The sequence below is a fragment of the Streptomyces viridochromogenes DSM 40736 genome (genome assembly GCF_000158955.1).
Lineage (GTDB): Bacteria > Actinomycetota > Actinomycetes > Streptomycetales > Streptomycetaceae > Streptomyces > Streptomyces venetus.
The window spans coordinates 1,335,560-1,389,410 of the sequence record NZ_GG657757.1 but is presented as its reverse complement, the minus strand read 5'-3'; the positions used below and the strand labels follow the sequence as shown (position 1 = coordinate 1,389,410).

Genomic DNA, 53,851 nt, shown 5'->3' with positions numbered 1-53,851 from the left:
CTTGAACTCGCCCGCGGCCGGCTGGGTGACGACCACCTTCTGGTCGGCGAAGACCTTGCCGCCGCCCTCGGGGATGTCGGCGGTCGACGCGAGCGCGCCGCCGGCCGCGGCACCGCCCCCACCGCTCGACGGGGTGCTGCCCGACCCCTGGTCGCCCTGGGCGGTGCCGGACGAGCCGGAGGAGTCGACGGAGCCGGACGAGCTGTCGTCCGAGCCTCCGCACGCGGTCAGCGCGGCGGCGAGGCCCGCCGCTCCGGCCGCCGCCACGACGGTACGACGGGCCGGTCCCGATGCGGGCTGGAGCGAAGCGCTGGTCATACGGACATTTCCCTTCGGGAGGCTTGCGATGATCTGCCGGGAGGTACGGGCCCGGCGGACCGCCTGTTCAGACGGTGTCGAAATCCTGGCCCGGCCGGGAGCAGCTGCGCATAAAACCTCGCTGTCGGTTCGCTGTCGGTTTCCCGGCCGCCGTCGCGACGCCGGCGGCGGCGGCCGGGCCACCGCGTCAGTAACCTGGGGCGATGCTCAAGGAAGTGATCGCGACCCGTTTCATCGCCCCCCTGCGGGAGGGCGGTTCGCTGCCGGGGCTCGTCGAGGCCGACGACTTCGGGACCTACGTCCTGAAGTTCACCGGCGCGGGACAGGGCCGCAAGACGCTCGTCGCCGAGGTGGTGTGCGGGGAGCTCGCCCGCCGGCTCGGGCTGCGGGTGCCGCGGCTGGTCACGGTCGAGCTCGACCCGGAGCTGGGGCTCTCCGAGCCCGACCAGGAGGTGCAGAGCCTGCTCAGGTCCAGCGGCGGCACCAACCTCGGCATGGACTTCCTCTCCGGCGCGCTCGGCTTCGACGCGCTCGCGTTCCCGGTCGGCCCCGAGGAGGCCGGGCGGATCGTCTGGTTCGACGCGGTGGTCAACAACGTCGACCGGTCCTGGCGCAACCCCAACCTGCTGATGTGGCGGGGCGAGTTGTGGCTCGTCGACCACGGCGCGACCATGATCTGGCACCACAACTGGCCCGGCGCGGAAACCTCCGCGGCCCGACCGTACGACGCCTCCGACCATGCCCTGGCGCCCTTCGGGCCCGACGTGGCCGCCGCCGCGGCCGAGTTGGCGCCTCTGGTCACCGAGGAACTGCTCGCCGAGGTCACGGCCCGCGTCCCGGACGCCTGGCTGACCGGCGAGCCCGGTTTCGCCACACCCGACGACCTGCGGCGGGCCTACGCGCGGCCGCTGCTCGCCCGGGCCGCCGCCATCCACGAGCGCATCCAGGGGATCAAGTGAGCGACCGGCACATCATCAGGGGCGGGACGCGGGACCGCCAGGTCTACGAGTACGCGGTCCTGCGCGTCGTGCCGCGCGTCGAGCGCGGCGAGTGCATCAACGCGGGGGTGCTCGTCTACTGCCGCGCCGAGTCCTACGTCGGCGCCCGCACGCACCTCGACGAGGCCCGCCTGCTGGCCCTCGACCCCCAGGCGGACGTGGCGGGCATCCACGCCGCCCTGCGGGCCGTGGAAGGGGTCTGCGCGGGCGGCACGGCGGCCGGCCAGGCAGCGGGCGACGACCCCGGCCGCCGCTTCCGCTGGCTCGTCGCCCCCCGCTCGACGATCGTCCAGCCCGGCCCCGTGCACACCGGCCTGACGACCGATCCGGCGGCGGAGACGGAACGGCTGCTGGACCTGCTGGTGCGATGACGGACCGGTCGGGGGCACGGTCGGGCCGCGCCCCCGAGGTCACCGCAGACGTGACCTCAGACGTCGCCTCAGGAAGAAGCCGGCCGTGAGCAGGGCGCTCACGGCGAAGGTCAGCCCGATGGCCACGTCCCAGTCGCTCGGCCCGGAGGCCACGGCGCCGCCCAGTCCGCCGCGCACACCGCGGGACGGAGCGGTGGTGGGTGTGACGGTGGCGGAGGCGGACGGGCTGACGGAGACCGACGGGCTGACGGTGGGGGTGGGCATGTGCGTGGGGGAGATGATGCCCGCGCCGCGGTGGGGCAGCGCCTCACACGCGATGCCGTCCCCGCGGCCCTGGTCCTCGTCGAGTCTGTCGGGATCGCTCGGATCCGCGTCGAGAACGGCCTGCGCGTCCTCCTGGAACGCGAAGTCACGGCAGTCCCGATCGGTTCGGGCGTGAGCGGGCTCGGCCAGCGGCATGATCGCGGCGATCGCGAACAGCATGCCGATGGCACCGGTGCGACGGCGCATGGAGTCTCTCCCTTTTCCGGCCACGAGTGGCTCGCGCTTCGACGCTAGGCGGGGAAAGGTGCGCGGGCGCGGCGGTCGTGCGCTGATCGGGTGGCCGGGGCGGCCGATCAGGGCCGGGTGGGGGACGAGTGTGGTCCGCTGGGCCTCGTGGGCCCGGGTAATGGATCACATGCCGGGCCCGGCCGTTGACACCGCGTGCCAGGGCTTCTAGCGTCACACCCACTGAAGGTACTAAGCGGTCGCTCACCTGAGGAGAAGCAGCCATGTCCACCACTGAGCAGCGGGTAGCCGTCGTCACCGGCGCGGCGCGCGGGATCGGCGCCGCCACCGCCGTACGCCTGGCCGCCGAGGGCCGCGCTGTCGCCGTGCTCGACCTCGACGAGGCGGCGTGCAAGGACACCGTCGAGAAGATCACCGCCGCCGGCGGCAAGGCCGTCGCGGTCGGCTGCGACGTCTCGGACGAGGCGCAGGTCGAAGCGGCCGTCGCGCGGATCGCCGAGGAGCTCGGCGCGCCGACGATCCTGGTCAACAACGCGGGCGTGCTGCGCGACAACCTGCTGTTCAAGATGAGCGTCTCCGACTGGGACACCGTCATGAACGTGCATCTGCGCGGCGCCTTCCTGATGTCCAAGGCCTGTCAGAAGCACATGGTCGACGCCGGATTCGGGCGGATCGTCAACCTCTCGTCGTCCTCGGCGCTCGGCAACCGCGGGCAGGTCAACTACTCGGCCGCCAAGGCGGGCCTCCAGGGCTTCACCAAGACCCTGGCCAAGGAGCTCGGCAAGTTCGGCGTCACCGCCAACGCCGTCGCCCCCGGCTTCATCGCCACCGAGATGACCAAGGCCACCGCCGACCGCGTCGGCATGGGCTTCGAGGACTTCAAGGCCGCCGCCGCCACCCAGATCCCGGTGGCCCGGGTCGGCGAGCCGGACGACATCGCCAACGCCATCGCCTTCTTCACGGGCGAGGCGGCCGGGTTCGTCTCCGGCCAGGTGCTGTACGTGGCCGGCGGACCGCTCGACTAGGGGACCAGACATGACTTCCGTGGAACTCTCCGGCAAGGTCGCCCTCGTCACGGGCGCCAGCCGCGGCATCGGCTACGGCGTCGCCGAGGCGCTCGTGGCGCGTGGTGACCGCGTGTGCATCACCGGCCGCAACGAGGACGCCCTCAAGGAGGCCGTCGAGCAGCTCGGCGCCGACCGCGCGATCTACGTCGCCGGCAAGGCGCACGACGAGGACCACCAGGCCCTCGCCGTCGAGCGCACGATGGAGGCCTTCGGCCGCCTCGATCACCTGGTCAACAACGCCGGTACCAACCCGGTGTTCGGGCCGATCGCGGACCTCGACCTGAACGTCGCGCGCAAGGTCTTCGAGACCAATGTCGTCTCCGCACTGGGCTTCGCCCAGAAGACCTGGCACGCCTGGCAGAAGGACAACGGCGGCGCCATCGTCAACATCGCCTCCGTCGCGGGCCTGTCGCCCTCGCCCTTCATCGGCGCCTACGGCATCAGCAAGGCCGCCATGATCAACCTGACGGTGCAGCTCGCGCGCGAGTACGCGCCCAAGGTGCGGGTCAACGCCATTGCCCCGGCCGTCGTGAAGACCAAGTTCGCCCAGGCCCTGTACGAGGGCCGGGAGGAGGAGGCCGCCGCGGCCTACCCGCTGGGCCGGCTCGGCGTGCCCTCGGACATCGGCGGCGCGGCCGCGTTCCTCACCTCCGCGCAGTCCGACTGGGTCACCGGCCAGACGCTCGTCGTGGACGGCGGCATCTTCCTCAACGCGGGCACGGGCTGACGGCAGCACGTACGCGGTTCGGCACGGGCGCCCCTTGACGCGAGCGGCGCCCGTGCCGGCGTAATGGTGTCCCCAAGGGCGATGACAACGTCGTCATAGGTTTACTGATCAAGGAGTCATGCCCGGGGGAGAGTCAGCGGGCGCGGCACTGCGGTATGGTCTGCCGACCCTTGGTATGGCAGATCGAGGAGCGTGCGCGTGTTCAAGCGGAACCGATGCCTGCGGCGGGTAGCGGCCATCGCGTCCATATCGACCCTGCTCGCCGGGTGCGGCGTGCTGTCGTCCGACACCCCGGAGGACGAAGGGCCGATCGTGGTGGGCACCACCAGTGCTCCCAGCACGTTGGACCCCGCGGCCTCCTGGGACAGTTCATGGGAGCTGTTCCGCAACATCTACCAGACGCTCCTGAGCTATCCGACCGGTACGAGCGAGCCGCAGCCGGACGCCGCCGAGCAGTGCGGCTTCAGCGACTCCTCGAACCAGGTGTACCGCTGCGAGCTGCGCGAGGGCCTGAAGTTCTCCAACGGGGAAGCGCTCGACGCCCAGGCGGTGAAGTACTCCTTCGACCGGATCCGCAAGATCAACGTCAACGGCGGCCCCGCCGGTCTGCTGGGCAGCCTGGAGCGGGTCCAGGCGTCGAACGACCGCGAGGTGATCTTCCACCTCAACAAGCCCGACGCCACCTTCCCGTTCGTGCTCGCCACCCCCGCCATGTCGATCGTCGCCCCGGAGGAGTATCCGAAGGACGCCCTGCGCAAGGGCGACGACGCCGTCGGTTCCGGGCCGTACAGCCTCGACTCGTACAGTGACGGCAAGGAAGCCGTCCTCGTGCGCAACGACGCCTACAAGGGCTTCGCGAAGCGCCAGAACGACGCGGTCACCATCCGCTACTTCCAGGACTCCGGCGCCATGGTCAAGGCCCTGCGGGACAAGCAGATCGACGTGACCTACCGCGGTCTGGCCGCCGGGGACGTCGTCGAGCTGCAGGGCGCCAAGGAGGAGGAGATCCAGCTCGTCGAGGGCACGGGCACCGACATCAACTACCTGGTGTTCAACCCGAAGGACCCCTGGGCCAACCGCAAGGCCGTGCGCCAGGCCATCGCGCAGGTCGTGGACCGGGCGGCGATCGCCCACAAGGTCTACAAGGACACCGTCGACCCGCTGTACTCCATGGTCCCCAAGGGCCTCACCGGCCACACCACGGGCTTCTTCGACGACTACGGCGACCCCGACGTCGCCAAGGCCCGCAAGACCCTCACCGGCGCGGGCATCAACCGGACGGTCCCGCTCACCCTCTGGTACACGAGCGACCGGTACGGCTCCGAGACCGCCGCGGAGTTCAAGGAGCTGAAGCGCCAGCTCGAGGGGTCGGGCCTGTTCACGATCACCCTCAAGAGCCGCCCCTGGAAGACCTACGTCGAGGGCTACCGCAAGGGCGAGTACCCGGTGTTCGGACGGGGCTGGTTCCCCGACTTCCCGGACGCCGAGAACTTCATCGCACCGTTCGTCGGCGAGCAGAACGCCCTCGGCACGCCCTACCCGGCGCCCGAGATCACCGGCGACCTGCTGCCCCGGTCGCGCCGCGAGAGCGACCGCGCGAACGTGGTGAAGGAGTTCGAGGAGGCCCAGCAGATCCTCGTCGACGACGCGCGGCTGCTGCCGCTGTGGCAGGGCAGGCAGTACGTGGCGGCGAGCCGGGACGTCTCGGGCGCCGAGCGGGCCCTGGACCCGTCGACGATCATGATGATGTGGGAGCTGCACCGCAAGACCGCCTGGTAGCCCGGGCGCACTCGGGGCTTCCCGGGCACGTTGTCAGTGGTCGCCGGTAGGTTCTGAGGCCTGGAAGTGACCGCACATCGTGAGGACGTTGACGTGACCGACACCGCCATGCTGCCCGAGTCCTGGCGCGGGGTTCTGGGTGACGAGCTGCAGCAGCCCTACTTCAACGAGCTGACGGAGTTCGTCGAGGAGGAGCGGGCGAAGGGCCCCGTCCACCCGCCGCGTGAGGAGGTCTTCGCCGCGCTGGACGCCACGCCGTACGAGAAGGTGAAGGTCCTGATCCTCGGTCAGGACCCGTACCACGGCGAGGGGCAGGGGCACGGGCTGTGCTTCTCGGTCCGGCCCGGTGTGCGGATCCCGCCGTCCCTGCGGAACATCTACAAGGAGATGCACGAGGAGCTGGGCACTCCCATTCCGGACAACGGCTATCTCATGCCGTGGGCCCAGCAGGGCGTGCTGCTGCTCAACGCGGTGCTCACGGTCCGCGGCGGCGAGGCCAACTCGCACAAGGGCCGGGGCTGGGAGAAGTTCACCGACGCGGTCATCCGCGCGGTGGCCGACCGGCCCGACCCGGCGGTGTTCGTGCTGTGGGGCAACTACGCGCAGAAGAAGCTCCCGCTGATCGACGAGACCCGGCATGTGGTGGTCAAGGGCGCGCACCCCTCGCCCCTGTCCGCGAAGAAGTTCTTCGGCTCCCGGCCGTTCACGCAGATCGACGCGGCGGTGGCGGCGCAGGGGCATGAGCCGATCGACTGGACCATTCCGAACCTGGGCTGAGGCCGACGGCTGACCGCCGCGTGGCCGACGGCGTACGGAGCGGCCTGAGCTGGATCCTCCCGGTCTGCGGCTAGCGTCGGGAGGAGACAGCGGTCGAGCGTGCGGAGGGCGTGGTGGCGGAGCGGCAGGGGCAGGCGGCGGCGGATGCCGTGCTGACGCGGATCGGGCAGGTCGTGATCCTGCACCACGCGGGAGACCGGGAGGAGGCCCGGCGGCGCTTGCTGGACCTGTGGGCGGAGGTCGGGGAGCACGGCGACCCGCTGTACCGCTGCACCCTCGCCCACTACCTGGCCGACACGCAGGACGATCCCGCGGACGAACTGGCCTGGGACCTGCGCGCGTTGACGGCCGCGGAGGAGATCGCGAGGGACGGCCCCGCCGCCCGGGAAGGGGCGCTCGCGGTACGCGCGTTCTACCCCTCCCTGCACCTGAGTCTGGCCGCCGACTACGCCGGACTCGGTCAGCGCGATGCCGCCCGCACCCATCTGCGGCGGGCCAGGAGCGCCGCCGCCGACCTCGCCGACGACGGCTACGGACAGGGCGTGCGAGCCGCCATCCGGCGGTGGGAGTCGCGGCTGGGTGAGGGTGGCGGAGAGGCGTGGACGCCGCCGCGGCAGCGGCCCTGATCCAGGGGAGTCAACGTCCGTAGGCGTCGCGGCAGATGGTCGCCTGCGGGCTGTCCGCCGGCCACCCCCCGTAGCGCCTGCCCAGCGCACAGACGTCCGGCGTGTTCGGAACGTTCTGCTGGACGTTCCGCCGTACCGGACCCGAGACGTCGGGGACATCGGCATGCTGCCGCTGCGGGCTCCGCCGGTTCGGCTCGCGCGGCTCCGGGCGCACGGGGCGCGGGTGAGGGTCACGGTTGCCGGACGGCACGGTCCGCTCGGGCGAGGCCGCCGCGGGGGCGGCCGGGCGGGCCTCGGACGCGGTCGGCTCCGGGCGGCGGGACGTCTCGATGAGTTCGAGGGCCTCTCGGGCCGGTGCCTGCACGACCTGGGTCTCCGACTGCCCCTCCGGCCCCGGTGCCGACGGCCCGGACGGTGCCGTCGGGGGGCCGGGAACGGAGGGACGCTGGACCGTCATACAACCGGACAGGGCCGAGACAGCCACGGTCACCAGGAGCGTCGCGGTGGTCGTCGTTCGATGCACCCGCGCCACTCTGCTGCGTCCGGCCCTCCGTGGGGCGGCGAACGGGCGGAGGATGCCCCGCACGGGTGATCTCGCGCCCCGTACGGAGGTGGTCGCCGTGCCGCGGGGTGACGTCAGTCGCCGGTCGAGCCGTCGATGCGCTCGCGGATCAGGTCGGCGTGGCCGTTGTGCCGCGCGTACTCCTCGATCATGTGGGTGTAGAGCCATCGCAGGTTGAACCGCTCGCCGGTGCGGCGGTGCTTGCCCTCGGTGAGGTCGTCCAGGCCGAAGCGGGCCGCGTTGCGCCGGGCCGCCTCGATCTCGGCCTGCCAGGTGGCGTGGGCCTCCCGGTAGGTGTCCGCCTCGGTCAGATGGAACTCGCCGTCGAGGTCCTCGTCGCTGAAGTAGAGCGGGGCCGCGTCCTCGTTGGCCAGGACGCGGCGGAACCAGTTCCGCTCCACGTCCGCCATGTGCCGCACCAGCCCCATCAGGGACAGCTCGGAGGGCTCCGCCGAGGCGGACCGGAGCTGCTCGTCGCTCAGACCCTCGCACTTCCAGGCGAGGGTCTGCCGGTGGAACTCCAACCACCCTTCCAGCATGGTGCGTTCGTCGGCGGTCGGGGCAGGCATACGGCGTTCGGTCGTCATGGCCGCATCTTTTCCCAACACTCCGTGCGGCACCACGGTTTTTTCAGGCCGCGGTCATCCCGGCCAGCAGTTCCCGCAGCCCGGCCCGCACCTGAGCGAGGCTCGGCACCTCGGCGCCGAACGATCCCGCCACACAGCTGAACATCAGCCCGTCCGCCCAGGCGATCAGCGACAGCGTGTGCCGGGCGGGATCCGTGGAGCCCATCCCGGTGACCAGGGCGGCGAGCTGGTCCCGGAAGCGGGCGCCCGTCGCGTCGAAACAGGCCCGGAGCTCGGGGCGGCGCGTCGCCTCCAGGGCCAGTTCGTAGCGGGCGAGCGTGAGGGCGCGGTTGCTCGTCAGGGCGCGGTGGGTGGCCAGGGCCAGCGCGTCGGCGAGGGAGTCGGTGCCGGACCGGGGGTCGGGCATCTCGTGCAGCGCCAGCACCCGTGCCTCGCGGTCGGCCAGACGCCGCACCGCCAGCTCCAGCAGAGCCTGCCGGGTCCGCGCGAGGTTGGACGTGGAGCCCTGGGGGAGACCGGCCGCCTCGTCGACCGCGCGGTGCGTGAGGCCCCGCATCCCGCGTTCGGCGAGCAGGGAGAGGGCCGCGTCGGCGACGAGGTCGGAGCGGGAGGGGCCGGCGGCGCGTACGGACATGGCGCTCACGCTACCGGTGTCACTACGGGTGTAGTAACGTCGAGAGGTAACTACAGGTGTAGTTACGCAGCACGTTCATTCCCCTGGTCCGAGGAGGAGCCATGGCACGGTCCGAGCGGATCGTCGTGATCGGCGGCGGCATCGCAGGTCTGACCGCGGCCGCCGCCCTGCACCGGCGCGGCCGGCACGTCACCGTGCTGGAGCGGGCCCGCTCACTGCGGCCGGTGGGCGCGGCCATCTCGCTCGCTCCCAACGCGCTGCGGGCGCTGGACGTCATCGGCCTCGGCGACACCATCCGCGAGCTCGCGGCCTGGTCGGGGGACGGCGGGCTGCGCACACCGAGGGGGCGGTGGCTCGCGCGTTCCTCCGCCGACGCCGCCGCGGAACGCTTCGGCGGCCCGCTCGTGCTGCTGCACCGCGCCACGCTCATCGAGCACCTGGCCGCACAGCTCCCGCCCGGCACCGTACGCACCGCCGACGCCGCGACCCTCACCGACCGCGGCGACACCGACCGGCCGGCCCGCGTCGCCACCGCGGACGGCGAGCTGGAAGCCGACCTGGTGGTGGCCGCCGACGGAGTCCGGTCCGCGGTGCGCCGCGCGCTCTTCCCCGGCCACCCCGGGGCCGTCTACTGCGGGTTCACCACCTGGCGGGTCGTGATCCCCGTCCCCGGAGCCGAGTTCGCCTCCCACGAGACCTGGGGCAGGGGCCACATCTGGGGCACCCACCCGCTCAAGGACGGCCGCGTCTACGCCTACGCCGCCGCCGTGACACCCGCCGGCGGCAGCGCGCCCGACGACGAGAGGGCCGAACTGCTGCGCCGCTTCGGCCACTGGCACGACCCGATCCCCGCCGTGCTCGCCGCCGCCCGCCCCGAGGACGTCCTGCGCCACGACGTCCATCACCTCGCCGAACCCCTGCCCGCCCACCACCACGGCCGGGTCGCCCTGGTCGGCGACGCCGCGCATGCCATGCCGCCGACGCTCGGCCAGGGCGGCAACCAGGCCATCGAGGACGCGGTCGTCCTCGCCCACCACTGCGACGACCTCCCCGCCTACACCGCGGCCCGGCTGCCCCGCACGACCGCCGTCGCACGCCAGGCCGTGAAGGTGGCCCGCCTCAACCTCATGACGAGCCGTGCGGGGACCGTCGTACGCGACAACGCCGTGGCCGCGCTGTCGAAGGCCGGGCCCGCCCTGTTCCTGCGCGGCTTCGACGGCATCGCCGACTGGAGGCCCCCGCAGCACCCGTATGCTTCCGGGCAGGCCCCGGCAGGAAACCGTTAGAGGAGAACACCCCGTGAAGGTCGGCTGCATCGGACTCGGCGACATCGCGCAGAAGGCCTACCTGCCGGTTCTCGCCTTCCAGCCCGGCATCGAGCTGCACCTTCAGACCCGTACGCCCGCCACGCTCGCCCGGGTCGCCGACGGCCTGCACGTCCCCGGGGAGCGGCGGCACACCATCCTCGACTCCCTGCTCGCGGCGGACCTCGACGCCGCCTTCGTGCACGCCCCCACGATCGCGCACCCGGAGATCGTGACGCGGTTGCTGGAGGCGGGCGTACCGACGTACGTCGACAAACCGCTCGCCTACGCGCTCGACGACTCCGTCCGGCTGGTGGAACTCGCCGAGGAGCGGGACGTGAGCCTCGCCGTCGGCTTCAACCGGCGGCACGCCCCCGGCTACACGCAGTGCGCCGACCATCCGCGCGAGCTGATCCTGATGCAGAAGAACCGCGTCGGGCTGCCGGAGGAGCCGCGCACGATGATCCTCGACGACTTCATCCACGTCGTCGACACCCTGCGGTTCCTGGTGCCCGGGCCGGTCGACGACGTGACCGTGCGCGCCCGGGTCCGCGACGGCCTGCTGCACCACCTGGTGCTCCAGCTCGCCGGGGACGGCTTCACCGCGCTCGGCGTGATGAACCGGCTCAGCGGTTCGGCCGAGGAGATCCTGGAGGTGTCCGGGCAGGACACCAAGCGGCAGGTGATCAACCTCGCCGAGGTCGTCGACCACAAGGGCCAGCCGACCGTGCGACGGCGCGGGGACTGGGTGCCGGTGGCCCGGCAGCGCGGGATCGAACAGGCCGTGCTGGCCTTCCTGGACGCGGTGCGGGCGGGCAAGGTGCTCAGCGCCCGGGACGCGCTGGAGACCCATGAACTGTGCGAGCGGGTGCTTCGCGCGGTTCAGGAGCGGACCGCCTGAGCCGCAGCGTCCGTACGCCCTCGCCCGCGGCCCAGACGAGGAGGATCAGGACGGCCGCGTGGACGGCCCAGTCGCCCAGGCGGACGTAGGGCGTGGTGCCGTGGGCGAGGGGGACCGCGTAGATCTGCGTGGCTGAGGCGTCCGTGCCGAGCCACGAGCCGACCCGCTGCCCGCTCGGGCCGTAGACGGCGGAGACACCGGTGAGCGTCGAATGCACCATGGGGCGGCCGGTCTCGGCGGCCCGCAGGGCGGCGAGGGAGGCGTGCTGCTCGGGGGCCCAGCTGTGCTGGAACGTGGACGTCGACGACTGGCCGATCAGCACGTCGACGCCTTCCCGGGTGAGGTGGCGGGTCATGTCGGGGAACGCCGTCTCGAAGCACACCATCGGGCCGACGCGCAGCCGGTCCCCCACGTTCATCACGACCGGTTGTGAGCCGTGCCTGCGGTCCTCGCCCGCCGCCTTGCCGACGGAGGTGGCCCAGCCGAGCATGGAGCGGGCCGGGATGTACTCGCCGAAGGGGACGAGCCGCATCTTGTCGTAGCGCTGGCCGGTCAGACCGTCCGGGCCGACCAGGATCGAGCTCTTGTAGATGCCGGGCACGTCGGAGCGCCGGGCGTCCACGTTGACCAGGATGTCCGCGCCCGTCGCACGGGACAGGTCCGCGAGCCGCCGGGCGAGGTCGGGCCGGTCCCCGAGGTCGAAACCGACGCTGCTCTCGCCCCAGACGACCAGGTCGACGTCCTGGCCGGCGAGGCGGCGGGTGAGCTGTTCCTCGCGGGCGAGCCGGCGGTCGGCGCCGCCCGGGCCGTCGATGACGCCCGGCTGGACGACGGCGATCCGGAGGTGGCCGTCGACGGCGGGGCGGGGTGCGAGGGTCCAGGCGGCCGACGTGGCCGCCGCCGTGGCGACGATGCCGGCCACGGCGGGCACGCGGGCCTGCTGGACCGCCACGAGCACGGTCACCGCGACGTTGACGGCGACGACCAGCAGACTGAGCAGCCACACCCCGCCGACCGAGGCCAGCCGCAGCGCCGGCTCGACCTGCCACTGACTGGAGCCGATCATGCCCCAGGGCCCGCCGAGGCCCTGCCAGGACCGGATCAGCTCGATGCCCAGCCACCCGGACGGCACCACCAGCAGCGCGCCCGCGACCTGGGCCGTCGAGGGGACGCCCGCGAGCAGGCGGCGCACCAGCCAGCCCCACGGGGCCCACAGGGCGCCCAGCAGGGCGGCGATGACGAACGTGAACACGTGCAGGCTCGGCAGCAGCCAGTGGTGCATGGCCAGCATGAAGCCGAAGCCGCCCCACCAGCCCTCGACGGCCGCCCGTTTTCCGGTCGGCGCGGTGCGCAGCAGCAGGAGCCAGGGGACCAGGGCGATGTAGGCGCACCACCACAGGGACGGAGCGGGAAAGGCAAGGACGGGCAGGGCGCCCGCGACCGCCGCGGCGGCCGAGCGGCGCCGGGGAGAGGCGAGCCAGTGGCCGAGCGTCTTCATAGGCGCCTCCTACCCCGCGGGTGCCTCCAGTGTGCGCCCTGCCGACGATCTAGGACAGAGGACGCCGGGTCAGTTGACCACAGGTGCCGAGTGCCGCCCGGGAAGGCGCCGCCACTTCTCCCGTACGACCACCTCGCTCAGTCGCCAGCCGTCGTCCGTGCGCAGCAGCGCGAAGGCGTACCGGCCGCCGCACATGAAGTCGGGCGCGGGCCCCGACGTGGCCATGGGGTTGACGTAGTCGGCCTGGACCCGGGCCGTGTCGCCGGTGTCCTGCTCCCAGACGCCGAACCGCACGCGCCGGTTGACGATCAGATGCTGCCGCATCGGGAACAGCCCCAGGCTCTCGGCGAGCCACGCGGCGACCGCCGAGGCCTCTCCCTCGATGCCGCCGGCCGAGCGGTAGTCCGCCCGCCCCTGCGGGACGAACAGGTCCCGGTACGCCTCCCAGTCCCCGTCGTCGACGGCGACCGCGTAGTCGGTGATCACCCCGTCGACGGCCAGCCGGTCTCTTACGGTGGCGAGCTCCACGCGCTGCGTCATCGGCTCAGTGTTGGGCATGTCAGGTGCCGAGCCAAGAGCCGTGCGTGATATTCGGTGGCCGCCGGGCGCCCCCGGGGCCCAGCCTGTCCTCCGTGAACGATCGAAACGAACCGCGATTCCGTGTCCGCGCCCGCCACACCGAGTCCACGATCACCGTCTACCAGGCCTACCGCCCGGAGATCGGCGGCCCCGCCGCCCGCGACGGCCGCTTCCCGGCGGCCTGGAAGCGGGACCGCATGACATGGATCAAGCCGTCCTTCCTGTGGATGATGTACCGCTGCGGCTGGGGCACGAAGGAGGGCCAGGAGACGGTCCTGGCGGTCGAGATCAGCCGGGACGGTTTCCTCTGGGCGCTGCGCAACGCCTGTCTGTCCCACCACGTCCCCGCCCTGCACGGTGAACAGGCCGACTGGAAGCGGCAGTTGAGGCGGGCACCCGCGCGGGTGCAGTGGGATCCGGAGCGGGATCTGCGGCTCGCACCCCTGCCGTACCGGTCGCTTCAGCTGGGGCTCGCGGGGGAGGCGGCGGCGCGGTACGCGGACGAGTGGATCGTGGGGATCGAGGACGTCACGCCGCTGGCCACGGAGGTTCATGCGCTGGTGCGGGCGGGCGAACTCGACGCGGCCGCCGGGCTGTTGCCCGAAGAGCGGCCGTTCCACGTCGACGACGAGGTGCTGGCGCGGCTGGGCGCCCGGGGCGCCGGGGCAGGTGCGGTCAGGCTGCCTTGACGACCCCGCTGCGGATCGCGGCGGCCCACTCGACGACGAGCAGCTCGTACTCCGCGCGCTCCTCGGCCGACAGGGTGCCGCCCGTGCGCCGCCACAGCGCGCGGATCTCCTCGTTGACCTCGACAGCGGAACGCACGGAACCAGGGGTCACGGAATCGGGGGACATGCGGACCAGCCTAGGGGCAGCCACTGACAGCCCGCTACTGGACGGCTACCCGATCGATATGCGGTTGGTCACGAGAGCCGGATCACAGGGCGCCGTCGTCAGCCCGCCGACTCGGCCGCGTGCGGGCTCAGCACGCCCATCGTGACCAGGACGATGATGAGGATGCCGAGCGCGATCCGGTACCACACGAACGGCATGAAGCTCTTGGTGGTGATGAACTTCATGAACCAGGCGATCACCATGTAACCCACCACGAACGCGACGATCGTCGCGAAGATCGTGGGCCCCCACGAGACGTGGCCGCCCTCCGTCGCGTCCTTCAGCTCGAAGACGCCGGAGGCGAGCACCGCGGGGATGGCGAGCAGGAAGGAGTAGCGGGCCGCGGCCTCGCGCGTGTAGCCCATGAACAGGCCGCCGCTGATGGTGGCGCCGGAGCGGGAGACGCCCGGGATGAGCGCCATGGCCTGGCAGGCGCCGTAGATCAGGCCGTCCCGTACGCCCAGGTCCTCCAGGGCCTTGCGCTGCTTGGGCGCGCGGTGCCGGCCGCCCTTCTCGTCGCGGGCCGCGAGCCGGTCGGCGACGCCCAGGACGATGCCCATGCCGATCAGCATGGCCGCGGTGATCCGCAGGTCGCGGAACGGTCCCTCGATCTGGTCCTTGAGCGTCACGCCGAGCACACCGATCGGGATCGAGCCGACGATGACGAGCCAGCCCATCCGCGCGTCGGGGTCGCCGCGCAGCTCCTTTGTTCGTGAGTGAACGGGTCCACGCCGACAGGATCCGCCCGATGTCCCTGCGGAAGTAGATCAGCACGGCGGCCTCCGTGCCGATCTGCGTGATCGCCGTGAAGGCCGCGCCAGGGTCCTCCCAGCCCGAGAAGGCCGCCGTCAGCCGCAGGTGCGCGCTGGAGGAGACGGGGAGGAACTCGGTCAGCCCCTGGACGAGTCCGAGGATGAGTGATTCGAACCAAGACATGAGGTAGCGGAATCCAAGTGCCGATCGTGGAACGGACGACGGGCACGCCCGACCGCCGAGTGTGATGAGCGGGGAATCAGATGTGCCGAGGGGGAAGCGTAGCGCCCCCGGGTGACCGCTCGGACACAGGGGTTTGGAAGCCGCTCGTACGCACGACGGGCCCTGCTCAGGCCGCCGTGGGCCCGGTCACCGACCAGCCGGGTGCCTGGGGGCGGGCCGTGAGGTCCTCGTGGCGCACCTCGTCCCCGCAGGCCCCGCAGGTGACGACCGGTGCGAGCACCTGGCCGCAGGAGTGGTCGAGGACCATGGGCCGGTCGCCGACCGACCGCAGATGACGGTCGCCCCACGCCATCAGGGTCATCAGCACCGGCTCCAGTTCCAGTCCGGCACGGGTGGGCCGGTACTCGAAGCGCTGCGGACGCTCGCTGTAGGGCTGCCTGTCCAGGATCCCGGCGTCGACGAGCCGGCGCAGCCGGGTGGCGAGGATGTCGCGCGGTGCGCCGATGTTGCGCACCAGCTGATCGAAACGGCCGTTGCCGAGGCACACCTCCCGCAGTACGAGCAGGGAGTACTTCTCGCCGACGAGCGCCAGGGTGTCGGCGATGGAGCAGGGGCGCGGGTCCTTGGTGGCGGCCATGGAGGCCAGTCTAGGAGAGGGTTGGATTTTCCAACTCAGCGGGCTACGGTGAGTTCGGATTTCCTACTCACTGGTAGCCGCGGAGGCCCGCACATGCGTGACGCAGTGATCGTCGAAGCCGTACGCACCCCGATCGGCAAGGGCAAGCCGAACGGCGCCCTCGCCCACGTCCACCCGGTCGAGCTTCTCGCCCACACCCTGCGCACCCTCGTCGAGCGCTCCGGTGTCGACCCGGCACTGATCGACGACGTCATCGGCGGCACCGTCGACCAGGTCGGCGAGCAGGCCATGAACACCACCCGCTACGCCGTCCTCTCGGCCGGCCTGCCGGAAACCGTCCCCGCCACCACGGTGGACCGCCAGTGCGGCTCCTCCCAGCAGGCCGTGCACTTCGCCGCCCAGGGCGTCCTCTCGGGCGCGTACGACCTCGTCGTGGCCTGCGGGGTCGAGTCGATGAGCCGGGTGCCGATGTGGTCGAACGTGCCCGCCGGCAAGGACCCCTTCGGACCCGGGGTCGCGGAGCGCTACCCCGAGGGACTCGTCCCGCAGGGCATCAGTGCCGAGCTGATCGCCGCCAAGTGGTCGATCTCCCGGGAACAGATGGACGCCTTCGCCGTCTCCTCGCACCGGAAGGCCGCCGCGGCCTGGGAGAACAGGCTCTTCGACGCCGAGGTCACGCCGCTGGAGGGCGTCACACGCGACGAGTGCGTACGGCCGGGCAGCACCACCGAGATCCTCGCCGGGCTCAAACCCGCCTACCACGACCCCGGCTTCGCCGACCGGTTCCCGCAGATCGAGTGGAACGTCACGGCGGGCAACGCCAGCCCGGTCAATGACGGTGCCGCGGCGGTGCTCATCACGTCGAGCGAGACGGCGGCCCGGCTCGGTCTGCGCCCGCTCGCGCGGCTGCACAGCTTCGCCGTCACCGGCTCGGACCCGCTGCTGATGCTGACGGGGGTCGTCCCCGCGACCGAGAAGGTGCTGCGCAGGGCATCACTGACCCTCGACGACATCGACCTCTTCGAGGTCAATGAGGCGTTCTCCAGCGTCGTGCTCGCCTGGCAGCAGGAGACCGGCGCCGATCTCGCCCGGGTCAACGTGCACGGCGGCGCCATCGCACTCGGCCACCCGCTCGGCGCGAGCGGCACCCGGCTGACGACGACGCTGGTGCACGCGATGCGGGAACGGGGCGCCCGGTACGCGCTCCAGACCATGTGCGAGGCGGGCGGGCTCGCCAACGCCATGGTGCTCGAGCGGGTGTGAGCAGGGCAGGCGTAACGGTTCGTCAGAGCTGGCGCAGGCGGTGCCGCTTGCGCCAGGCGATCACCACGCCTGCCAGCGCGGGCAGCGCGATGCACGCCATCGCGATCAGGAAGGCCGGCGAGGTCGGGGCCGAGGCGCGGGCTCCGGCGACGACGTACGCGGCGGTGTTCGGGATCGAGCCGAGGCCCGTCGCCAGCAGGAACGGCAGCAGGCCCATGCGGGAGACGGCGGCGCAGTAGTTCGCGGCCCAGAACGGGACACCCGGGAACAGCCGCACAGCCAGCATCGAACGGAACCCGTGCCGGCTGAACTGGCCGTCCACGGCCTTCAGCCAGCGCCCGCGCAGCAGCGGCCGCAGGGCGTCCTGTCCCAGCGCCCGGCCGAGGCAGAAGGCGATCCCGGCACCGAGCACCGTGCCCGCCAGGGACACGCCGAGCCCCAGCTGGGAACCGAACAGCGCGCCCGCCGCCAGGTTCAGCAGCGGCCTCGGCACGAACGCCACGGTGCACACGCCGTACGCCACCGTGAACACCACTGCCGCCGCCGCTCCGCCGAGCTGCGGCGGCCAGCCCTGCGTCAGCAGCCGCTGCGGCTCGAACAGCAGCACCGTGCAGGCACCCGCGGCGAGCAGGGCGACGAGCAGGGAGAGCCGCGACCACGGAGACAGCAGAACTCTCACGCAACGAGCGGCGAAACCGGTGGGTGCGACGGACGAGGCGGTCGTTGCCGGGGGGACGGCGACGGCGAGCTCCGCGGCGGTGGCCCGGGGAGAGGCCGTGGCGGTGCCCCCAGAGCGGGTGGTGGCATCGAGCATCCGGTGACACTAACCGACACATGTGTGTGATCGCCGTATGGATCGTCTCACGAGCGTCACAGCCGGCCGTGCGAGAGTCCGCGCCGAGGCAGCCGAAAACCATTCGACGTGCGGTAAAGCGTCGGCAATGATCGATGTCATGTTCCGGCACGCCTTCGCCCTCGCAGCATCCGTCGTCACGGATGCCCCGAAGGCTGCCGTCGATCTCACCGCCTTCACCGACGGCGCCCGAAGCTGACCCTCTCCGGTTCGTCCGGCGGACCCCGCAAGGGGAGGGTCGGGCAGGTCCTCGGGGTCCCACTTCATGACTAGACGCTTCGAGGTACAGCCATGTCCAAGACGGCCTACGTCCGCACGAAACCGCATCTCAACATCGGCACCATGGGTCATGTCGACCACGGCAAGACCACCCTGACGGCCGCCATCACCAAGGTCCTCGCCGACCGCGGCACCGGCGCGTTCGTGCCGTTCGACCGGATCGACCGGGCGCCCGAGGAGGCGGCGCGCGGCATCACCATCAACATCGCGCACGTGGAGTACGAGACCGACACCCGGCACTACGCCCACGTCGACATGCCGGGCCATGCCGACTACGTCAAGAACATGGTCACCGGCGCCGCGCAGCTCGACGGGGCGATCCTCGTCGTCTCCGCGCTCGACGGGATCATGCCGCAGACAGCCGAACACGTGCTGCTCGCCCGGCAGGTGGGCGTCGACCACATCGTCGTCGCCCTCAACAAGGCCGACGCGGGCGACGAGGAGCTGACCGACCTGGTCGAGCTGGAGGTCCGCGACCTGCTCACCGCGCACGGCTACGGCGGTGACTCCGTACCCGTCGTACGCGTCTCGGGACTGAAGGCGTTGGAGGGGGACCCGCGCTGGACGGCTTCGATCGAAGCGCTGCTCGACGCGGTGGACACCTATGTGCCGATGCCGGAGCGGTATCTGGACGCGCCGTTCCTGCTGTCCGTGGAGAACGTGCTGACCATCACCGGCCGGGGGACCGTGGTGACCGGTGCGGTGGAGCGGGGCGTGGTGCGCGTCGGTGACCGGGTGGAGGTGCTCGGGGCGGGCGTCGAGACCGTGGTGACCGGGCTCGAGACCTTCGGCAAGCCGATGGAGGAGGCGCAGGCCGGGGACAACGTGGCGTTGCTGCTGCGGGGGGTGCCGCGGGACGCGGTTCGGCGGGGGCATGTGGTGGCCGCGCCGGGGAGTGTGAAGCCGCGGCGGCGGTTCTCCGCGCAGGTGTACGTGCTGTCCGCGCGTGAGGGTGGGCGTACGACGCCGGTTTCCAGTGGGTACCGGCCGCAGTTCTACATCCGGACCGCGGATGTGGTGGGGGTCGTCGATCTCGGTGAGGTGGCGGTGGCCCGGCCCGGTGACACGGTCGCCATGACCGTGGAGCTGGGGCGGGAGGTGCCGTTGGAGCCGGGGCTCGGGTTCGCCATCCGTGAGGGCGGGCGGACTGTGGGGGCGGGGACCGTGACCGTGGTGGGTTGAGGTGGTGGGGGGCTGCGGGGCCGTTGCGGCTGGTCGCGCCCACGCGGCGGAGCCGCTCATCGGCACGGCCCCGCCCCCCTGAGAGGCCCGTTGTGCAACGGCACAATGGAGGAGTGAAGGAAGCCATCGCCGTCGCCCGGTCCGTCGATCACGGGTTTGCCAAGCTGATGCCCGACATCGATCGGGAACGGGCCTGGTTGCTGACTGTCGACGGGGCGCCGCAGTCCTATGTCGATCTGGATGATCCGACGCATCTGGAGTTCGAGTACGCGCGGCGGCTCGGGCATGTGCTGGACGTGGTGGGGGAGCCGGGGGCCGCGTTGGACGTGCTGCATCTCGGCGGGGGCGCGTTGACCCTGCCCCGGTATGTGGCCGTGACCCGGCCCGGGTCCCGGCAGGACGTCGTCGAGGTCGACCGCGGACTGCTGGAACTGGTGGCCGGGCATCTGCCGTTGCCGGAGGGGGCTCGCGTCTCGCTGCATGCGGGGGACGCCCGGGACTGGCTGGAGAACGGTCCCTCGGACTCGGCGGACGTCATCGTGGCCGATGTGTTCGGCGGGTCGCGGGTGCCGGCGCACCTCACGTCCGTCGCGTACGTCCGTGAGGCCGCGCGGGTGCTGCGGGACGGCGGCGTCTACCTCGCGAACCTGCCCGACGCGGCGCCCTTCGCCTTTCTGCGGTCGCAACTCGCCACGCTGGGCACCGTGTTCGAGGAGCTCGCGCTGATCGCCGAGCCGGGGGTGCTGCGGGGGCGGCGGTTCGGGAACGCGGTGCTCGTCGCCGGGCATCGACCGGTAGACGTCGCCGCCCTGGCCCGGCGCACCGCCGCCGACGCCTTTCCCGCCCGGGTCGAACACGGCACCGCGCTGCGGGAGTTCATCGGTGGCGCGCGTGCGGTGCGGGACGAGGACGCCGTGCCGTCACCCGAGCCCCCCGACGGGGCGTTCGGCATCGGCTGACTCGCTCCCGGTGGCCCCGCCGCGGGTGACGTGCGTGGTCGTGCGCCTCAGGTTGCGTACGTCCGGCACGCACAGCGCCGCCGCCGTGACCAGGACGACCAGGCCGGCGCAGCCCCACAGGGCCGCCGAGCGGCCGAAGGCCTCCTCCGCGGGGCCGGCCGCGGCCGTGGCGAGCGGCACCAGGGCGACGGAGCCGAACCAGTCGTACGCGGAGACGCGGGAGAGCTTGTCCTCGGGAATCTCCTGGTGCAGGGCCGTCATCCAGGACACCCCGAACACCTCCACCGTCGCACCGGCGACGAACATCACCACGTACAGGACGCCGACGGGCACCGGTACGGCGAGTGCGGCCGAGGGCAGGGCCAGGGGGAAGACGCAGAGGGTGCCGGCGAAGAGTAGACGGCGGGGTTTCCAGCGGGTCATGAGCACGGCCCCGGCGACCGTGCCGGCCCCGAACACGCCCAGGGCGAGGCCCCACGGGCCCGCGCCGCCGAGGTGGTCGCGGGCGACGAGCGGGCCGTAGACGGCGTCGGCTGCGGCGACGACCGCGTTGGCGATGGAGAACTGGACGACGACGGCCCACAGCCAGGGCCGGCCGGAGAACTCCCGCCAGCCGTCCCGCAGATCGGCGAGCAGCCCGCCGCCGGGCGTGCGCGGCGGGATGTGGCCGACGTCGAGGAAGGCCCGCAGCAGCCCGGCGACGGCGAAGGCCGCCGCGTCCGCCGCGAGCACCCAGCCGGGCCCGATCACGGCGACCATGGCACCGCCCAGCGCGGCACCGCCCAGAGCCGCGCCCTGCATCGCCATCCGGAACACCGCGAACGCCCGGCCCGCCTGCTCGCCTTCGACCGAGGACATCAGCATGCCCTCGGCGGCCGGGCCGAAGAAGGCCTGGCCCGTGCCACCCAGGGCGGCGAGCAGCATCATCTGCCACAGCCGGGCGTCGCCGGTCAGCACCAGAGCGGCGAAGACGGCCTGCGAGAGGCAGTTCAGAGCGTTGGCCGCGACCATCACGTGGTGCCGGGGCAGCCGGTCCGCGATCGCGCCGCCGACCAGCAGGAACAGCACCAGCGGGAGCGTCCGGGCCGCCGCGACCAGACCTACGTCGCCGCCGTCGCCGCCCGTCGCGAGCACGGCGAACGCCGCCGCGACCAGGGCGCCCTGGCTGCCCAGGCTGGTGACGACCGCGGCAGCGGTCAGCAGGGAGTAGTTGCGGCCCGCCCAGGCGGGCCGGCGGGAGCCTCGTGAGGAGGCGGTGGGGGACGTCACCGGCCGACTATCGCCGGGGCCGGGCCGACTTGCCAAACGGATTGTGACGGCCAAGCGGATTGTGACGGCCCCCGGCCCGTCAGTTCCCCGTGGGGGGCTCCTTGGTGAGGCGCACGGTGCTCAGGATCTTCTGGACGGTCGCCTCGGACAGCTCGTCCTTGACACCCTTGGCGCCGAACAGGTTCCAGGTGACGAAGTCCCCGGCGCCGTTCTTGAAGGCGAAGGTGATCGCCTTGCCTTCGCTGTCGCACTTCCCGTTCTGGGGGGTGTTCTCCGAGTGTGCCGTGGCGACACTGCCCTTGATGCCCGACTTGGTGGTGTACGGCTTGGGCTTGCTGTACTTCACGCTCTTCTTGTCCGGCTGGGTGTAACCGCCGAAGATCCACCACGGCACGCGGGTCTCGGCCGCCTCGTCCGTGGTCTTCGCGCCGTCCTCACCGCGGGTGCCGGCGGTGACCAGGGCGGTGTCCTCCTTGCGGCCGTCCTTGTCGGGGTCGCTCGTGCACCACTTGGACTGCAGGTAGGCGGGGGCGGTGACGGTGGTGCGGTCCAGCTCACCGTCCTTCTTCTCCCACTCGAAGCCCACGCTCGTACCGGGTGTCTCGATCTCCCAGTCGGCGGGGACGTCGAACTCGGTGCCGAAGCGCGTGTTGACGACGACCTTCCAGCCCGGGATGGTCGCCTTCTCCGCCTCACCGCCGCGCGGATTGTCCTCGGAGGCGGAGGCGGAGGCGCTCGGCTCGTCGGAGGCCTTCTTGGAGGCGGTCGGTGCCGGCTTCTTGTCGTTCTTCCCGTCAGCCGTGTCGCTCTCGTCGCCGCCCAGCACCAGGAAGCCGGTGACGCCGGCCGCGACGACCACCGCCGTGGCGGCGATGATCGCGACCAGCTTCGTCCGGTTGCCGCCTCCACCACCCGGCGGGGGCTGCGGTGCGCCGGCCGGCGCGGGCGCGCCCCACTGGGGCTGCTGCCCATAGGGGTTGGGCTGCTGGTAGCCCGGCTGCTGATACGGATTCGGCTGCTGGTACCCCGGCTGCTGGTACGGGTTGTTCGCTTGCGGGTTCTGCTCGCCCCCGGGCGGCTGCTGTCCTGGCCACATGGGCAGCAACCCTAGCCGCGCTCCGGACACGATTCGGTCACCGCGCGTGGACGGAGACGTAGCAACCCGGAGACAGAGCGGTGTGGAAGCTGTGCGAACCGATGCGGCGGCCGTCACAGCGTCTGTTCAGTCACCTCTACTCGTGAGTAACATGCGGTCATGAGCGCAGACCAGATGTCCATCGGCGAGATGCTCGCCGCCACGGTGCCCATGGTTCGGACCCTGAACCTCGAGTTCCTCGAGACCACGCCGGAGCGGGCCGTGGTGTCCCTGCCGGACCAGAGCGAGTACCACAACCACGTGGGCGGGCCGCACGCCGGCGCGATGTTCACGCTCGGGGAGTCCGCGAGCGGAGCGATCGTGCTGGCCGCGTTCGGGGACCAGCTCTCCCGGGCCGTGCCGCTCGCCGTCAGCGCCGAGATCGCCTACCGGAAACTGGCGATGGGGCCGGTGACCGCCACCGCCACGCTGGGCCGCCCGGCCGATGAGGTCGTCGCGGAACTGGACGCCGGTGAGCGTCCCGAGTTCCCGGTGGCGATCGCCGTCCAGCGGGCGGACGGTGCGGTGACGGCCGAGATGACCGTCGTCTGGACGCTGCGGCCCAACGGCTGAGAACGCGTCGCTCACGGGAAGCCCGCCGGGGGGCCCGCGGCCCGGGCCGTCTCAGGCCGCGATGTCCCGGTGGTGCGTCGGGCGGGCTCCGTCCAGTTCCGCGACGAATTCCTTGAGCCATGACACGAACTCCGGTCCCAGGTCGGGCCGGTCGCAGGCCAGCCGCACCACCGTGCGCAGGTAGTCGGCCTTGTCGCCGGTGTCGTGGCGCAGGCCCTTGAAGACGACCCCGTGCACGGTGCCGCCCGCGGCCAGTTCCTGGAGGGCGTCGGTCAGCTGGTCCTCACCGCCCCGGCCCGGTGCGGTGCGCTCCAGGACGCCGAAGACGGCCGGGTCGAGGACGTAGCGCCCGATGACGGCGTAGCGGCTCGGCGCGTGTTCCGGGTCCGGCTTCTCGACCAGGCCGGTGACGCGGACGACGTCCTCCTCGCCGGTCGGCTCGACGGCGGCACACCCGTAGCGGTGGATCTGCTCCGGCGGGACCTCCAGCAGGGCGACCACACTGCCGAGCCGCCGGTCGCGGACGTCGAGCATCCGGCTGAGCAGCGTCTCGCGCGGGTCGACGAGGTCGTCGCCGAGGAGGACCGCGAAGGGCTCGTCGCCGACGTGCCGGCGGGCGCACAGGACGGCGTGGCCGAGGCCCAGCGGGTCGCCCTGCCGGATGTGGTGGATGCTCGCCAGCCGCGCCGGGTCGCGCACCGCGTCCAGTCGCACGGTGTCGCCCTTGGCCGCGAGCGCCTGTTCCAGCTCGAAGGCGTGGTCGAAATGGTCCTCGATGGCCCGCTTGTGCCGGCCGGTGACCATCAGGACGTCGTCGAGGCCCGCCGCTGCCGCCTCCTCGACGACGTACTGGATGGCCGGCTTGTCGACGACCGGCAGCATCTCCTTGGGCGTCGCCTTCGTGGCGGGCAGGAAGCGGGTGCCGAGGCCGGCGGCGGGGACGACCGCCTTGCGGACGGTTCGGGCGGGGGCGGCCGGGCGGGAAGGGTGGGGGGTGATCATGCGGCCCATGCTGGCGGGCGGAGATGAGAGCACGCAGAGAGCCGCATGGGAGAAGGCTGTGGAGTGGGAGATTTCGCGGACCAACCGCCTTTGTTCGCACACAACTTGAGGCTTTCGGCACCGGCTTTGTCGAATGCGGGTGCGGATACCGCCGGTAACACATCGGAAATTCCGGCGTTTTGAGCATGGGGCATCCGAACTCCTTGTTGCCTGTGAGTCGCATGTGCGAAAGTGAGCTGCCTCACAGGCAAGTCCGCGACTGATGCGGCACAGGTATGCACCAATCACCCACCTGCTTTCCGACGGACGCGCAATTCCCATGCCGTCCTGCGGCTGGAAGGAAATGGTTCCGTGCAATCCCCCTACCCCCCACGCCCTCCGTACGCTCCCCACCCCGGGGCCCGGCCCGCGGACTCCGACCGCAATCTCCTCGCCCGGGTGGGAGAGCCCGCCGAAGGCCCGCGCGCCGTCGCGCTGTTGCTGGCGCGGCACTGGCGGGCGGTCCACGAGTACGCCGTGATCTGCCTCGCCTCCTCGGAGGATTCGGCCTCGATGGCGGCCGCCGCCGCGTTCCGCAGGGAACTCGGCGGACCCGGCGGCGGCGCCCTGCGCCCACGACTGCTCGCGGCCGTGCGGGACACGGTCGCGGAGTGGGCCGCCGACGACGGCATTTCCGGGGTGCTGCCGGAACTCCGCAAACCCGTCGGGGGTCGCGGTCTGCGCGCCGCACGGTCCGTCACACCCGAAAGGCGACGCCTCGCCGAGCGCGCATTCCGCGGCCTTCCGGGGGCTTCCCAATGCCTGCTCTGGCACACGGAGGTGGAGGCCGAACCGCTATCCGTACCGGCCGGTCTGCTGGGCGTCGACCCGGGTACCGCGTCGGCGGCGCTGGAACAGGCGCGCGAGCAATTCCGGGCGGGATGCGTGCGGGCGCACCGGGAACTCGCGCCGAGCCAGGAATGCCGCTACTACAACCGCCTGCTGGACGTTCCGATGCGCCGCGGCAGGGCCTTGCTGCCGGACGTGCAACGGCATCTCATGGCCTGCCGGTACTGCCGTCACGCCGCCGAACAACTCGGCCATTTCGAGGGCGGACTCGAGGACCTGCTCGTCGAGACCGTGTTGGGGTGGGGTGCCCGCCGCTACCTCGCCTCACGGCCGGGCCGCGACGAGGGCCGGAGCGCTCTGGCCGGGCCCCCGATCCACGGCCGCCATCGTCTCCCGGCCCGTGCGCTCCCGGCGGGCGGCCGGCCCGGGGCGCCGAGGAAACACACCAAAACCCTGGTCGCCGCGGTCGGTCTGACCTCCCTCGTGCTGCTCGCGACCCTGTTCGCCGCCCGGGGCTGGACCGAGGAGAGCGGTACCGCCGACCCCCGGGCCACCTGGGGAGCGGTCAGCGGCCACGCGGTCGATCCGGACTCCGTCGGATCCTCCCCGGCCGGCTCTCCGTCGGCCGACTCCGCGGGCAACCCGGCCGAGGTGGGCCGCGGGCGGTTGCGCAACCTGGACGCCGGTCTGTGCCTCGACGTCCCGGGCGGCCGGGACCGGGCCGGCGCCCGTATCGTGCTGAGGACCTGTTCCGCCGGGTCCCCGCAGTGGTCGTACCGGGACGACGGCGCGCTGCGCAGCGCCGCCGACCCCACCCTCTGTCTCGGCTCCGACCCGGCCGAGGGCTCGGTCGAGATGGCCGGCTGCCTGGTCCACGCCGGAGTCGTGCGCTACGACCTGACCGTGCGCGGCGAACTCCTGCCGCGCGACGGCCACGGACTCGCCGTGGCGCCCGGGAAGGACCGGGAGGTGATCGTCACCGACCGCGGCGCCTCGAAGGGGCAGCGCTGGGCGCTGGAACCGGTGGTGGTGAGCGCGGACCCGGCGGAACCCCGGGAGAAGCGGGCCCGGGACATCCCTGGGGAGAACCGCCAGGACAAGCGGGAGAACCGCCGGGACGAGAAGGAGAACCGCCGGGACGAGGAGCCGCACGAGGGCGTCCCGCCCGGGCAGCGGGCCGAGCCACCGCGGACCAGGTCCGGCGAACCGCCGCGGCAGCGCTACGAGACGCGGTTCGCCCGGACGGAGTGGCGCGGCGAGGCCGAACCGGGGTTCGCCCCCGGTGACGCGGGCACGCCCGGCTCCGACGTACCCGGTCCGACGGCAGGACCGGACGCACTCGGTTCCGCGACCGCCAGCGCGGTCACCACCGTGACGAAGGTCCGCACCGCCGCGCTCCCGTAGGCCGGCCCCCCAAGCATGGCCGAGAGGCGCCTGGCATCGAATCGGAACAGACTGGTACTCCTCCTGAGGCCGCCGCAGAACCCCAGGGAGTCACTCATGCCCGAGGCCCAGCGCCAGCACAGCAGCACCGCACCGACCGACGAGGAACTGCGCACCCTGGACGCCCACTGGCGGGCCGCCAACTACCTGGCGGCCGGTCAGATCTACCTGCTGGCGAACCCCCTGCTCACCGAGCCGCTGCGACCCGAGCACATCAAGCCGCGGCTGCTGGGGCACTGGGGCACCTCGCCCGGCCTCAACCTCGTGCACACCCACCTCAACCGGGTGATCAAGGCCCGCGACCTGGACGCCCTGTGCATCTGGGGCCCGGGCCACGGCGGACCGTCGGTACTGGCCAACTCCTGGCTGGAGGGCAGCTACGGCGAGAAGTACCCGGACGTGACACGGGACGCGCAGGGCATGGAGCTGCTGCTGCGGCAGTTCTCGTTCCCCGGCGGCGTGCCCAGCCACATCGCCCCGGAGGTGCCCGGCTCCATCCACGAGGGCGGCGAACTCGGCTACTCCCTCGCCCACGCCTACGGCGCCGCCCTCGACCATCCCGGCCTGCTGGTAGCCTGCGTGATCGGCGACGGCGAGGCCGAGACCGGCCCGCTGGCCGGCTCCTGGCACGCCAACAAGTTCCTCGACCCCGTCCACGACGGTGCCGTCCTGCCGATCCTCCACCTCAACGGCTACAAGATCGCCAACCCGACCGTGCTGTCCCGGCTGCCCGAGGCGGAGCTGGACGCGCTCCTGCGCGGCTACGGCCACGAGCCGATCCACGTCGGCGGCGACGACCCGGCCACCGTCCACCGCGCGATGGCCCAGGCGATGGACACCGCCCTCGACCGCATCGCCGAGGCGCAGCACGCCGCCCGCGAGGAGGGCGTGACCGAGCGTCCGCACTGGCCGGTGATCGTGCTGCGCACCCCGAAGGGCTGGACCGGCCCCGCCGAGGTGGACGGCGAGCCGGTCGAAGGGACTTGGCGCTCCCACCAGGTGCCGCTGGCCGAGGTCCGCGACAACCCCGAACACCTGCGGCAGTTGGAAGCCTGGCTGCGCTCCTATCGGCCCGAGGAACTGTTCGACGCCGAGGGCCGCCCGGTCGCCGACGTCCTCGCGTGCGTGCCCGAGGGCACCAAGCGGCTCGGCGCCACCCCCTACGCCAACGGCGGACTGCTCGTCCGCGACCTGCCCGTCCCGTCCCTGGACGACTTCGCCGTCCCGGTCGACAAGCCGGGCACCACGACGCACGAGCCCACCCGGGTCCTCGGCGACCTCCTCGCCCGGGTCATGCGGGACACCGCGACCCGCCGCGACTTCCGCCTGGTCGGCCCGGACGAGACGGCCTCCAACCGGCTCCAGGCCGTCTACGACGCCAGCGGCAAGGCCTGGCAGGCCGGCACGTTGCCCGAGGACGAGCACCTGGACCGGCACGGCCGGGTGATGGAGGTCCTCTCCGAACACCTCTGCCAGGGCTGGCTGGAGGGCTATCTGCTCACCGGCCGGCACGGGCTGTTCTCCTGCTACGAGGCGTTCGTGCACATCGTCGACTCGATGGTCAACCAGCACATCAAGTGGCTGCGCACCTCCCGCCGGCTGCCGTGGCGCGCCCCCATCGCCTCCCTCAACTACCTGCTGACCTCCCACGTGTGGCGGCAGGACCACAACGGCTTCTCCCACCAGGACCCCGGCTTCGTCGACCACGTCCTCAACAAGAGCCCCGAGGTCGTCCGCGTCTACCTCCCGCCGGACGCCAACACCCTGCTGTCCGTCGCGGACCACGCCCTGCGCAGCCGCGACTACGTCAACGTGATCGTCGCCGGGAAGCAGCCCTGCTTCGACTGGCTGTCGATGGACGAGGCCCGCGTGCACTGCGCCCGCGGCGCCGGCATCTGGGACTGGGCCGGCACCGAGGACGGTCTGCGCGAGCCCGACGTGGTGCTGGCCTGCGCCGGTGACGTCCCCACGCAGGAGGTCCTGGCCGCCGCGCACCTGCTGCGCCGGCACCTGCCCGAGCTGGCCGTCCGGGTGGTGAACGTCGTCGACCTCGCCCGGCTGCTGCCCGAGAAGGAACATCCGCACGGAATGAACGACTTCGAGTACGACGGCCTCTTCACCACCGACAAGCCGGTGATCTTCGCCTACCACGGCTACCCGTGGCTCATCCACCGCCTCGCCTACCGCCGCGCCGGCCACCAGAACCTGCATGTGCGCGGCTACAAGGAGTCCGGCACCACGACCACACCCTTCGACATGGTCGTCCGCAACGACCTCGACCGCTACCGCCTCGTCATGGACGTCATCGACCGCGTCCCGGGACTGGCGGTGCGCGCCACGGCCGTACGCCAGCGGATGGCCGACGCCCGCACCCGCCACCACGCCTGGATCCGTGAGCGCGGCACCGACCTGCCCGAGGTCGCCGAGTGGACGTGGAACGCCTGAGCTCCGGGAGGCGTCCTGTAACCCGGTAGGCTTCCCGTGCACTCAGGGAGGCAGAGGGAAAGGAACCGGCGTTGCACGTCCAGGAATGGCTCGAAACGGTACCCGCGGTCGCCGTGTACGCGCTGGTGGGGCTGGTCATCGGCCTGGAGAGCCTGGGCATTCCGCTGCCCGGGGAGATCATCCTGGTCTCCTCCGCGCTGCTCGCCTCCCAGAACGGCGAGATAGACCCCGTCGTCCTCGGCGCCAGCGCCACGGCCGGAGCCATCATCGGCGACTCGATCGGCTACGCCATCGGCCGCAAGGGCGGCCGTCCCCTGCTGGCCTGGCTGGGCAACAAGTTCCCCAAGCACTTCAGCGAGGGGCACATCGCCACCGCGGAGCGCTCCTTCGAGAAGTGGGGCATGTGGGCCGTCTTCTTCGGCCGCTTCGTCGCCCTCCTCCGCATCTTTGCGGGCCCCCTGGCCGGTGTGCTCCGCATGCCCTACTGGAAGTTCCTCATCGCCAACGTCCTCGGCGGCATCGTCTGGGCCGGCGGCACGACAGCGGTCATCTACTACGTCGGCATCGTCGCCGAGTCCTGGCTGAAGCGCTTCTCCTGGCTGGGCCTGGTGGCGGCGGTCCTGGTCGGTGTCACGTCCATGCTGGTGATCAAGCGCAGGGCGAAGAAGGCGGCACCAGTGGTCACCGCGGGGGAGTAGTTCGCTCGGGGGCGCGGGGCCGTGCCGATATGCGGCTCCGCCACATGGGCGCGACCGGCCCCACGCTCCCGCACCGCGCCCTACGCATGCACGTCGCGATGCGCCTTCGCCAACTCGGCGTACATCGTGCCGTTGAGGGAAATCCCCTGCCGCTCCTCCTCCGTCAACGGCCGCTTCACCTTGGCCGGCACCCCGGCGACCAGCGACCCGGCCGGCACCACCATCCCCTGCGGCACCAGCGCCTGCGCGGCCACCAGCGACCCCGCCCCGATCACCGCCCCGTTCAGCACGGTCGCCCCCATACCGACCAGACAGTCGTCCTCGACGGTGGCCCCGTGCACCACCGCGTTGTGCCCGATGGACACCCGCTCACCCACCGTCACGGGAAACCCGGGGTCGGCATGCAACGTGCAGTTGTCCTGGACGTTGCTGCTGGCCCCGACGGAGATCGACTCGACGTCGCCGCGCAGCACGGCCCCGTACCAGACACTCGCCCCCACACCCAGCGTCACGCCCCCGATCACCGAAGCCGTCGGCGCCACGAACGCCTCCGGATCGACCTGCGGCTCTCTGCCGCCGATCCCCGTGATCATCGCCCGCTGTCCCATGTCCGCCTCCAGAAACGTCGTAGACAACGCGCAAACCGTACGACACCCGGTGGGGCGAAGATCACAGGCCTTCGACCCCGCGAGGTGAGCTACCGCTGAGTACGGTGACCTCGTGCCGAAGCGCAAGAACACGTTCTCATCCTGGCGGCGCGGCCTCGCGCAGCGCGCCGTCCATGCGGGCTGGGCCTGGGCGCAGCGCACGGGCTCCGTCTCCGTCGAGCACCCTGGGCGCTACCGGTTCGGGGCGATGGGAACAGGTACCAGACTCGCCTTCCCGCTCGGCACGGTCTTCGGCGAACCCTGGATCCATCTCGGCGCCCACTGCATCATCGGCGAGCAGGTCACCCTCACCGCGGGCCTGATGCCCGACTTGGACCTCGGCCCGGACCCGATCCTGCGCGTCGGGGACGGTGTCGTCCTGGGCCGTGGCAGCCACGTGATCGCCGACACCACGGTCACCATCGGCAGCGACTGCTACTTCGGTCCGTACGTCTACGTGACGTCGACGAACCACTCCTACGACGATCCGCACGAGCCGATCGGCAAGCAGTGGCCGCGGATGGAGCCGGTGGAGATCGGACCCGGCTGCTGGATAGGCACGGGCGCGGTCATCCTGCCCGGGGCCCGGATCGGGCGGAACGTGGTGGTGGCCGCCGGGGCGGTCGTCCGGGGCACGGTGCCCGACCACGCCGTGGTGGCGGGCGCGCCGGCCCGCGTCGTACGCCGCTGGACACCCGCCGACGGCTGGCAGCCACCGCTGCGCACCCCACCGCCGGTGCCGATACCGGAGGGCGTCACCCCCGAGCAGTTGCGCGCCCTGTCGGACCTGGACGAGGAGACCGCGGCGCGACTGGCGGAGCTGGACGAGGAGGCCTCGCCCGGCATGGCCGGGCTGGAGCCGGGGGCCTGACGCCCGTGCCGCGCTGAACCGGAGCCGGCGAAGCCCGGCCCGGTCGCCCGGTCAGCCCGATGCCAGCAGAACCGTCCCGACCAGGGCCAGACCCGCCCCCGCTGCCTGCACCGCCCGCAACCGCTCGCGCAGGACGCCCCGCGCGGCCACCGCCGTCACCACCGGGTAGAGCGAGGCGAGCACGGCGGCGACGGTGACCGGGCCGTGCTGCGCGGCGATCGAGTACGTGCCGTTCGCGGCGACGTCCGCGAGGCCGACGAACGCGAGTGCCGGGAGGGAGCGCCACGGGAAACCGTCCGCCGGCAGGGTGGGCGCGCCGCGCCGCGCCGACACGTACAGCGCCAGTCCACCGGCGGCGACGTTCGTGACCCGCTGCACGAACAGGGCGAGGAACAGGCCGGTCAGCGTGGAGGACGCCTCGGCGATCAGGGCCATCACCGCGCCGAAGCCGAAGGCCGCGAGGAGGGTCAGGGCGATGGCCTGGCGCTGTACGGGGGCGCCACGGAACTGGGGGCCGCCCGCGAGGCAGACGCCCGCGACGGCGACCAGGATGCCGACGAGCTGCAGCACCCCGGGCCGCTCGCCCAGCACCAGACCCACGCCCACCGGCACGGCCACGCCGACCGAGCCCAGGGGCGAGACGACGCCCATCGGGCCCAGCGCGAGCGCCTTGTAGAAGGCGAGCATCGCCACCGGCCCGACCAGACCGGCGGCCACCGCGAACCACAGCTGCGGCCCCCACTCGCTCCAGCCGCCGGTCGCCACCACGACGGCACCGAGCACGGCCACCGCGATCGATTGCGACACCACGACCACGGTGAGCGCGGGAGTGCGCCGGGTCAGCAGTCCGCCGCCGAAGTCGGCCAGTCCCCACAGCACGCTGGTGGCCAGGGCGAAGAGCGCTGTCATCGTTCGGATGCCTCGCAGTACAGTTCGGTGAACGATCAGGTCAACCACACCATAGTGCAGTCTGTTGCACTGTGTCATACAGAATATTGGACGGAACGTGTCGGACCTCGACCTGCTGACCCAGTCCCTGGCGCGCAGCGTCAAGCACTGGCGCGCGGTGCGCGGCTTCACCCTGGACGTGCTCGCCGCCCGGGCAGGTGTCAGCCGGGGCATGCTCATCCAGATCGAGCAGGCCCGCACCAACCCCAGCCTCGGCACCGTGGTCAAGATCGGCGACGCGCTCGGCGTCAGCATCACCACGCTCCTCGACTACGAGCAGGGCCCGAAGGTCCGCATCGTCCCCGCCGAACAGGCCGTACGGCTGTGGCACACGGAGTCCGGCAGCTACAACCGGCTGCTCGCGGGCACCGAGGCGCCCGGCCCGCTGGAGATGTGGGACTGGCGTCTCATGCCCGGCGAGAGCAGCCCGTCGGACCCGCACCCCGCCGGCACCGTCGAACTGCTCCACGTCACGGCCGGGGAGCTGACGCTGACCGTCGACGGCGTGGAACACCGCGTGCCCGCGGGCGCCAGCGTCTCCTTCGAGGCCAACATCCCGCACACGTACGGCAACACCGGGGACGTGCCGATGGAGATGATGATGGCCGTCTCGGTGCCGCCCGTGGCCTGAGCCGTCCGGCCCGGGGCTGGTCCGGGGTTGTTAACGTGCGGCCATGCGCGCACCCATCGGACACTTCGACGGCGCCCGTCCGGCCCCCGCCTGCCTCGACGAGCTCACGAGCCCGGTCGCCGACGCCGTACGCACCTGGCGGGGCAGCGTCCCCGCCGAGCAGATCCTCTACGTCGACACCGAACCGGAGTGGGCCGACACCGCCACGTTCGTGGAGCACTACGGCCGTGACCTGCTGGAGCGGTCCGCGAACTGCGTGGTCGTCGCGGGCAAGCGCGGAGGCGAGGCCACCCTGGCGGCGTGCGTCGTGCTGTCCACCGCCCGGGTCGACGTGAACAACGCCGTACGCCGCCAACTCGGCGCCCGCAAGGCCTCGTTCGCCGCGATGGACACGGCGACGGGGGAGACCGGCATGGAGTACGGCGGCATCACCCCGCTCGGACTGCCCGGCGACTGGCCCGTGCTGGTCGACGCGGCCGTCGTCGACCTGCCGTACGTCCTGGTCGGCAGCGGTCGTCGGCGCGGCAAGCTGCTGGTTCCCGGCAAGGCGTTCGCGGAGCTGCCGGGCGCGGTGGTGCTGGAAGGGCTCGGGCTCGCCTGACCCGCGGCGCTCCCGGTCTACGCCACCGCGTGGTGGGCCAGCGGCTGATGCGGGTCGGCCTCGCCCGGGGCCGGTTCCGGGTCGGCGTGGACCAGCGCCGCGGTCAGCCGCGGCACGGCGTGCAGCAGGGCGTGCTCGGCGTCGACGGCGATGCGGTGGGCCTCACGTACCGTCACGTCGCCGTCCACCACGACCGCCACCTCGGCACGCAACCGGTGACCGATCCAGCGCAGCCGCAGCTCGCTCACGCCGCGTACGCCCGTGACCTCGGCCAGCACCCGCTCCGCCCGGTCCACCAGGGCCGGGTCGACCGCGTCCATCACCCGCCGGAACACCTCCCGCGCCGCGTCCCGCAGCACCAGCGCGATCGCGGCCGTGATCGCCAGCCCGACGATCGGGTCCGCCAGTTGCCAGCCCAGGGCCGAGCCCCCGGCGCCCAGCAGCACGGCCAGTGAGGTGAATCCGTCGGTCCGGGCGTGCAGTCCGTCGGCGACCAGTGCGGCCGAACCGATCGTCCGGCCGACGCGGATGCGGTAGCGGGCCACCCACTCGTTGCCCGCGAACCCGACGAGGGCGGCCACGGCGACCGCCGGAACGTGCTCGACGGGCCGCGGGGCGAGGAGGCGGTCGACCGCCGTCCAGCCCGCGAAGACCGCGGACGCGGCGATCGTCAGCACGATCACCAGCCCCGCCAGGTCCTCGGCCCGCCCGTAGCCGTAGGTGAAGCGGCGTGTGGCCGCGCGCCGGCCCAGTGCGAAGGCGATCGCGAGCGGTACGGCCGTCAGCGCGTCCGCGGCGTTGTGCACGGTGTCTCCGAGCAGTGCCACCGAGCCGGAGGCGACCACCACGACCGCCTGCGCGAGCGCCGTCACGCCGAGCACCGCGAGTGAGACCCAGAGCGCCCGCATGCCGCGGGTCGAGGACTCCAGCGCGGAATCCACCTTGTCGGCCGTCTCGTGGGAGTGCGGGGTGAGGAGGTGGGAGAGCCGGTGGCGCAGGCCCGTGGGGGAGTGGCCGTGTTCGTGACCCTGGTGCCCGTGGTCGCCGTGCTCGTGCCCGTGGCCGGCGTGCTCGTGGGCATGGACCCCGTGCCCGTGCCCGTGGTCGTCGTGCCCGTGCCCGTGCGCGTGGTCGTGCCGGTCGCTCACGTGGGTCTCCTTCCGGTGCGCGAGTGGACGTGCACACGCCCATGGCGCCATTATGTGCGTATGAGCGCACGCATGCACCTGTCACCTGCGGACGATGCGCATCCGCGCACCCCGGGCGAGGAACAGTTCGCGCTCGCCGCCGAACTGCTCGCCCTGCTCGGCGACCGCACCCGGCTCACCCTGCTGCACGCCCTGACCAGGGCGGAGGCCGATGTCACGACGCTCACCAAGGCGTGCGGTGCGGCGCGCCCGGCCGTCAGCCAGCACCTGGCGCGCCTGCGCCTCGCCGGGCTGGTGAACACACGGAAGGAGGGCCGCCGGGTGATCTACTCACTCCGCGACGGCCATCTGCGCCGGCTCGTGGACGAGGCCTTGAACGTGGCCGACCACCGGCTCACCGACCGGCCCGTCCACGACTGAGCCGGTACGGCACGACTGAGTCAGTACCGCGCGGCCGTCCCGAGGTACTTCTCGGCGAAGGCGGCGGCCGCCACGGGCGAGGAGAACAGGCGGCGCAGCCGGGCGATCGAGGTGCCCGCGCGGAACGGGTCGCCCGACGCCGGCCCGTGGAAGACCTCGGCCAGCCACTGGGAGAACTCCTGGTAGTCCCACACCCGCCGCAGGCACGCCTCCGCGTAGCCGCCGAGGCCGCTGTCGTCACCGTCGTTCAGGTGGGCCACCAGCGCGTCGCCGAGCAGGAAGGCGTCGTGCAGGGCCAGGTTCATGCCCTTGGCGGCGATGGGCGCGACCAGATGGGCCGCGTCACCGGCGAGGTGGAGCCGGCCGTGCACCATCGGCTCGACCACGTAGTCGTGCATGTCCAGCACGCGCTTCTCGATGAGCCGGCCCTCCGTCAGCGGCGGCACACCGCTCGCCCCGAGCCGCTCCTGGAGTTCGGCCCAGACGCGCTCGTGCGGCCAGTTCTCCGGGTCGTCGCCCGGCGGGCACTGGAGGTAGTAGCGGGTCACCTCCGGGCTGCGCGGCATCTGCCCGGCGAACCCGTTCGCGTGGCAGCCGAACAGCACGCAGTCGGCGGACGGCGGCGCCTCGGCGAGCAGGGCCAGCCAGCCGGTCCCGTAGTCGTGCCGTGCGACACGGATCCGCTCCGGCGGCAGCGAGGCCCGGGTCACCCCACGTGCCCCGTCGCAGCCGGCCACGAAGTCGCAGTGCACGACCTGCTGTTCACCCGTCTCCGGGCAGGTGTACGACACGGAGGGACGCTCGCTGTCGATGTCGTGCACGCGCACGTCCCGGACCCCGAAGCGGACCTGCCCGCCCCGCACGTCGGCGTACTCATGCAGCAGGTCGGTCACCAGCAACGGCTGCGGATAGACGAAGTGGTGACTACCCGTCAGCTCACCGTAGGGGAACCGGAAGCGCTCGCCCTCGAAGCGGAACTCGCACGCGGTGTGCAGCTCCGCGCGGTCCAGCAGGTTCCGGGCGAGGCCCCGCTTCTCCAGGCCCCGCACGGCCCACTCCTCGATGACGCCGGCCCGGGGCCGCCGCTCGACGAACTCCCGGCTCTCGGTCTCCACCACCAGGCAGTCCACGGACGCGGCCCGCAGGATGTTGCCGACGGTCAGCCCGGCGGGCCCGGCGCCCACGACGACGACGGGGAAACGTTGCGGAGCGCGGGAGTTCGGAGGTGGGGAGGCGTGGGTCATGGGCTCATTATGGAGGGACGCCCCGCGCGCGACCCGGGCCGGTGGTCCGCCACCTCGGGGACGGCCAGAGCTACCCGAGTCGTGGAATCTCGATCGCCGGGCAGCGGTCCATCACCATCTCCAGGCCCGCCGCGCGGGTCCGGTCGTACGCCGCCGCGTCGACGACACCGAGCTGGAACCACACGGCCCGCGCCCCCTTGGCGACCGCCTCGTCCGCGACCGCACCGGCCAGCTCGCTGTTCACGAACACGTCCACGACGTCCACGTCGAAGGGAATGTCCGCGAGACTCGCGTACCCCCGCTCGCCGTGCACCGTCTCCGCCTTGGGGTGCACGGGCACGACGCGCTTGCCGAACCGCTGGAGCACGGCGGCGACGCCGTACGCCGCGCGCGCCTGGTTCGAGGACAGACCCACCACGGCCCAGGTGTCGCCGAGCTCCGTCAGGATCCTGCGGACCGTTGCCTCGTCGCCGTACACCGGCGGCCTCCTCCGACGTCGCGAATGACCTGCTCTCCGGAGAACGGCGCAGGGCGCGCGGTGATTCCCCGGCGGCCCCCGTGATAGCTTGCCGAGGCCAGTCGAACCCATGTACGTGGGTCAGGGAATCCGGTGCGAATCCGGAACTGACGCGCAGCGGTGAGGGGGACGGGCGGGGCCTCGGCCACTGGACGGCGCGCGAGTCGTCCGGGAAGGCGTCCCGCACCGGGTGAACCCGAGTCCGAAGACCTGCTGGCGGCCCCCGCGGCCGCACGCGGCGGGGGAGCACCGTACGACCGGGCTCCGCGATCGGGCCCTCGACGACTGAGGACTGGTGTCCGTGCCCCTCGCCCGACCCGCCCGCGCCGCCGCCCTGCTCGCGGCCGGTTCCCTCCTCCTGGCCGGCTGCGGCGACGCGCAGCCCGCCACCGGGAAGGCTGCCGTCACCCTCGACAACTGCGGCCACGAGGTGCGTGTCCCGGCCGCGCCCGAGCATGCCGTCTCCCTCAACCAGGGCACCACCGAGATCATGCTCTCCCTCGGCCTCGCCGACCGCATGGCGGGCACGGCCACCTGGACCGACCCGGTGATGAAGGGCCTGGCGAAGGCGAACGCGAAGGTGCCGCGCATCGCCGACGACAACCCGTCGTTCGAACGGGTGCTGGACGCCGACCCCGACTTCGTCGCCGCGTCCTTCGTCTCCACCCTCGGCAAGGGCGGCGTCGCCACCCGTGAGCAGTTCGAGAAGTTCGGCGTGCCCACCTACGTCTCCCCGTCCGACTGCGGAGGCAAGGACAACTCGGCCGGCGGCGACGGCACGCGCGACAGGGCGCTGGACATCGACACGATCTACGGCGAGGTACGGGACCTCGCGACCGTGTTCGGGGTGAGGGAACGCGGCGACGACCTCGTGGCCTCCCTCCAGCGGCGGATGACCGAGGCCACAAAGGGCATCGACGCCTCCGACGTCACCCTCCTGTACTGGTTCGCCAACTCCGAGTCGCCCTACATGGCGGGCTGTTGCGGAGCGCCCGGCATCATCACCCGTGCCCTCGGCGCGAAGAACGTCTTCGACGACACGCACGAGGAGTGGCCGCAGATCAACTGGGAGACGGTCGCCGACCGCGATCCGGACGTCCTCGTCATCGGCGACCTCACGCGCAAGTCGCAGACCGCGGAGTCGGCCGCGAAGAAGATCGCCTTCCTGGAGTCCAACCCCGTCACCAGGAACATGGACGCGGTCCGGCACAAGCGGTACGTGCTGCTCAGCGGCCAGGCGATGAACCCGACCATCCGCACGGTCGAGGGCGTGGAGCAGGTCGCCGCCGGACTGCGCGAGTTCGGGCTCGCGAAGTGACCGTTCGCGCACTGGCGCTCGGCGCCGGCGGGGTCTTCCTGCTGGTCGTCTCCCTGGCCCTGGCGATCACCGTCGGCCCGGCCGACATCCGGGTCGCCGACGTGTGGTCCGTCGCCGCGTCCCATCTGGGGCTCGGCAGCACCGACCTGACGCCGATCCGGGACGGCATCGTCTGGCAGCTGCGCCTGCCGCGCACCCTGCTCGCGGCCGTGTGCGGGGCGGGGCTGGCCGTGTGCGGGGCGGTGATGCAGTCGCTGCTGCGCAACCCGCTGGCCGATCCGTTCGTCCTCGGCGTGTCCTCGGGCGCCTCCACCGGCGCGGTCCTGGTCGTCGTCCTGGGCGTGGGCGGAGGTGCCGTCTCGCTGTCCGCGGGCGCGTTCCTCGGCGCCCTGGTCTCCTTCGCGCTGGTACTGCTCCTCAGTCACACCCTGGGCGGCACCACCGACCGGGTCGTCCTGGCGGGTGTCGCCGCCATGCAGCTCTTCTCCGCGCTCACCTCCTTCGTCGTGCTGACCTCCGCCGACGCCGAGACGACCCGCGGCGTGCTGTTCTGGCTGCTCGGCTCGCTCAGCGGCGCGGGCTGGACCGACGTGTGGCTGTGCCTGGCCGTCCTGGCCGTGGCGCTGGTGGTGTGCCTGTCGTACGCCCGAACCCTCGACGCCTTCGCCTTCGGGCAGGATGCGGCCGCCGCCCTCGGGGTGTCGGTGGCCCGCACCCGGCTGGTGCTGCTGTGCGTCACGGCTCTGCTCACGGCCGCGCTGGTCAGCTCTGCCGGGGCGATCGGCTTCGTCGGACTGGTCCTGCCGCACGCCGCCCGGGCCCTGGCCGGCCCCGGCCACGCGCGGCTGCTGCCGGTCACCGCCCTCGCCGGTGCGGTGTTCCTGGTGTGGGTCGACACCCTGGCCCGTACGGCCCTGGATCCGCAGGAGGTACCGGTGGGAGTCGTGACGTCACTGATCGGGGTGCCGGCGTTCGTGGCGGTGCTGTACCGGACACGGAGGGTGCGGTGAGCCGGGTGCGGACGCGTGCGGGGGAGCCGGTGGAGGTCGCCGGGCTCCGGGCGGACCGGGTCAGCCGCCGCGCCGACGGGCGCCTCATCCTCGACGGCGTCGTCCTCGCGCCGCAGACCGGCTCCACCGTCGGTGTCCTCGGCCCGAACGGCTCCGGCAAGTCCACACTGCTCCGGCTGCTGGCCGGGCTGCTCACGCCGACCGCCGGGGTCGTCACCCTCGACGGCACCCCGCTGGGTGACCTGCCCCGCCGTACCGTCGCCCGCCGCCTCGCGGTGGTCGAGCAACAGGCCGACACACAGGTCGAGTTGACGGTCGTGGACGTGGTCCGGCTGGGCCGGGTGCCGCACCGCCGCGCCTGGACGCCCGGCACGGCGGACGACGAGCGGGCGGTGCGCGCCGCCCTGGAGCGCACCGGCCTCGCCGACCGGGCAGGCCAGCCCTGGCACACCCTCTCGGGCGGTGAACGCCAGCGGGTGCAGATCGCCCGCGCACTCGCCCAGGAGCCGCGCGAACTCCTCCTGGACGAGCCCACCAACCACCTCGACATCCACCACCAGCTCGACCTGCTCGCCCTGGTCACAGGCCTGCCGGTCACCACCGTCGTCGCCCTGCACGACCTCAACCTCGCGGCGATGTACTGCGACCGGGTCGTCGTCCTGAGCGCGGGCCGGGTCGTGGCGTCCGGCGACCCCGGTGACGTCCTCACGGAGGAGCTCATCGCCGAGGTGTACGGCGTCCGGGCCGCCGTCAGCCGTGAAGGTCCCGAACGCCGGCCCCACGTACGCTTCCTCGGCACCCTGGCGTGAGCGGTGGCCGTGTCATTGGTGGGGAGAATCCCGCCACGGTGGCCGGAAAGTAGCGGACATGCCTGCATGCGGACGCCCGCCCGCCTACGCTCGCCTCGTGCTGCGCATCATCGACGCCCGTACCGGAGAGCCGGTCGACGCCGCCCCGGCCCGCCGGGGCCTGACCCGTGTCGAGGTGCACGCGCCCGGCTCCGACACGACCGACCTGAGGGTGCTGCTCGTCGCGGACGTACTCGTCCGGACCCTGGAACTCGGCGGCACACCGGTGTGGGCCCTGCTGACCGGCGGCCGGCGACAGGCGGAACTGCGAGCGCGCGCCACGGCGCTCGGCATCCGGCCGTTCGAGGACAGCACCGACGTGAGCGCCGGTCTGGGTGAGGCTCAGGTGATCCACGTGACCGGCGAGGGCGGGGCGGCGGCCGACGGGGTGCGGATGGACGTCGCCCCGGCTCACCCCGAGCACCCCGGCACACCGGACGACACCGACCCCGCCGTGCTGCGCCTCGCCCTGCTCGCCCGGCACCACGACACCCCCGTCCGGCTGGAGGCGGCCGTCCTCGAGGAGGCCCGCGCCACCCTCGCCCGCTGGCGCGGTGCGGTCGCGCGCTGGGCCCGGTCGCCCTCGCGGCCCGTCCCCGACGAGGTGCGCGGGCGGCTGCGGGACGCCTGGGAGGACGACCTGGACGTCCCACGCGTGCTGGACGTGCTGCGCCAGGTGGAGACCGATCCGGACCTGCCGGACGGTGCACGCTTCGAGACGTACGCCTACGTCGACCGGCTCCTCGGCCTCGACCTCACCCGCGATCTGGGATCCCCGTCATGATCGACCGCACCGCGGCGCGCCCGCTGCGACGCCTGGTCGTGCTGCGGCACGCCAAGTCCGCCTGGCCCGTGGACGTCGCCGACCACGAACGCCCACTGGCCCCGCGCGGCCGCCGGGACGCCCCCGCCGCCGGGCGGGCCCTGGTCGAGGCCGACTGCCTGCCGGACCTCGCGCTGTGCTCCACCGCCCTACGCGCCCGCCGGACCTGGGAGCTGGCCGCCTCCCAGTGGGGCACACCGCCGCCGGTCCGGCACGACCGGCGCCTGTACGCCGCGAATCCCGCCGGGCTGCTGGCCGTCGTGCACGAGGTGCCCGCCGAGGTGGAGACACTGCTGCTGATCGGCCACAACCCCGGACTGGAGGAACTGGTCCTGGCGCTCGCCGGTGACGGCCTCGACGACACCCTGGAGCAGGTCCGCACGAAGTTCCCGACCTCGGCGATCGCCGTCCTGTCCTGGCACGGCGGGAGCTGGTCGGACCTCGCCCCGGGCAGCGCGCTGCTCACCTCCGTGACCGTGCCCCGGGGTCCGAAGAAGTAGCCCGGTCACGCGCACGGGCATGGGGCCTTTCCGGTGATTTGCCCCGGCTCGGGCTGAGCGCGGGTGCCGGGGCGGGTACGCCGTCTGCGAGGAGGGCCGCGAAGAACGGCCTCGGAGAACGGCATTGCCATCCATGAGGAGACGAGCCATGCACGCAGTGTTTCGGCGGTACGAAGGGGTGACCGACCCGGCTGAGGCGGGACGCCGGGTGAACGAGGGGTTCGTGCCGCTGATCCAGCAGGTCCCGGGGTTCGTGGCCTACTACTGGGTCGACGCCGGTGGCGGGGTGATGGTGTCGACCAGCATCTTCCAGGACCCGGCCGGCGCCGAGGAGTCGACCCAGCGGGCAGGCGGCTTCGTACGGGACCGTCTTGCCGAGCTGCTGCCCAACCCGCCGCAGGTCACGGCAGGCGAGGTCGTGGCCCAGGCGTAGCGGAGGACCTGGTGTAGCGGAGGTCCCGGCGGAGGCGGGCGGAGGCGCCGCGGGGGCCGAACGCCCTCGATCACCGCATTAGGCTGGCCGGATGCAGGACGAATACCGCACGGTCGCCGGCGCGGGCGTGCACGAGACCGAGGTCAACCGCTCCCGCTTCCTGTGCGCCCTCGCCCCGGCGGCGACCGAGCGGGAGGCGCAGGACTTCATCGCCACGGTCCGCAAGCAGCACGCGGACGCCAACCACAACTGCTGGGCCTACGTCATCGGTGCCGACGCCTCCGTCCAGAAGGCGAGCGACGACGGCGAACCCGGCGGCACGGCCGGTGTCCCCATGCTCCAGATGCTGCTGCGCCGCGACATGCGGTACGTCGTCGCCGTCGTCACCCGCTACTTCGGCGGGGTCAAGCTCGGCGCCGGCGGCCTCATCCGGGCGTACGGCGGAGCGGTCGGCGAGGCGCTGGACACCCTCGGTACGCGCACGCGCCGCAGGTTCCGGCTGGCCACGGTCACCGTCGACCACCAGCGCGCCGGCAAGCTCGAGAACGACCTGCGCACCACCGGGCGCGAGGTCCGGGACGTGCGCTACGGGGAGGCGGTCACCCTCGAGATCGCCCTCCCGGACACCGACGTGCCCGCATTCCGGTCGTGGCTCGCCGACGCGACGGCAGGAACGGCCGTCTTCGAACCGGGCGGGGAGACGTACGGCGACGTCTGACGCGCGGTCATGGCCTCTGCGGCGCCTGAACGCAGGCCCGCCGGGTCCGGATCAGGGCTCGGGTCTGCGGAGCGAGGCCACCGGCGCCGGGCCGTGGTGCGCCTCCGCCGTTGCGGCGCAGAGCTGGGTGTGGTGCGCGCTGAGGCTGCGGCGCGTGCCGCGCCGGGTGTAGCCGTGGTGCGTGGCGCGACCCGCGCTCGTGGCGGCACCCGGCCGTGGCGTACCGCGTGGTGCGGCACGACGGCGGTGCTGTGCGCGCATCGAGGGTACGGCGGACCGCCGAGTCGTCGCGCGCCCATCCCTGTTCCGCCCAGCGGCGGGACCAGCCGAGGGGCAGAACGGGGTGGACGGCGGTCAGCGGTCCTTGGCGGCGTCGGCGGGCTCGGGTGGCTCTTCGATGCCCGAGGTGCGCGCTCCCGCCGCGGGTTCCGTGGTCGCGGGGACGCGGCCCAGGCGGAGGGCGAGCAGCGCGGTGCCGACGGCGAGGGCCGCGAGGACGTACGCGGTGAGGTCGAAGGCGTCCGCGAACTCGGACATGCCGGTGCCCGGGCCCGGCTCCTGAGGGTTGGTCCCCAGGAAGCCGCGGTACAAGGCCCCGATGACCGCTACGCCGAAGGCCATGCCCGCCTGGGTGACGGTGTTGAGCACACCCGATCCGGCGCCCGCGTCGTCCGGGTGGACCCGGGACAGGACGGTGTCCACCAGCGGGGCGACGACCAGGCCCTGCCCGAATCCGGAGACGCCCATCACCACCGCGAGCCCGATCGCCTGGCTCGTGCCGGTCAGCCCGGTGGCCGCGGGCACCGCGACCAGGCCGACCGCCATGACGAGGCCGCCCGCCACCGACACCCCGATGCCGAACCGCGCGGCGAGCGCGCGGCAGGCCGCCGAGGCGGCGATGAACCCGAGGCCGAGCGGCACGAACACCAGGCTCGCCGCGAGCGGCGTCAGCCGGAGGCCCGACTGGAGGTGGTAGGTGAGCACCAGGAACAGTCCGGCGTTGCCGGAGAAGAACAGCAGCACGGTGCCCATGCTGAGCGGGAAGCCCTTGGCCCGCAGCAGCCGGCTCGGCAGCAGCGGGTCGTTGCCCCGGGACTCCGTCCGCCGCTCCCAGCGCAGGAAGGCCCAGGTGCCGGCCGCGCAGAGGGCGAAACAGCCGTACGTCCACCACGGCCAGCCGTGCTCACCGCCGAGGATCAGCGGGATGAGCACCAGCGGCAGCAGCACGGCCGTGAAGACGACGCCGAGGAGGTCCAGGCGCGGCACGTCCGCACTGCGGCTCTCCGTGACGGCGGGCACGGCCGCGCACAGGATCGCCGCGCCGATCGGCACGTTGATCAGGAAGATCATGCGCCAGCCGAGACCGGCCACGTCGAGGTCGAGCAGCAGACCGCCGCCGACGAGACCGGCGATGACACCCGCACCGATGGAGGCACCGTAGGCGCCGACGGCCCGGGCACGGTCGCGTTCGTGCACGAAGACGGCCCGGATGAGGGAAAGCACCTGCGGGGTCATCACCGCGGCCGACAGACCCTGCAGCACCCGGGCCGCGATCAGCGTCCCCGGACTGGGCGCGAGCGCGCACAACAGGGAGGTCAGGGTGAAGGTGGCCACCCCGTACTGGAAGGTGCGTTTGCGGCCGATCCGGTCGCCGAGCCGCCCGCCGGTTACCATGCCCGCTGCGTAGGCGATCACGTAACCGTCGATCACGAACTGGAGTTGGCCGAACCCGGCGTTCAGGTCCGCCTGGATGCCCGGAGCCGCGACGTTCACGATGAACATGTCGATCTGGCTCATGAACATCGCGAGCAGGACCACGGTGAGACCCGCCCAGTCCCGCCCGGTGGCGCGGTGGGGGCCGGTGGTGGTGGGGGCCCCGGCTCCGGCCTTCGGACTCGCTTTCGTTGTCACTGTGCGCATATCACCACTCGTTGTCGAACGTGCGCTGGTCGAGGGGGTGCGCTGAAGCACCGATGTATGTTTAGCACTAAATTCAGATCTAAATGTAGCAGGCGAGTGGAGGGCAGGCCTCATGAGGTCATCGGAACGAAGCGATCGTCGGCCGCAGGGAGACGACCCGGCGGACGCCATCGCGGCTGCCTGGAGCCGCGAGCGGCCCCAGACTCCGGTGGGCTCCATCGGCGTGGTCACGAGGATCTGGCAGCTCGCCAAGCACTTCGGTGACGACCGCCGGCGGGTGCTGGCCGAGGCCGGGGTCGACCCGGCCACCCTGGACCTGCTCAGCGTGCTGCGGCGCAGCGGGCCCCCCTACACCATGAGCACGAGGGACCTCGCCGGGCACTCCCTGGTCACCGCGGGCGCCATCTCGCAGCGGGTCGCACGCGCCGAGCGCGACAACCTGGTCACCCGCCGCCCCGCCCCCGGGCGCAGCCGCGCGGTCCTCGTCGAACTGACCCCGGCCGGACACGAGCTGGTGGAACGCACGGTGGACCGGGTGCTGGCCCGCGAGGCACAGCTGCTGGAGCGCCTCGGGCCGGAGCGGCGTGAAGCGCTCGCCGAGCTGCTGCGCGAACTGCTCGACGACGTGCAGGACGAACTCAAGGTGCAGGGGGTCTCCCACGTGGGGCACGAGGGGCTGGACCAACCCGGACACGGCTGAGCCCGGCCGGAGATCCGGCCGGGCGCACCCGCCGGCAGCGGAAGCGGGTCAGGCTCAGTAGCCGTACGCGCTCGGCGCGTTCTGGCCGCCGTCCACCGGGATGTTCGCGCCGTTGACGGCCCGTGCCCGGTCCGAGAGCAGGAAGGCGATCACCTCGGCGACGTCCCGCGGATCGACCAGGCGGCCGCCGGGGAACTCCTTCTCGAACTCGTGGTAGGCCCGCGGGTCCTCGTCCCGGAGCCTGGCCCAGCCCTTGCCCTCGATGAGCATGGAACCGGGCGAGACGCTGTTGACCCGGACCCCGCGCGGCCCCAGCTCACGGGCGAGGGACGCGGCCATGTGGATCTGTGCCGCCTTGGCCGCCGCGTACTGCGCGGGCGGGGCCGGCTTCCAGCCGGAGATCGAGGAGACCAGCACGGCGCCGCCCCCCGTCCTGGCCAGGTGATCGGCGGCCTCGCGCAGCGCGATCGCCGGGTGCGTGACGTTGAGCCGGTACGTAAAAAAACAGTCGTACGGCTCCGTGGCGCGCAGGTCGGAGCCCCGTACACCGCCCGCGACCGTCACGAGGCCGTCCACCCGGCCGAGCCGGGCGGCCGACTCGTGTACGAACGCCGCGAGGGCGGACTCGTCGAGCACGTCCAGCCGCCGGGTGTGCGGGGTGCGCCCGTGCCGGGCCCGCACCTCCTCGGCCACCGCCTCCAGTGAGGCGGCGTCGCGACCGCACACGGCGAGATCGCACCCCTGCGCGGCGAGCCGGAGCGTGGTCTCCCGCCCCAGCCCACGGCTGCCGCCGGTGATGATCACCGCCCTCCCGGCCGGGCCGGGCGCGCCGGACTCCCGTGCCCCGTCCCTGCCGTCCGTGTCGTCCACGCCGTCGTGCTCCTCTCCTCGTCTCCCCCTTCTCGTTTCCCGTTCTCCGGCGCGGTGCTCAGCCCGTCCTCGCCGGATCCCGCACGATGTACGCCGAGAGGATCTCGTCGACGCGGTCGAGCACGGACTGCTCCAGCCGCACGCCGGAGGCCGCCGCGTTCTCCTTGACCTGCTCGGGACGGCTCGCGCCGATGATGGCCGCCGAGACGGACGGGTTCTGCAGGACCCACGCGACCGCCAGCTGGCTCATCGTCAGTCCGAGGTCGGAGGCGACCGGGCCCAGCTCCTGGACGGCCCGCAGGGCTCCCTCGTCGTTCATCCAGTGGCCGACCAGCATGTCGACGAAGCCCTTGCCCGCCTCGGCGCTCGCCCGGGAGCCCGCGGGCGCCTCCGCGCCGGGCAGGTACTTGCCGCTCAGGATGCCCTGCGCCAGGGGCGACCAGACGACCTGGCCGAGTCCCTCCCGCTCGCACGCGGGCACGACCTGCGACTCGATGACCCGCCACAGCATGGAGTACTGCGGCTGACTGGCGACCAGCGGGACGCGCAGCTCCCGGGCCAGACCCGCGGCGCGGCTGATCTGCTCGGCGGTCCACTCGCTCACCCCGACGTAGAGGATCTTGCCCGAGCGGACCAGGTCCGCGAAGGCGAGCATGGTCTCCTCGAGCGGCACGGCCGGGTCGTGGCGGTGGGCGTAGTAGATGTCGACGTAGTCGGTGCCGAGGCGGCGCAGCGAGCCCTCGCAGCCCTCGATGACGTGCTTGCGGGACAGGCCGCGGTCGTTGGGGCCGGGGCCCACCGGGTGGCAGACCTTGGTCGCGAGCACCAGGCCCTCGCGACGCTGACCGGCGAGCGCCTTGCCGAGCACGGTCTCGGCCCGGGTCTCGGAATACACGTCGGCCGTGTCGAAGGTGGTGATGCCCGCGTCGAGTGCGGCCCGCACGCAGGCGTGGGCCGCCTCCTCGTCGATCTGGGCACCGTGGGTGATCCAGTTGCCGTAGGCGATCTCGCTGATCACGAGGCCGCTTCGGCCGAGCCGGCGGAACTCCATGTGCTGTGTCCCCTTCTCTGCTTCTCTTCTCGGACGTTCTCAGACGTTCTTGGACGTTCTCGGAGGTTCTCGGTCGTTCCCGGGTGTCGCGGGACGTCCCGGCGGCGCGCGTGCGGGCGCCGTGCCGGGCCGGCCGGGCCGCCGCCTCACAGCAGTGCCGCGGTGCGGGTCATCACCTCGCGGGCCTGACGCGGACTGAGCCGCGGGTCGCAGGCCGACTCGTAGCGGGGCAGCGGAGTGGCCGAGGCCAGTTCCTCGGCCGTGTCGACGCACTCGGTGACCGGGCCGTGGGCGGTCTCCAGCATCAGACCGGCCGGACGCAGGCCGTGCGTGTGCAGCGTCGACACGAAGCCTTCGATCTCCGCCATCACGTCGGCGACCGCCCGGCTCTTCTGCCCTGCGCCGTTGACCCGGGTGTTGCCGTGCATCGGGTCGCAGATCCAGGCCACACCGGCGGCCTCGTCGCCGAGCGCCCTCAGCACGGCGGTCAGGCCCGGGGCGATGCGGTCCCGCCCCATGCGCACGATCAGGGAGAGCCTGCCGGGACGGCTCCGGTCGCCGAGCATCCGCACCAGTGTGCGCACCTCCTCGGGCGGCGCCCCGGGGCCGATCTTCACGCCCACGGGGTTGCTGATCGCGGCGGCGAACTGGACGTGCTGGTGGTCGGGTTGACGGGTCCGGTCGCCGATCCACAGGAAGTGCCCGGAGGAGCCGTAGCGGCCCCCGTCGGCGTCGGGCCGCACCAGGGCCTGCTCGTACTCCAGCAGCAGCGCCTCGTGCCCGGCGTACGTGCGCTGCGGTGCCGTCCGCCCGGCCAGGCCCATGTCCCTTTCCAGCAGGGTGCTCAGGGTGGTGCCGGCGTTCCGGTGGGCCAGCAGCAGCCGGGACGGGAGCGCGACCCGTGCGGCCAGGGTGGGCTCGGGGGCGTTGACCGCGTCCCCGCGGTAGACGGGCAGCACCGTGCCGTCGGACAGCGTCTCGGTCGGTTGTGAACGCGGCTTCGCGTACTGCCCGGCGATTCGACCCATCCGGACGGCGGGCAGCCCACTGGCCTGGGTGAACGCGTCGGCGAGCCCGTGCAGTTCGTCCGCCTTGGCGAGGACGGTCTCCGGGGTGGCGTCGGCGAAGCGCTCGGCGCACTCCCCGGCCTGGAGCACGAAGGCCTCGCCGCGGGCGGCCCGCCCGAGTTCGGCTGTGAGGTCGGCGCAGGCGGTGGAGTCCACCAGCGGAGGCTTGGCCTCGAGCGAGAGCAGGACCTCCTTGAGCTCGTCGAGCGAGGCCCATTCGGGCTGTTGCAGGGCACGGGCCGGCAACAGCAGGCGCGTGGCGGTCATGGTCTTCCTCCATGGGGCGGGACGGGTACGGCACCCGAGCCGGATTCGGCGGGCGCGCGTCACACGACGGCAGCGGCGTCGGCTTCTGTGCGGATGTCATCGGGGCCCGCACCGGCGTCACGGTGTGGGCCGGGGCCGGTGACGGAGGCCGGCAGATGGCGGGCCCGGGCCAGTTCGGCCGCCCGGACGATCTCCCCGGCGAGCGGACGGTCCTGGGCGGCCGTCGGTCCCAGTGGCGCGGTACCGCGGTCCAGCAGGTCCGCCACCGGCGTGCCGGGCCAACGGCTGCCGTCGGATGAGCTGGGGAGGGACATCGGTGCCTTCCGTCGTCCTGGCGTCGGCGGGTGTGCGCGCCGCTCTAGCCGGGGGCGAAGCCCAGCGGGCCGACCGCTTCCTCCAGCAGCCCGGCCAGGCGGATCAGCAGCGGTTCGTGGTCGCGGCGGGCGATGAGCTGCACGCACAGCGGCGCGCCGCGCTCGTCCCGGGCGACCGGCATGGTGAGCGCGGGCAGCCCGGCGAAGCTGGCGAGCGGCGTGTAGGAACACGCGCAGTTCGTAGTCGGTTCCCCAGCGCCGGGATGGTCGACACCCGGGCGTCGCGGCGGCGAGGTCCGGCGGCGCGGCCGGGTTCCAGGGGCAGCAGCCAGGCGTCCACGCCGGCGGTGTCGAAGTCGCCCTCGACCGTGGCGCGGGTGTGTGCCAGGCGCTCCAGGATCCAGGCGTAGCGGTCGTCCTGGACCTTCGCCCCGACCTCGAGGGCCCCTCGGGTGGTCTCGTGCAGATCGGCGGGCACCCAGGGCCGCCACAGCTGGTAGGCGTCCCAGGCCTGACGCGCGCACAGTTCCCAGGCGGGTCCGCGCAGCGCCCACAGGTCGTCGACCCGTACCGGATCCAGCCGCTGACCGCTCGCCTCCAGGAACCCGCAGGCCGCCTCCAGCGCCCGGCGCATGACGGGACCGCAGGTGCCGTCGGGCCCGTCCACGTTCGCGACGACGCCGATCCGGTACGGCCCCTCGCCGGCCGGCTGCCGGGCGCCGAGCCGGTCGAGCCCGAGGAGCGGCCACAGGTACGCCAGGTCCGCCGCGCTGCGGGTGACCCAGCCGAGGGCGTCCATGGGCGGGGAGAGCGGGAAGACCCCCTCCAGCAGGGAGGTCCGCTGGGTCATCCGCAGGCCCACCGTCCCGCACTGGCCGGCGGGCCAGCGGACCGAGCCGAGCACGTCCGTGCCGAGGCCGAGGTCGCAGATACCCGCGGCCACGGAGACGGCCGTGCCGGTGCTGGACCCGCCCGGGTCGATCCGCGGAGCGTACGGGTTGACGCACTCCGACCCCACCCCGATGTTGAGTTCGGTGGTGACGACCTTCGCGGTCACGGCCGCGAGAGCGCCCGGCAGGGCGGCGATCGCCGGGTTCGAGGCCCGGGCGTGGTGGCGGTGGCCGCGCAGACCCAGCCTGGTGGGGAAACCGGCCACGTCCACGGTGTCCTTCACACCCACGCGCACCGGCGGGGCGTCCGGGCCGAGCGGGGCGCGCTGGACGCAGGCCCGGTAGCGGGCGTCCGCCAGGTCGGACCAGGCGGCTTCCGCGGTGCGCCACTCCTCGGCGCCCAGCGTGCCCCGGGTCCGGGCCGCCACCCGCTCCGGCAACGGCAGCGCCATCGGTGCGCCGGGCTCGGGCGCCTCGGGCGCGGCGGCCCAGCGGGCCTGCCGCGCGTAGCCGGTGATGGCTTCCTGCGGGGTGGGGGTGGCGTCCTGCGGTGTGGGGGAGTCAGACATGCTCGGCCTCCTCGGCGGGGCGGGCGGCGGCGGTGAGCTCGGTGATGAGGACTTTGCCGGTGGCGCCGCGTGGGATCTGGGGAACGCGGTGCACGGCACGCGGCGCGGGCAGCCCCGAGGGCAGCCGGCCCAACTGGCGGCGCAGGGCGGCCGGGTCGACCGTTTCGGGTCCGGCGTAGAACACCTCGTAGTGCTCGCCGCGTACCGGATCGCTCACGGGCGCGCAGACGAGGTCCAGACCCGGGCAGCGCTCGCGGGCCAGATCCTCCACACGGGCCAGGTCGCAGCGCACGCCGTTCACCTTCACCAGCCGGGACGCACGCCCCAGGTGGTGAAAGGTGCGCGGGCCCAGGGGGGCCACCAGGTCCGGCAACTCCCAGTCGTCCGGGGGCGCTTCGGCGCCGGACAGGCGGGCCAGCCGCGGACTGCCGACCCGCAGCCGCCGGGCCGCCGCGCCGTCGTCCGCGAGGGTGCCCGGCAGCACCTCCACGTCGGGCAGCAGGCGCCAGGGCACGCCGCCGGTGTGCTTGCCGGCGATCGGACGGTGGGCGACGGCCCCGGTCTCGGTGGAGCCGAGGAGTTCATGCGCCCGGAAGCCGGTCTCCGCGAGGCGTCCGGCGACCTGGTGGGCCGCCGGTGTGGCGGGGCCCGTGCTGTGCAGGGCCGTGACCCGGCCGTGCCGTGCCAGGGCGGGGAGGTGCCGGGCGAGGAGCTGCCAGGTGGAGGGCAGGCAGACCAGGAGCGTGGGGGCCCCGTCGTCGAGCGGGGGCACGGTGAGCGGCTCGTCCCAGAGGCCGGTCACCGGGATGTCCCGGAGCCGGGGCAGCTCGTGCCCGTACAGCCGGCCGTAGAGGTGGCCCGGGGGAGCGTAGGACACGATGCGGCCGAACCGGGCGGAACCCAGGACCGCTTCGTGCACGAGCTCCGCCTCTGCCCGCAACTGGGCCTCGGTGCGCAGCCAGGTCACCGGCGGGCCGGTGCTGCCGGAGGTGGCGAAGGCGATGTCGGGCATGGTCAGGTCCCGAGACCGAGGGCCGCCGAGTCCTCCAGCCGCTCGTGGGTGAAGCGCACCATCCGCTCCACGCTGGAGAACCAGAAGCGGACGTCGTCGGCGACGAAGTCCACCTCGATCCCGAACTCGCCCTCGACGGCGGAGATGCACTCCATGGCGGTGAGACTGTCGTAGCGCTCGCCGAGCGCCTTCTGGAGGTCGGCGTCGGAGGGCACGTCGGTGAAGGCGTCGCCGATCCGGGCGGCGAGGACGGACCGGATGCGGTCGTGGATCTCTTCGGTGGTGGGGACGGTCGTGGTCATGGTCGTACTCCTTGCCGGTGGAACAGGTGGTCCAGTGGTCCAGTGGGGGGGAGGGGGGACGAGCTCAGCCGGCCGCGGCCGGTGCGGGTCCCACGGCGGTGCCGTCGGCCCGGCTCAGACCGTCGCCCGCGCCGAGGTAGACGTCGGAGGGGGACGTGGGGCGGAACTCCAGGTAGCAGAACGGAGTCCGGGCGTCCGCGCCCAGCGCCTCGGTGATGCAGCGGGCGAGCCCGTCGCGGAAGGCGTCGTCGCGGTCGGGACCCACACAGCACGTCACCGAGGCGTGGCGCGGGCCGCCGCCGTCCGTGTCGTGCGGCAGCGCCTCGACGGGCAGCCCGCCGGAGAAGACGGTGCTCTCCTCGGTGGGTTCGAACCGGACGACGACGTGAGCGGCCTGGACGCCCTGGGCGGTGAGCCAGCGGGTGACGCGCAGCGCGACGGCGCGGCGCCGGGATACGGGGAGTTCGGGGGTACGGATGGTGATGGTGGGCACGAGGCCTCCGGTACGGCGATTCGGGACCGGGCGGTTCGGGACCGGGCGGTTCGGCTCGGGCGGTCGGGCTCGGGCGATTCAGGACAGGGCGAGGGCCGGCAGCGTGCCGGGGCCCGTGGCGAGGCGCCGGGAGAGGAGGGTGCCGAGGCTGTCGGCGAGCGGCCCTCCGCCGCCGGGGGCCAGCGGGCTCCACGCGGTGCCGTCGGCGCCGCGCACCCGGTCGACGAACGCGCGGACGTGCCCGGTGTCGAGGGCGAGCCCGGCCCGGTCGGCCGCCAGCACCGCCTCGTAGGTCGACAGCAGGTCGGGGACCCGGTTGCCCTCGCCCGCGTGGCCGCCGCCGCGTACGCGATGGCGGGCGAGCAGCACGTCGACGGCCTCGCGGGCCTCGGCGGGGGAGGCGAGCCCCGGGCCGAGCAGCAGCCGGACGCGCTGGGCCTGGAGCGCGGGGCGCAGACCCGGCCCGGCGCCGGGCACGTTGCCGTGCGCGAACGGCTCCCCCTCCGGGATGCGGCAGGACTCGACGAAGGAGAGGACGCCGGCGAGGTCCAGGCCGAGTCCGTCCGGCCCGCCGAGCAGGGCCGCCGCCTCCACCGCCGCGGCCGTGGACACCAGGTCGGAGCCGCGGCCTTCCCAGTAGCCGAATCCGCCGTCGGCGTTCTGGAGCCCGGCCAGCCAGTCGGCGATCCGGCGCCGGGCCGCCGGGTCCTCGGCGAACGCTCCGGCCGCCAGGGCCCACAGGGTGCAGCGCACCTCGCTGCCCCGGCCCGGCATGTACATCACGCCGCCCTCGTTGGGCAGTTGGCAGCCCTCCAGCCAGCGCACCTCGTCCGGCCGGGAGGAGGCCGGGTCCGCCGAGAGAACGGCGGCGGCGGTGGACAGGGCGTCCGCCGCCTCCCCGGGCTCCCGGTAGGTGTAGCCGCCGCCCGGGCAGGCCAGTTCGGCGATACGGGCGGTGACGGCGTCGGCGACGGGGGCGAGCGGCGCGCCGAGCGCCTTGAGCGTGCCGACGGCACAGAAGGAGGCCCACACGTCCTCGACGTCGTACCCCTCCCAGCGCACGAAGGCACCGGAGGGGCCGCGCAGGCCCATGACCCAGTCGTGGCAGCCGTCGGGATCACGCGGAGCCCGGCCGAGCGCCGCGAGCGCGCCCACGGCCCGGTACGTGGCCCACAGGCAGGGCACCTCGGCGGCGGGGGCGAAACGGAAGCCGCCCTCCTCGCCCTGGCGGGCGCGCAGCCAGGCGGTGAGCGCCTCCTCGTCCCAGGGCGGGGCACCCGTGGCGCCGTCACCGGTGGCGGCCCGCCAGGCCATCACGCCGTAGTAGCAGGCCCGTACGTCGGCCTTGCCCCGCCGGGCGTCCTGCGGGGACCAGCTCAGGCCGCCCTCGGCGCACTGGAGCCGGCTCAGCCAGTCCAGCAGGCGGGCGCGGTCGGGCACCGGGCCGCCGCACAGCTCGACGGCCGTGCGGGCGGAGAAGTGGGTGGCCCACACGTCCGGTGCCTGCCCCGGGAGCATCGCGTAGGCGTCCCCGGACCAGGTGCGCTCCAGCCAGCGGGCCGTGCCCTCGGTGCCGGGCACCGGGCGGCCCATGTCGCGCAGCCCCTGCGTGCAGTAGAAGGTGGCCCAGGCGTCGGAGAGCATGCCCCGGCTCCAGGCGTAGCCGCCGTCGGCGTTGCGCCGGCCGGACAGGTAGGCGGCCGTGCCGTCCGGGTCGGTGACACGGTCCGCGCGGTCCAGCCAGGCTAGGGTCCGCACGGCCGCGTAGGTGCACCACAGGTCGGGTTCGCCGCCGGACACACCCCGGCCCTGCGGCGCGCGGGGGGCCGTCTTCGGCACGGTGGCGGTCATCGCGCTACCTCCACTTCCCGGATGTTGGACCGCTTCCAGCTCTTCTGCGAGGCGCCGCTCTTGGTGTTGGCGGGCAGGGAGTTGACGAACACCACGCCGTCCCAGCGCAGCCCGAGCAGTTCCTCGGACCTGTCCTGGACGCGTCGGCACTCCTCGGGCTCGCCGTCCCGTCCGGTGCCGATGCCACGCTCCAGGAGCAGCCGGGCGTAAGGTGCCCTCGCTGTCCACCTCCAG

The 53,851-nt window shown here is 72.9% G+C and carries 57 protein-coding genes, 2 pseudogenes and 1 riboswitch (1 of these 60 only partly in view); of the genes and pseudogenes, 29 read left to right on the top strand and 30 right to left on the bottom strand.

Translation table 11 applies throughout. The features are described from left to right. Positions 1-318, bottom strand: partial view of a Rieske (2Fe-2S) protein gene (locus tag SSQG_RS05970; RefSeq protein WP_003988822.1) — the 5' portion only. Its footprint begins 186 nt before the window's first position; only the first 318 of its 504 coding nucleotides appear in the window; the start codon lies at positions 316-318; its stop codon lies beyond the left edge, outside the window. Positions 319-521: 203 nt separating this feature from the next. On the opposite strand from SSQG_RS05970, the gene SSQG_RS05965 reads away from it, so the two are divergent. Beyond that, complete coding sequence (locus SSQG_RS05965) at positions 522-1,277, top strand: HipA family kinase (RefSeq protein WP_003988821.1); 756 nt, start codon at positions 522-524, stop codon at positions 1,275-1,277. Next, positions 1,274-1,687 carry a DUF3037 domain-containing protein gene (locus SSQG_RS05960; RefSeq protein WP_003988820.1) on the top strand — a complete coding sequence of 138 codons (414 nt, stop codon included), beginning with the start codon at positions 1,274-1,276 and terminating at the stop codon, positions 1,685-1,687. The genes SSQG_RS05965 and SSQG_RS05960 overlap by 4 nt, the downstream gene beginning before the upstream one ends. Positions 1,688-1,726: 39 nt before the next feature. Here the strand turns inward: SSQG_RS05960 and SSQG_RS05955 are convergent, their stop codons facing one another. Continuing rightward, the gene (locus SSQG_RS05955; RefSeq protein WP_039932025.1) at positions 1,727-2,197 is read right to left on the bottom strand and encodes an excalibur calcium-binding protein; all 471 of its coding nucleotides are present in this window, start codon (positions 2,195-2,197) and stop codon (positions 1,727-1,729) included. 263 nt (positions 2,198-2,460) lie between these two features. Between SSQG_RS05955 and fabG the strand changes: the two genes are divergently transcribed. The 5 genes from fabG to SSQG_RS05930 all read left to right on the top strand — a co-directional run bounded on the left by fabG (position 2,461) and on the right by SSQG_RS05930 (position 7,173). Beyond that, a complete protein-coding gene (gene fabG, locus SSQG_RS05950) occupies positions 2,461-3,222 on the top strand; it encodes a 3-oxoacyl-ACP reductase FabG (RefSeq protein WP_003988818.1) in 762 nt (253 codons plus the stop codon). A 10-nt stretch (positions 3,223-3,232) separates the two neighbouring features. Next, entirely contained in the window at positions 3,233-3,991 is a 759-nt protein-coding gene (locus tag SSQG_RS05945; protein ID WP_003988817.1) for an SDR family oxidoreductase, read from the top strand. Positions 3,992-4,189: 198 nt separating this feature from the next. Further along, complete coding sequence (locus SSQG_RS05940) at positions 4,190-5,770, top strand: ABC transporter substrate-binding protein (protein WP_039932023.1); 1,581 nt, start codon at positions 4,190-4,192, stop codon at positions 5,768-5,770. A 93-nt stretch (positions 5,771-5,863) separates the two neighbouring features. Continuing rightward, positions 5,864-6,547 (top strand): uracil-DNA glycosylase, encoded by a 684-nt coding sequence (locus SSQG_RS05935; protein ID WP_003988815.1) that lies wholly within the window; start codon positions 5,864-5,866, stop codon positions 6,545-6,547. Positions 6,548-6,660: 113 nt separating this feature from the next. Then, entirely contained in the window at positions 6,661-7,173 is a 513-nt protein-coding gene (locus tag SSQG_RS05930; protein WP_039934811.1) for a hypothetical protein, read from the top strand. Between the two features lie 10 nt (positions 7,174-7,183). Here SSQG_RS05930 and SSQG_RS05925 read toward each other — a convergent pair whose 3' ends face one another. From SSQG_RS05925 to SSQG_RS05915, 3 genes are all read right to left on the bottom strand, one after another. Then, positions 7,184-7,537, bottom strand: a complete 354-nt coding sequence (locus tag SSQG_RS05925; RefSeq protein WP_338117245.1) for a hypothetical protein — start codon at positions 7,535-7,537, stop codon at positions 7,184-7,186. A gap of 272 nt (positions 7,538-7,809) precedes the next feature. After that, positions 7,810-8,322: a DinB family protein gene (locus tag SSQG_RS05920; RefSeq protein WP_003988812.1), complete on the bottom strand. Its 513-nt coding sequence runs from the start codon at positions 8,320-8,322 to the stop codon at positions 7,810-7,812. A gap of 43 nt (positions 8,323-8,365) precedes the next feature. After that, the gene (locus tag SSQG_RS05915) at positions 8,366-8,956 is read right to left on the bottom strand and encodes a TetR/AcrR family transcriptional regulator (protein WP_039932021.1); all 591 of its coding nucleotides are present in this window, start codon (positions 8,954-8,956) and stop codon (positions 8,366-8,368) included. A gap of 101 nt (positions 8,957-9,057) precedes the next feature. On the opposite strand from SSQG_RS05915, the gene SSQG_RS05910 reads away from it, so the two are divergent. Both SSQG_RS05910 and SSQG_RS05905 read left to right on the top strand, forming a co-directional pair. Continuing rightward, positions 9,058-10,242 carry an FAD-dependent monooxygenase gene (locus SSQG_RS05910; protein ID WP_003988810.1) on the top strand — a complete coding sequence of 395 codons (1,185 nt, stop codon included), beginning with the start codon at positions 9,058-9,060 and terminating at the stop codon, positions 10,240-10,242. 13 nt (positions 10,243-10,255) lie between these two features. Beyond that, positions 10,256-11,161: a Gfo/Idh/MocA family protein gene (locus SSQG_RS05905; protein WP_003988809.1), complete on the top strand. Its 906-nt coding sequence runs from the start codon at positions 10,256-10,258 to the stop codon at positions 11,159-11,161. On the opposite strand, the gene lnt is transcribed toward SSQG_RS05905, so the two are convergent. Both lnt and SSQG_RS05895 read right to left on the bottom strand, forming a co-directional pair. Further along, entirely contained in the window at positions 11,085-12,659 is a 1,575-nt protein-coding gene (gene lnt, locus SSQG_RS05900; RefSeq protein ID WP_003988808.1) for an apolipoprotein N-acyltransferase, read from the bottom strand. The two genes, SSQG_RS05905 and lnt, sit on opposite strands and share 77 nt — an antisense overlap. A 69-nt stretch (positions 12,660-12,728) precedes the next feature. Next, positions 12,729-13,199 (bottom strand): nuclear transport factor 2 family protein, encoded by a 471-nt coding sequence (locus tag SSQG_RS05895; RefSeq protein WP_003988807.1) that lies wholly within the window; start codon positions 13,197-13,199, stop codon positions 12,729-12,731. A 92-nt stretch (positions 13,200-13,291) separates the two neighbouring features. Here SSQG_RS05895 and SSQG_RS05890 point away from each other — a divergent pair, with 92 nt between their 5' ends. Beyond that, complete coding sequence (locus tag SSQG_RS05890) at positions 13,292-13,927, top strand: DUF4291 domain-containing protein (RefSeq protein WP_003988806.1); 636 nt, start codon at positions 13,292-13,294, stop codon at positions 13,925-13,927. Here the strand turns inward: SSQG_RS05890 and SSQG_RS38845 are convergent. The 3 genes and pseudogenes from SSQG_RS38845 to SSQG_RS05880 form a co-directional block, all read right to left on the bottom strand. Further along, positions 13,914-14,093 (bottom strand): hypothetical protein, encoded by a 180-nt coding sequence (locus SSQG_RS38845; RefSeq protein WP_003988805.1) that lies wholly within the window; start codon positions 14,091-14,093, stop codon positions 13,914-13,916. The genes SSQG_RS05890 and SSQG_RS38845 overlap by 14 nt on opposite strands. A gap of 98 nt (positions 14,094-14,191) precedes the next feature. After that, a pseudogene (locus tag SSQG_RS05885) lies at positions 14,192-15,068 on the bottom strand (undecaprenyl-diphosphate phosphatase). Between the two features lie 166 nt (positions 15,069-15,234). Further along, entirely contained in the window at positions 15,235-15,705 is a 471-nt protein-coding gene (locus tag SSQG_RS05880) for a winged helix-turn-helix transcriptional regulator (protein WP_003988803.1), read from the bottom strand. A gap of 93 nt (positions 15,706-15,798) precedes the next feature. Here SSQG_RS05880 and SSQG_RS05875 point away from each other — a divergent pair, with 93 nt between their 5' ends. Next, the gene (locus tag SSQG_RS05875; RefSeq protein ID WP_003988802.1) at positions 15,799-16,968 is read left to right on the top strand and encodes a thiolase family protein; all 1,170 of its coding nucleotides are present in this window, start codon (positions 15,799-15,801) and stop codon (positions 16,966-16,968) included. 22 nt (positions 16,969-16,990) lie between these two features. On the opposite strand, the gene SSQG_RS05870 is transcribed toward SSQG_RS05875, so the two are convergent. Then, positions 16,991-17,782, bottom strand: a complete 792-nt coding sequence (locus SSQG_RS05870) for a TVP38/TMEM64 family protein (protein ID WP_003988801.1) — start codon at positions 17,780-17,782, stop codon at positions 16,991-16,993. A 330-nt stretch (positions 17,783-18,112) separates the two neighbouring features. Here SSQG_RS05870 and tuf point away from each other — a divergent pair, with 330 nt between their 5' ends. Further along, positions 18,113-19,282, top strand: a complete 1,170-nt coding sequence (gene tuf / locus SSQG_RS05860; RefSeq protein ID WP_003988799.1) for an elongation factor Tu — start codon at positions 18,113-18,115, stop codon at positions 19,280-19,282. Positions 19,283-19,395: 113 nt separating this feature from the next. Further along, complete coding sequence (locus SSQG_RS05855) at positions 19,396-20,241, top strand: spermidine synthase (protein WP_003988798.1); 846 nt, start codon at positions 19,396-19,398, stop codon at positions 20,239-20,241. On the opposite strand, the gene SSQG_RS05850 is transcribed toward SSQG_RS05855, so the two are convergent. Continuing rightward, positions 20,203-21,510 carry an MFS transporter gene (locus SSQG_RS05850; RefSeq protein ID WP_039932018.1) on the bottom strand — a complete coding sequence of 436 codons (1,308 nt, stop codon included), beginning with the start codon at positions 21,508-21,510 and terminating at the stop codon, positions 20,203-20,205. The genes SSQG_RS05855 and SSQG_RS05850 overlap by 39 nt on opposite strands. Positions 21,511-21,589: 79 nt before the next feature. Next, positions 21,590-22,606: a membrane protein gene (locus SSQG_RS05845; protein WP_039932016.1), complete on the bottom strand. Its 1,017-nt coding sequence runs from the start codon at positions 22,604-22,606 to the stop codon at positions 21,590-21,592. A gap of 174 nt (positions 22,607-22,780) precedes the next feature. Between SSQG_RS05845 and SSQG_RS05840 the strand changes: the two genes are divergently transcribed. Further along, entirely contained in the window at positions 22,781-23,218 is a 438-nt protein-coding gene (locus SSQG_RS05840) for a DUF4442 domain-containing protein (protein ID WP_003988795.1), read from the top strand. Between the two features lie 51 nt (positions 23,219-23,269). Here the strand turns inward: SSQG_RS05840 and galU are convergent, their stop codons facing one another. Beyond that, complete coding sequence (gene galU, locus SSQG_RS05835; RefSeq protein ID WP_003988794.1) at positions 23,270-24,220, bottom strand: UTP--glucose-1-phosphate uridylyltransferase GalU; 951 nt, start codon at positions 24,218-24,220, stop codon at positions 23,270-23,272. A 351-nt stretch (positions 24,221-24,571) separates the two neighbouring features. Between galU and SSQG_RS05830 the strand changes: the two genes are divergently transcribed. From SSQG_RS05830 to SSQG_RS05820, 3 genes are all read left to right on the top strand, one after another. After that, positions 24,572-26,452: an RICIN domain-containing protein gene (locus SSQG_RS05830; protein WP_106434147.1), complete on the top strand. Its 1,881-nt coding sequence runs from the start codon at positions 24,572-24,574 to the stop codon at positions 26,450-26,452. Positions 26,453-26,548: 96 nt separating this feature from the next. Further along, a complete protein-coding gene (locus tag SSQG_RS05825) occupies positions 26,549-28,936 on the top strand; it encodes a phosphoketolase family protein (protein ID WP_003988792.1) in 2,388 nt (795 codons plus the stop codon). A 71-nt stretch (positions 28,937-29,007) separates the two neighbouring features. Further along, positions 29,008-29,634: a DedA family protein gene (locus SSQG_RS05820; RefSeq protein ID WP_003988791.1), complete on the top strand. Its 627-nt coding sequence runs from the start codon at positions 29,008-29,010 to the stop codon at positions 29,632-29,634. An 80-nt stretch (positions 29,635-29,714) separates the two neighbouring features. Here SSQG_RS05820 and SSQG_RS05815 read toward each other — a convergent pair whose 3' ends face one another. Further along, a complete protein-coding gene (locus tag SSQG_RS05815) occupies positions 29,715-30,242 on the bottom strand; it encodes a gamma carbonic anhydrase family protein (RefSeq protein ID WP_003988790.1) in 528 nt (175 codons plus the stop codon). A gap of 112 nt (positions 30,243-30,354) precedes the next feature. Between SSQG_RS05815 and SSQG_RS05810 the strand changes: the two genes are divergently transcribed. Beyond that, the gene (locus SSQG_RS05810) at positions 30,355-31,152 is read left to right on the top strand and encodes an acyltransferase (protein ID WP_003988789.1); all 798 of its coding nucleotides are present in this window, start codon (positions 30,355-30,357) and stop codon (positions 31,150-31,152) included. A gap of 51 nt (positions 31,153-31,203) precedes the next feature. Here the strand turns inward: SSQG_RS05810 and SSQG_RS05805 are convergent, their stop codons facing one another. Beyond that, on the bottom strand, positions 31,204-32,061 hold the full coding sequence (locus SSQG_RS05805; protein WP_003988788.1) for a DMT family transporter: 858 nt from the start codon (positions 32,059-32,061) through the stop codon (positions 31,204-31,206). Between the two features lie 97 nt (positions 32,062-32,158). Here SSQG_RS05805 and SSQG_RS05800 point away from each other — a divergent pair, with 97 nt between their 5' ends. Both SSQG_RS05800 and SSQG_RS05795 read left to right on the top strand, forming a co-directional pair. Then, entirely contained in the window at positions 32,159-32,731 is a 573-nt protein-coding gene (locus SSQG_RS05800) for an XRE family transcriptional regulator (protein ID WP_039932014.1), read from the top strand. Between the two features lie 43 nt (positions 32,732-32,774). Continuing rightward, entirely contained in the window at positions 32,775-33,332 is a 558-nt protein-coding gene (locus tag SSQG_RS05795; RefSeq protein WP_003988786.1) for a YbaK/EbsC family protein, read from the top strand. Between the two features lie 17 nt (positions 33,333-33,349). Here SSQG_RS05795 and SSQG_RS05790 read toward each other — a convergent pair whose 3' ends face one another. Further along, positions 33,350-34,480 (bottom strand): cation diffusion facilitator family transporter, encoded by a 1,131-nt coding sequence (locus tag SSQG_RS05790; RefSeq protein WP_039932012.1) that lies wholly within the window; start codon positions 34,478-34,480, stop codon positions 33,350-33,352. Between the two features lie 60 nt (positions 34,481-34,540). Here SSQG_RS05790 and SSQG_RS05785 point away from each other — a divergent pair, with 60 nt between their 5' ends. Then, the gene (locus tag SSQG_RS05785) at positions 34,541-34,900 is read left to right on the top strand and encodes an ArsR/SmtB family transcription factor (RefSeq protein ID WP_003988784.1); all 360 of its coding nucleotides are present in this window, start codon (positions 34,541-34,543) and stop codon (positions 34,898-34,900) included. A gap of 20 nt (positions 34,901-34,920) precedes the next feature. Here SSQG_RS05785 and SSQG_RS05780 read toward each other — a convergent pair whose 3' ends face one another. Together SSQG_RS05780 and SSQG_RS05775 are read right to left on the bottom strand one after the other, a co-directional pair. After that, a complete protein-coding gene (locus SSQG_RS05780) occupies positions 34,921-36,144 on the bottom strand; it encodes a 4-hydroxybenzoate 3-monooxygenase (protein WP_003988783.1) in 1,224 nt (407 codons plus the stop codon). A gap of 70 nt (positions 36,145-36,214) precedes the next feature. Further along, positions 36,215-36,622: a CoA-binding protein gene (locus SSQG_RS05775; RefSeq protein ID WP_003988782.1), complete on the bottom strand. Its 408-nt coding sequence runs from the start codon at positions 36,620-36,622 to the stop codon at positions 36,215-36,217. Positions 36,623-36,718: 96 nt separating this feature from the next. Then, a riboswitch (cobalamin riboswitch) is annotated at positions 36,719-36,879 on the top strand. 83 nt (positions 36,880-36,962) lie between these two features. Here SSQG_RS05775 and SSQG_RS05770 point away from each other — a divergent pair. The 7 genes from SSQG_RS05770 (at position 36,963) to SSQG_RS05740 (ending at position 42,311) form a co-directional block, all read left to right on the top strand. Beyond that, positions 36,963-37,979, top strand: a complete 1,017-nt coding sequence (locus SSQG_RS05770; RefSeq protein WP_039934808.1) for an ABC transporter substrate-binding protein — start codon at positions 36,963-36,965, stop codon at positions 37,977-37,979. Next, on the top strand, positions 37,976-38,989 hold the full coding sequence (locus SSQG_RS05765) for a FecCD family ABC transporter permease (protein WP_003988780.1): 1,014 nt from the start codon (positions 37,976-37,978) through the stop codon (positions 38,987-38,989). Before SSQG_RS05770 ends, SSQG_RS05765 begins: the two co-directional genes overlap by 4 nt. A 29-nt stretch (positions 38,990-39,018) precedes the next feature. Further along, positions 39,019-39,798, top strand: a complete 780-nt coding sequence (locus SSQG_RS05760; RefSeq protein WP_003988779.1) for an ABC transporter ATP-binding protein — start codon at positions 39,019-39,021, stop codon at positions 39,796-39,798. Positions 39,799-39,856: 58 nt separating this feature from the next. Further along, positions 39,857-40,621: a cysteinyl-tRNA synthetase gene (locus tag SSQG_RS05755; protein ID WP_039932011.1), complete on the top strand. Its 765-nt coding sequence runs from the start codon at positions 39,857-39,859 to the stop codon at positions 40,619-40,621. After that, positions 40,618-41,160, top strand: coding sequence for a SixA phosphatase family protein (locus tag SSQG_RS05750; RefSeq protein ID WP_003988777.1), 543 nt, complete (start codon positions 40,618-40,620; stop codon positions 41,158-41,160). Before SSQG_RS05755 ends, SSQG_RS05750 begins: the two co-directional genes overlap by 4 nt. Before the next feature lie 148 nt (positions 41,161-41,308). After that, positions 41,309-41,593: a hypothetical protein gene (locus SSQG_RS05745; protein WP_003988776.1), complete on the top strand. Its 285-nt coding sequence runs from the start codon at positions 41,309-41,311 to the stop codon at positions 41,591-41,593. 91 nt (positions 41,594-41,684) lie between these two features. Beyond that, positions 41,685-42,311 (top strand): YigZ family protein, encoded by a 627-nt coding sequence (locus SSQG_RS05740; RefSeq protein WP_003988775.1) that lies wholly within the window; start codon positions 41,685-41,687, stop codon positions 42,309-42,311. Between the two features lie 354 nt (positions 42,312-42,665). Here SSQG_RS05740 and SSQG_RS05735 read toward each other — a convergent pair whose 3' ends face one another. Beyond that, entirely contained in the window at positions 42,666-44,231 is a 1,566-nt protein-coding gene (locus SSQG_RS05735) for an MFS transporter (RefSeq protein ID WP_003988773.1), read from the bottom strand. A 112-nt stretch (positions 44,232-44,343) separates the two neighbouring features. Between SSQG_RS05735 and SSQG_RS05730 the strand changes: the two genes are divergently transcribed. Further along, positions 44,344-44,931: a MarR family winged helix-turn-helix transcriptional regulator gene (locus SSQG_RS05730; RefSeq protein ID WP_039932010.1), complete on the top strand. Its 588-nt coding sequence runs from the start codon at positions 44,344-44,346 to the stop codon at positions 44,929-44,931. 54 nt (positions 44,932-44,985) lie between these two features. Here SSQG_RS05730 and SSQG_RS05725 read toward each other — a convergent pair whose 3' ends face one another. The 10 genes and pseudogenes from SSQG_RS05725 to SSQG_RS41310 form a co-directional block, all read right to left on the bottom strand. Continuing rightward, positions 44,986-45,801, bottom strand: a complete 816-nt coding sequence (locus SSQG_RS05725; protein WP_003988771.1) for an SDR family NAD(P)-dependent oxidoreductase — start codon at positions 45,799-45,801, stop codon at positions 44,986-44,988. A gap of 58 nt (positions 45,802-45,859) precedes the next feature. After that, positions 45,860-46,852 carry an aldo/keto reductase family protein gene (locus SSQG_RS05720; protein WP_003988770.1) on the bottom strand — a complete coding sequence of 331 codons (993 nt, stop codon included), beginning with the start codon at positions 46,850-46,852 and terminating at the stop codon, positions 45,860-45,862. Between the two features lie 146 nt (positions 46,853-46,998). Beyond that, positions 46,999-48,186: a 3-deoxy-7-phosphoheptulonate synthase gene (locus SSQG_RS05715; RefSeq protein ID WP_003988769.1), complete on the bottom strand. Its 1,188-nt coding sequence runs from the start codon at positions 48,184-48,186 to the stop codon at positions 46,999-47,001. A 59-nt stretch (positions 48,187-48,245) separates the two neighbouring features. After that, positions 48,246-48,500, bottom strand: coding sequence for a hypothetical protein (locus SSQG_RS05710; RefSeq protein ID WP_003988768.1), 255 nt, complete (start codon positions 48,498-48,500; stop codon positions 48,246-48,248). Positions 48,501-48,603: 103 nt separating this feature from the next. Beyond that, positions 48,604-49,959 (bottom strand): amidase family protein, encoded by a 1,356-nt coding sequence (locus tag SSQG_RS05705; protein ID WP_106434146.1) that lies wholly within the window; start codon positions 49,957-49,959, stop codon positions 48,604-48,606. Next, the gene (locus tag SSQG_RS05700) at positions 49,952-50,971 is read right to left on the bottom strand and encodes an acyl-CoA synthetase (protein WP_003988766.1); all 1,020 of its coding nucleotides are present in this window, start codon (positions 50,969-50,971) and stop codon (positions 49,952-49,954) included. The genes SSQG_RS05705 and SSQG_RS05700 overlap by 8 nt, the downstream gene beginning before the upstream one ends. 2 nt (positions 50,972-50,973) lie before the next feature. After that, positions 50,974-51,273 (bottom strand): acyl carrier protein, encoded by a 300-nt coding sequence (locus SSQG_RS05695; RefSeq protein ID WP_003988765.1) that lies wholly within the window; start codon positions 51,271-51,273, stop codon positions 50,974-50,976. Between the two features lie 64 nt (positions 51,274-51,337). Next, positions 51,338-51,766, bottom strand: a complete 429-nt coding sequence (locus SSQG_RS05690) for a hypothetical protein (protein WP_003988764.1) — start codon at positions 51,764-51,766, stop codon at positions 51,338-51,340. A 78-nt stretch (positions 51,767-51,844) separates the two neighbouring features. Further along, a complete protein-coding gene (locus tag SSQG_RS05685; RefSeq protein ID WP_003988763.1) occupies positions 51,845-53,617 on the bottom strand; it encodes a prenyltransferase/squalene oxidase repeat-containing protein in 1,773 nt (590 codons plus the stop codon). Beyond that, positions 53,614-53,851: pseudogene (locus SSQG_RS41310) on the bottom strand (hypothetical protein); the annotation flags it as partial. The gene SSQG_RS05685 and the pseudogene SSQG_RS41310, both read right to left, overlap by 4 nt.

What these genes read in the sequence shown, in the direction of transcription:
- SSQG_RS05965 (WP_003988821.1), top strand. Translation starts at nt 522, where the DNA reads ATGCTCAAGGAAGTGATCGCGACCCGTTTCATCGCCCCCCTGCGGGAG.
- SSQG_RS05955 (WP_039932025.1), bottom strand. Translation starts at nt 2,197, where the DNA reads ATGCGCCGTCGCACCGGTGCCATCGGCATGCTGTTCGCGATCGCCGCG.
- fabG (WP_003988818.1), top strand. Translation starts at nt 2,461, where the DNA reads ATGTCCACCACTGAGCAGCGGGTAGCCGTCGTCACCGGCGCGGCGCGC.
- SSQG_RS05945 (WP_003988817.1), top strand. Translation starts at nt 3,233, where the DNA reads ATGACTTCCGTGGAACTCTCCGGCAAGGTCGCCCTCGTCACGGGCGCC.
- SSQG_RS05920 (WP_003988812.1), bottom strand. Translation starts at nt 8,322, where the DNA reads ATGACGACCGAACGCCGTATGCCTGCCCCGACCGCCGACGAACGCACC.
- SSQG_RS05915 (WP_039932021.1), bottom strand. Translation starts at nt 8,956, where the DNA reads ATGTCCGTACGCGCCGCCGGCCCCTCCCGCTCCGACCTCGTCGCCGAC.
- SSQG_RS05910 (WP_003988810.1), top strand. Translation starts at nt 9,058, where the DNA reads ATGGCACGGTCCGAGCGGATCGTCGTGATCGGCGGCGGCATCGCAGGT.
- lnt (WP_003988808.1), bottom strand. Translation starts at nt 12,659, where the DNA reads ATGAAGACGCTCGGCCACTGGCTCGCCTCTCCCCGGCGCCGCTCGGCC.
- SSQG_RS05895 (WP_003988807.1), bottom strand. Translation starts at nt 13,199, where the DNA reads ATGACGCAGCGCGTGGAGCTCGCCACCGTAAGAGACCGGCTGGCCGTC.
- SSQG_RS38845 (WP_003988805.1), bottom strand. Translation starts at nt 14,093, where the DNA reads ATGTCCCCCGATTCCGTGACCCCTGGTTCCGTGCGTTCCGCTGTCGAG.
- SSQG_RS05880 (WP_003988803.1), bottom strand. Translation starts at nt 15,705, where the DNA reads ATGGCCGCCACCAAGGACCCGCGCCCCTGCTCCATCGCCGACACCCTG.
- SSQG_RS05875 (WP_003988802.1), top strand. Translation starts at nt 15,799, where the DNA reads ATGCGTGACGCAGTGATCGTCGAAGCCGTACGCACCCCGATCGGCAAG.
- SSQG_RS05870 (WP_003988801.1), bottom strand. Translation starts at nt 17,782, where the DNA reads ATGCTCGATGCCACCACCCGCTCTGGGGGCACCGCCACGGCCTCTCCC.
- tuf (WP_003988799.1), top strand. Translation starts at nt 18,113, where the DNA reads ATGTCCAAGACGGCCTACGTCCGCACGAAACCGCATCTCAACATCGGC.
- SSQG_RS05845 (WP_039932016.1), bottom strand. Translation starts at nt 22,606, where the DNA reads ATGTGGCCAGGACAGCAGCCGCCCGGGGGCGAGCAGAACCCGCAAGCG.
- SSQG_RS05840 (WP_003988795.1), top strand. Translation starts at nt 22,781, where the DNA reads ATGTCCATCGGCGAGATGCTCGCCGCCACGGTGCCCATGGTTCGGACC.
- galU (WP_003988794.1), bottom strand. Translation starts at nt 24,220, where the DNA reads ATGATCACCCCCCACCCTTCCCGCCCGGCCGCCCCCGCCCGAACCGTC.
- SSQG_RS05825 (WP_003988792.1), top strand. Translation starts at nt 26,549, where the DNA reads ATGCCCGAGGCCCAGCGCCAGCACAGCAGCACCGCACCGACCGACGAG.
- SSQG_RS05815 (WP_003988790.1), bottom strand. Translation starts at nt 30,242, where the DNA reads ATGGGACAGCGGGCGATGATCACGGGGATCGGCGGCAGAGAGCCGCAG.
- SSQG_RS05805 (WP_003988788.1), bottom strand. Translation starts at nt 32,061, where the DNA reads ATGACAGCGCTCTTCGCCCTGGCCACCAGCGTGCTGTGGGGACTGGCC.
- SSQG_RS05795 (WP_003988786.1), top strand. Translation starts at nt 32,775, where the DNA reads ATGCGCGCACCCATCGGACACTTCGACGGCGCCCGTCCGGCCCCCGCC.
- SSQG_RS05785 (WP_003988784.1), top strand. Translation starts at nt 34,541, where the DNA reads ATGAGCGCACGCATGCACCTGTCACCTGCGGACGATGCGCATCCGCGC.
- SSQG_RS05780 (WP_003988783.1), bottom strand. Translation starts at nt 36,144, where the DNA reads ATGACCCACGCCTCCCCACCTCCGAACTCCCGCGCTCCGCAACGTTTC.
- SSQG_RS05755 (WP_039932011.1), top strand. Translation starts at nt 39,857, where the DNA reads ATGCCTGCATGCGGACGCCCGCCCGCCTACGCTCGCCTCGTGCTGCGC.
- SSQG_RS05750 (WP_003988777.1), top strand. Translation starts at nt 40,618, where the DNA reads ATGATCGACCGCACCGCGGCGCGCCCGCTGCGACGCCTGGTCGTGCTG.
- SSQG_RS05745 (WP_003988776.1), top strand. Translation starts at nt 41,309, where the DNA reads ATGCACGCAGTGTTTCGGCGGTACGAAGGGGTGACCGACCCGGCTGAG.
- SSQG_RS05740 (WP_003988775.1), top strand. Translation starts at nt 41,685, where the DNA reads ATGCAGGACGAATACCGCACGGTCGCCGGCGCGGGCGTGCACGAGACC.
- SSQG_RS05735 (WP_003988773.1), bottom strand. Translation starts at nt 44,231, where the DNA reads ATGCGCACAGTGACAACGAAAGCGAGTCCGAAGGCCGGAGCCGGGGCC.
- SSQG_RS05730 (WP_039932010.1), top strand. Translation starts at nt 44,344, where the DNA reads ATGAGGTCATCGGAACGAAGCGATCGTCGGCCGCAGGGAGACGACCCG.
- SSQG_RS05720 (WP_003988770.1), bottom strand. Translation starts at nt 46,852, where the DNA reads ATGGAGTTCCGCCGGCTCGGCCGAAGCGGCCTCGTGATCAGCGAGATC.
- SSQG_RS05715 (WP_003988769.1), bottom strand. Translation starts at nt 48,186, where the DNA reads ATGACCGCCACGCGCCTGCTGTTGCCGGCCCGTGCCCTGCAACAGCCC.
- SSQG_RS05710 (WP_003988768.1), bottom strand. Translation starts at nt 48,500, where the DNA reads ATGTCCCTCCCCAGCTCATCCGACGGCAGCCGTTGGCCCGGCACGCCG.
- SSQG_RS05705 (WP_106434146.1), bottom strand. Translation starts at nt 49,959, where the DNA reads ATGTCTGACTCCCCCACACCGCAGGACGCCACCCCCACCCCGCAGGAA.
- SSQG_RS05700 (WP_003988766.1), bottom strand. Translation starts at nt 50,971, where the DNA reads ATGCCCGACATCGCCTTCGCCACCTCCGGCAGCACCGGCCCGCCGGTG.
- SSQG_RS05695 (WP_003988765.1), bottom strand. Translation starts at nt 51,273, where the DNA reads ATGACCACGACCGTCCCCACCACCGAAGAGATCCACGACCGCATCCGG.
- SSQG_RS05685 (WP_003988763.1), bottom strand. Translation starts at nt 53,617, where the DNA reads ATGACCGCCACCGTGCCGAAGACGGCCCCCCGCGCGCCGCAGGGCCGG.